Raw genomic sequence first — 57,671 nt, 5'->3', positions numbered from 1 at the left:
CCGTCCGGCCTGCGTCGCGCCCCGGGGTGCGGCTCGGGGTGTGGCTCCGGGTGTGGATAAGGCACCCGCATACCCCCTGGTCAGCCGGGCAAGCCGCTCGTACGAGTGACAGCGCTCAAGGATTGCCGGCAGTTGCCGAGGGGATGAATTGCTGCGAAGCGCCAAGGGCGCAAATCACTACGAAAGGGGCAGCTCAGGGCGCAGACAGAGAACCGGGGGCGGCGAGCACGGGGGCAGTGAGCCGGGGGAGCCGGGGGAACGCCTGGACGGGGAAGCCGGGCGTGGCGCGGAGGGGAAAGCGGGGGGAAACAGGGAGGGATCCCACCAGGGCCGGGGGCCCGGGCGGGAGACGGGGGTCGGGAGGGAAACCGCCGGGCCCGGCGCGCGGGGACGCGCCGGGCCCGGCCTCACGGCTGCCGGCCTCGGGACGATCGGGTCAGGATCGGGAGCGGGAGCGGATCGCGATCGGGGAACGAACGCGACGCACCCGGTGTCAGGTCTGCGCGACGAAGACGTGCGCGGCGATCTCCTTGCCGAGCTCGGCCGCGTCGGCACCGTTGCCGACCAGCACGCCGCCGACCGAGGACGCGACCTGCACCGTCGCCCCCGGGCGGATCCCGGCCCGGCGCAGCGTGCGCATCAGCTCCTCGTCCATCTGGATCGGCTCGCCGATCCGGCGCACCACGACGCTGGCGCCGTCGTCGCCCGGCCGCAGCGCGTCGAGCGTGACCAGCGCGGCGTCGAAGCCCTCGCCCTCGGCCTTGGTGTCGCCGAGCTCGTCCAGCCCGGGGATCGGGTTGCCGTACGGCGACTGGGTCGGGTGCCCGAGCATCGCGAGCACCTTGCGCTCGACCGTCTCGCTCATCACGTGCTCCCAGCGGCAGGCCTCCTCGTGCACCTCCTCCCACTCCAGGCCGATCACGTCGACCAGCAGGCACTCGGCGATCCGGTGCTTGCGCATCACCCGCACCGCGAGCCTGCGCCCGTCCTCGGTGAGTTCCAGGTGGCGGTCGCCCGCGACCTGGAGCAGCCCGTCACGCTCCATCCGGCCCACCGTCTGGCTCACTGTGGGCCCGCTCTGCTCCAACCGCTCGGCGATCCGGGCGCGCATGGGGACGACGCCTTCTTCCTCCAGCTCCAAAATGGTGCGAAGGTACATCTCAGTGGTATCGATCAGCCCAGACATCGCCGCCGGCTCCGTTCCTCGGGGTCCTCATCGCCAATTCTGACGTACCGGACGGACAACCGGTCCCGCCGCGGTGCCCTTCCCACGCGGATTCGTCCCTGTTGACAGCAAGGGCGTCCAGGCAGCACGGTGCTCGCCGTAGCTTTCTCCACTGGCGGTTAGGGAAGATCTCCATGGACGACCTGGTCGATCGGTACTTCGATGCCGCGGTGGCCCAGCTCCAGCGGGTCCGCACCGAGGAGTCGGAGAACATCGGGCGGGCCGCGGCCCTGCTGGCCGACGCGGTCGCCGAGGGTCGGCGGATCTTCGCCTTCGGGGCCGGCCACTCCTCGCTCCCCGCCCAGGACGTGGTCTACCGGGCCGGCGGCCTGGTCGTCTTCAACCTGCTGAACGTCCCCGGCGCGACCGGCGTCAACGTGATGCCGGCCCCGCTCGGCAGCGCGCTGGAGCGCGTCTCCGGGCTGGCCACCGCGACGCTCGACCTGACCCCGGCCACCGCCGGTGACCTGCTCTTCGTGATCTCGCTCTCCGGCCGCCAGATCATGCCGGTCGAGCTCGCGGCGCACGCCCGCGCGCGCGGGATGCACGTGGTCGGCGTGACCTCGCTCGCGTACCCCGGCCAGGTCAGCTCGCAGCACCCGTCCGGCACGTACCTCAAGGACCACTGCGACGTGGTGCTGGACAACAAGATCGCGGTCGGCGACGGCGAGCTCAGCCACCCCGGCGCGGCCACCGCCTTCGGCCCGGTCTCCACCGTGGTGACCAGCGCGTTGATGCAGGCCGTGGTGGCCGGTGCGGTCGGCCGGCTCGCGGACCGCGCGCAGCGCGGCGAGGGCGACGCGCCGCCGCTGTTCCGCTCCGGCAACGTGGACGGCGGCACCGACTGGAACGCCAAGCTGATGGCCGAGAACGCCGACCGGATCTTCTACGCCTTCTGAGCGGAACTCTCCTGACGTAGCGTCAGGTTCACGTAAGAACGGCTCGTACCAGACCTGTGCCCGACCGCGCCGAGCGTCCATACTGGCCCCGACGCCGGGCGTAGTCCTGCTCCGCCCGGGGCAGTACGTCCACGGCGGACGGACACCAGCGCTACGGGGGGACCGGATGGCAGCCGGGGCACGATCCACGGGCTTCGTCCGCGAGGCCGAGCTGCTGCCCGAGCTGTTCCGGGTCGCCGACGCGGCCTCGCTGCAGGGCCAGCAGCGCTCGATCAGACTCGGCCGCTGGGAGCTGGTGCTGCTCACCGCGGCCGCCGCGGCCGGCTCGGCCGACGGCAGGCCGTACGCCTGGGCGGCGGCGGTGGCCTATCTGGCGACCGTCTGCGCGGCCGTGCTGATCAGCCGGCAGAACCCGCAGGGCCTCTGGTACGAGGGCCGGGCCGCCGCCGAGTCACTGAAGACGCTCGCCTGGAAGTTCGCGGTGCGGGCCGACGCGTATCAGCCACCGCCGACCACGCTGCCGGACGCCGAGGGCCTCTACGACCTCCAGCTGCGCGGCATCCTGCACGGCTTCGCGCACAGCCGGGCGGTGCCGGCGGACGCCGAGGAGCGGGCCGGCGTGACTGCGGCGATGCGCGGCCTGCGCGCGCAGCCGCTGGCGGTGCGCCGCGACGTCTACCTGACCGAGCGGGTGCAGGTGCAGCACGACTGGTACCGCGCGAAGGGCGCCTACTGCGACCGGGCCGGCCGGCTCACCGAGCTGCTCGGCATCGTGCTGCCGGCCCTCGGCCTGGCGCTCGCGGTGCTGCGGGCACTCGGCTGGTTCTCCTACGACGCGCTCGGCACCGTCTCGGCGGTGGCCGCCTCGGTGGCCGCCTGGGCGCAGCTGCGCCAGTACCGGCCGCTGGCCGCGGCGTACCGGCTGGCGGCGGACGAGCTGGAGCTGATCCGGGTCCAGCTGACCCAGCTCGACCTCGCCGCGAGCGACGCCGAGGAGCTCTGGGCCCGGCTCGCCAGAGACGCCGAGGACGCCGTCTCGCGCGAGCACACCACCTGGCAGGCCCGCCGCGAGGTCCGCGGCTGAGCCGTGGGCCTGCGACCGACCTTCGAGGCACCGGCACAGCGCCGCCCCCGCACGGCCCGCACCAGCCCGCACCACGCAGCCTGCCGTGCGCCGGATCCCTGATCCCGGTGCCCGTCTCCGTTCCCGTTCCCGTTCCCGTTCCTGTCCCCGACTGATGGAGGTCCGGCGTGCAGCCACGACTGGTCAAGACCGCCGACGGACGAACCCTCGCGGTGCAGACCTTCGGACACCCCACCGGCCGGCCGGTCTTCCTGCTGCACGCGACCCCGGGCAGCAGGCTCGGGCCGGTCCCGCGCGCCACCGTGCTCTACCACCTCGGGGTCCGGCTGATCACCTACGACCGTCCCGGCTACGGCGGCTCTGACCGGCTGAAGGGCCGCCAGGTGGCCCACGCGGCGGCCGACGTGCTGACGATCGCCGACGAGTTGCGGCTGGAGCGGTTCGCCGTGGTCGGCCGGTCCGGCGGCGGGCCGCACACGCTCGCCTGCGGCGCGCTGCTGCCGGGCCGGGTGCACCGGGTCGCGGCGCTGGTCAGCCTGGCGCCGTGGGACGCCGAGGACCTGGACTGGTACGGCGGGATGACCACGGCCAACATCCGCGACTACCGCGCCGCCGAGCTCGACCACCTGCGGATCGCCGCGACGATAGAGCACCGCGCCCGCCGGATCCGGGAGGACCCGAGCGCGCTGCTCGCCGGCCTGCGCCGGGAGCTGGTCGGCTCCGACCGGCTGGTGGTCTCGGACGCCGGCATCCGCCGGATGCTGCAGAGCAACTACCGCGAGGCGTTCCGGCAGAACGCCGACGGCTGGATCGACGACGCGCTCGCGTTCACCACCGGCTGGGGCTTCAAGGTGCAGGACATCACCGCCGCCGCCTGGCTCTGGCACGGCGCGGACGACATGTGGTCGCCGATCGACCACTCGCGCTGGCTGGCCGCGCACATCCCCGACGCGACGCTCTTCGTGGAGCCGGGCGCGGCGCACTTCGGCTCGCTGCGGGTGCTGACCGCCGCCGTGAAGTGGGCGGCGGGCGGGCACGACTGAGCCCCCTCTCCCGGCTCCCCGGCCCGGCCCCGCACGTCACCGGTCGGCGACGTGCGGGCCCCGGATCGGATCAGACCGGCTGCGGCTCCAGGTCCCGGTTGATCCGCTTCCAGCCGCGCGCGGAGACCGTGTTCGGGTGCTCCTCGCCGAGCTGGCGGATCAGCTCGGCGACCGCCCTGGCCCGCAGCTCGGCGGCCTGGTTGCCGCGGCCCGAGCCGCGCAGCGTGACCGCGAGGTTGGCCTGGCAGGCGACCGCGTCCGGGTGGCGCGGGCTGTAGCGCTCGCAGAGCCCGTGGTACGCGGCCTGCTCCAGCCGCTCGGCCTCGGCGAAGTGGCCGAGGTCGCCGTACGCGTTCGCCAGGTTGATCATGCCGTTCAGCGTGAACGGGTGCTCGGCGCCGAGCACCCGGGTCAGCGTGCCGACCGTGCGGCGGCCGAGCTCGACCGCCTCCTCCACGCTGCCGCTGCCGCGCAGGTAGATCACCAGGTTGTTCGCGCAGGCCAGGGTGAACGGGTGCTCGGGCCCGAACAGCTGCTGGTGCCCGACGAAGACCTGCCGGGCCAGGTCGCGGGCGGCGTCCTTGTCGCCGCCCGCGCTGTAGTCGGCGGCCAGGTTGAGCGCGCAGGCGAGCGTGTCGGGCGCGTTCTCGCCGTACCGCTCCAGGTAGCGCTCGTACGTCTCCTTGGTGAGCCGGCGGGCCTCCGCCTGCCGGCCCGCCTTGCGCAGCGAGACGGCCAGCGACTTCGCGTTGCGCAGCGTCTCCGGCACGTCGATGTCCAGGATCTCCGAGTAGGCCTCGGCGACCTCCTGGTGGATCGTCACCGAGTTCTCGTAGTCGCCCTGTTCGCGCAGGTCGCGGGCCAGGTTGGACTTCACCGAGAGCGTGTACGGGTGCTTGGGGCCGAGCACCAGCGAGCGCCGGTCCAGGGTGTCCTGGTCCAGCTCCTGGGCGGCCTTGCTGTCGCCGACCAGCCGGAAGTCGATGGCCAGGTTGTTCGCCATCGACAGCGTGCGCGGGTGGTCCTCGCCGAACTGCTCGCGGAACCGCTCCAGCGTCACCCGGTCCAGCTCCAGCGCCTTGCGGAACTCGCCGAGCGCGCGCCAGTCGGCGCCGAGCGAGCCGGCCGTGATCAGCGTGTACGGGTGCTGCTCGCCGAGCACCCGGCTCTGCCGGTCCAGGGTGTCCTGGTCCAGGTCCACCGCCTCCTGGTACTGCCCCTGGGAGCGCATCACGTTGGCGAGCTGGAAGCGCAGCCGGAGCGTCTGCGGGTCGTCCTCGCCGAGCTTCGCCGTCCACGCGTCGTCCAGCAGGTGGCCGATCCGGCGGCCCTGGGCGAACTCGCCGCGCTTCCACAGGTAGCGGACCCGGTCGATCATCAGCTCGCGGGTGTCCGGCTCGTCGCAGTCGTGCGCCCGGGACGGCGAGAGGTGCGGCCAGATCTCCTCGAACGCGGGCCAGTTGGCCGGCTCGTCGGTGTCGCCGACGACCGGCCGGGCGCCGATCAGGATCCGGTGCACCTCGTGGACGGTCTCGGTCTGCTCCTCCGGCGTCATCTCGGAGCGGATCACCTCCTGGACCAGCCGGTGCACCTGGATGCTGTTGCTCCCGGCGTCCACCTTGGCCAGCGCGTACCGCCCGATCGCCTGGATCACCCGGCCGAGCAGGAACTTGTCGCTCAGACCGGGGTCGAAGGGCACCAGCGCGCGGATCATCTGGTCGCTGTAGAAGAGGTTCATCGAGATCGGCTCGGGCGCGAAGTAGGCGCAGAGCTGGAGCATCCGGGCGGCGGCCGGCGACTGCTGGCGCAGTCGGCCGATCGAGACCCGCCAGGTCGCGCCGACCGTCATCGGGTAGTCGACCGGACGGCCCAGCTCCAGCACCCGGGCGGCCTCCGAGCGCAGCGCCTGGATGTAGTCGCCGACCGGCGTGCCGGTCGCCTTCAGCCAGGCACCGGCCACCTCGACGGCGAGCGGCAGGTCGCCGACCGCCTCGGCCACCGCGTCGGCGTCGGCCCGCTCCAGCGCGCCGCCGGTGCGCCGGGTCAGGTGCTCGATGCTCTCCCGGCGGGTGAAGACGTCCATGGTGAGCGCCTCGGCGTGGGTGGACCAGGCCTGGTTGCGCGAGGTGACCAGGATGTGGCCCGAACTGCTCGGGAAGTACCGGCGGATCTCGGCCGGCTCGTCCGCGTTGTCGAAGATCAGCAGCCAGCGCTTGGCCAGCTCGCCGTGCCGCAGCTCGTCCAGCGCGATCTCGGCCGCGAGCGCCACCGGTTCGTTCGTCGCCTTGCCCATCCTGCGGGCCAGCTCGGCCAGCTGGCCCTGGATCTCGTCCTCCTGCTCGGCCGCCACCCACCAGACCAGGTCGTAGTCGGCCATGAAGCGGTGCGCGTACTCCTGCGCGACCTGGGTCTTGCCGACGCCGCCGAGCCCGTACAGCGTCTGCGGCACCGGCAGCACCGCGGTGGTGCCGCCGCCGAGCTGGTTGCGCAGCCGCTCCAGCACCTCGTGCCGGCCGGTGAAGTAGGTGTTGCGCGGCGGGACGTTCCAGATCCCCGGCTGGGTGCCGGGGAACCGCGGTCCGGAGTTCGGGTCGAGGGCCGGCACCTCCTCCCGGCCGAGCGCCTTGACCAGCGCGCTGCGGGCCTGCAGCTCCTTGAGGTTGACCAGGTCCACCGGGTTGCGGCTGCTGAACGGCGCGGCGAGCGGGATCGAGCCGACCCGGACCGGGATCAGCTGGCGGCGGGTGCCGGCCGGGTCCGAGCCGGCCACCGACTCCCACAGCGCCCTTGCCTGCGGCGAGCGCAGGTAGGCGGGCGAGAGCACCGCGACGGTGCGGAACGCGGCGTCCACCGATCGCTCGGTCTCGACCCGGGTGTCGGCGCCCGCGCCGACGTCCCTGGGCATCACCCGGAAACCGGCGGCGGCGAGCACGTGCTCGATCCAGTCGGCCCACATCCGGTCCTCGGGCACGTAGCTGAGGTAGACGTCGGCCGGCACCGCCGGGCGCCGCCGGGTGAACGCCTCGACGTAGCGCAGCCGCACCTCCTCGTCCATCGGCGGCAGCGCGGAGACCCGGCCCTCGGTGAGCATGTCGGTCAGCCGCTCGCAGGCCGAGAGCATGGTGGTCGGCGTGCCCGGCTTGTCGCCGAAGCTGGCCAGGATCTCCTCGTACGCGTAGAACGGCCGGTACGGGATCTCCACCGAGCCCCAGTAGTGGACGAGTTCCTCGTCGTTCAGGCCGGACGGCAGCCCGTCGAAGCGGATCCGGGCCAGCGAGCGGCCGGCGTCCGCCTTGTCCTTCTCGAAGTCGTCGATCCGCATCGGGACCGGCAGGATCCGGATCCCGCGGTCGCGGTAGCGGTCCGCGATGTGCTGGGCGATCCGCGAGGCGCCGTCGATGCTCTGGTCGCTCAGCGTGAAGCAGACCACCAGGTCGTCCGGCATCTGCACGGTGCAGATCTCGGCGGTGTCGGACAGGCCGGTCCGGCTGTCGATCAGCACGTAGTCGTAGCGCTTGCGCATGTCGGCGCGGAGCGCGTCGAAGAACTGCCCGCCGTCGAACCGCTCATAGAAGAGGTCCCAGTCCAGGCTGCCGAGCGTGCCGGAGTAGTCCCGGTCCTGGTGGCCGGCGGCCAGGAAGTCGATGCTGCCGCCGGTCGGGAAGCCGTTCCAGGAGAGCGGCAGGGCGTGCCCGGCGACCTTCGCGAAGTCCAGGTGCCAGCCGGGGTGGTGGCCGATGTCGAGCAGTTCCTGCTGGTAGCGCTCCGGCTCGGTGAGCGGGTCGGCGTGCAGCTCGGTCTCCCGCAGCGCCTCCTCACGGTAGTCGCTTATCAGCGTCATCACGCCGTGGGCCGCGTCGAGTTCGGCGGCGTCCAGGAACGGGTGGAAGAACTTGGCCAGGCCCGGCGCCTCCAGGTCCCAGTCCACGGTGAGCACCCGGTGACCGTTGGCCGCCAGTATCCAGGCGGTGTTGGCGAGCGCCATGGTGCGCCCGGTGCCGCCTTTGTACGAGTAGAAGGTGACGATCCTGCCCTGGCGGTCCTCCTCGGCCGCCGGGACGGATCCGGGTGCGGTCAGCGGCGAGCCGGAACTCCGCCCACCCACCCGGAGGTTGCGGGTCCGATCAGACGTCATGGTTGCCTCCGTCGTCGTACTCGTCGGTGTCGCTGCCGCTTCGCGCAGCCGTGTCCGTGTCCGTGCCGGTGTCCATGTCGCTGTCGCTGTCGCTGTCGCTGTCGGGGTCGTCGTCCGCGTAGCCGTCCGGATCGTGGTCCGGGTCGCCGTCCCCGGAGTCGGCGGTCCGGCCGAAGCCGGCCCGGGAGAGCGGTCCGAACGCGCCGCGCAGCCGGGGGCGACCGTCGCCGGTGGTGCCCGGGCGGCGCAGGCCGCGCTCCTTGAAAGCCCGCTGCGCCCGGATCGCCGCGTGCTGGAAGGCGACGCCGAAGTCCCGCGCGGTGGGGATCCCGTCCGCGTCCCCGCCGTCGGCGACGACCGGGCGGAACGTGGGCCGGGCGACCTTGCCGCGCTGGCGCAGCACCTCGTCGCTGAGCGCGGTCAGCAGCGCGCTGTACGCCACGCACTGCGGATCGTCCTGGTTCCACGGCTCGACCACGGTCACCCAGGCCGGGTTGCGGCGGGCGAACTCGCGGACCAGCTCACGGCGCTGCGGATCCTCCAGGACCCAGCGATCGACCAGGACGACGCCCGGACCGCCCGGGTGCTCCAGCTCCATCAGCCGGGCGGCGGCGGCGTCGAACTCGTGGATGCGCGGGTTGAGGTCGCACTGCCTGGCCAGCTTGGCGGCCTGCTCGGCCAGCGCCGTCGCACCGCCGCGCTCGTACGGCTGCCAGTCGGTGCGTCCGGCGCCGTAGTAGCCCGGATCGCGGTGCGGCGGCACCTCGGAGCTCTTGAACGAGAGGACCGCGATGGTCAGTTGGTCGCCCGGGGAGACCTTGGGGAACGCCGAGGGGCTGGAGATGAAGTCGACCGGCTCGACGACCGGGATCACGGTCTCCAGCGCGACTTCGACGATCCGCCGGGCCAGCTTGTACACCACCTGCTCGTACTTCTCGCGGTGGTGGCGCTGGGCCATCAGCGCGAACAGGCCGTCGGTGATGTACTCGTCGGGGAAGCCCAGGTGCTTGAACTGGACGGCGGCCGCCACCGGGGGCAGCGCCTCGGGCCGCATGCCGACCCAGAGCACCGGCACGATCGCGGTGTTGCGGACCGGCCCGCCGGGTGCGCCGGCCGAGCGCTGCGCGAAGGTGTACCACTCCTGGCCGCACGGGATGCTGCGGAACAGCCGGGGGTTGTAGAGCGGGACGAACACCCGGCAGGTGGCGAGCGCCTCGGAGATCTTCGCGGCCCAGTCGTCACCCTGGTGCATGGTCTCGTCCATGAACCCGATCGGGTCCGAGGTCGGCAGCGGCGTCAGTTGCAGGACCGCCTCGCAGAGGTCCTGGTAGAACCTGGTCACCCGGACGTTCGGGTTGCGGGTGCCGACCGGGGGCAGGTGCGCGTAGCTGAGAAAGAAGTGCGGCCTCGCCGAGGCATTCTGCCCGCCTGCAGCGGCGTTCACTCGCGCCTCCCCCTGGGGCCTGCCGAGCACTGCTCCCCCGAAGGGGACTTCAGTGTAGGAAGGTCGCCTTCGCCATGGGAATAGCACCGTCGGGCACCGCCTGGCGCGAGCACGACCAACCTGACGCATCGATCATGCGTCAGGAGTGGCCGGCGATGAGGCTCTTTGGCGGGATTGTTACCGCTGGGGCACGTGTGAGTGACTGGCCGTCACGGAACGTCGATGAGGCGGGAGTTCAACCAGTTTGCCGCTGCGTCCACGGCCGGAGCGATCGGCACCAGGAAGCAGTCGGCCGTGCCGACCCGCCCGGTGCGGATCCGGTCGCCGAGCGCCCGGGAGATCGCCTCGGCCAGCTCGGGGAAGTGCAGGTCGTCCAGGTCCGGCGCCTCGAAGTGTTCCCAGCGGCGCCGGCCGTCCGGGCCGGACAGCACGCAGCCGTAGTTCTTCGAGGGCAGCTTGGGGACCTGGTAGTCGGCCAGGTGGTAGGCCGTGCAGCACCAGAGCGGCACGCCGATCAGCAGCGCCTGGGCCTGCTCGGCATAGAGCCGCCCGGTCGGCGACTGCGGGCCGAGGTGGCAGTCGAGCGGGTGCGGCTCCAGCAGGCGCCCGGCGGCCGGGCCGAGCGCGGCGAACGAGGTCTGCGGGTGAGCGCTGCGCCGGGCCCCGGGGGTGGTCCGGATCTCCTCCGCGAGCCGGCCCATGGTCGGTGAGCACGGGGTGGTCAGCGGGTCGAACGGTGGCATCTCGTCCAGGAACCTGCGGAGCCTGCCGGCGCTCATCCCCTCGGTGGCCTGCTTGTGCAGGCGGGAGGTGTCGGAGTTCTCCGGGGTCGCGGTGTACGCCACCAGCGTGCCGGCGTCACCGAGCGCCGCCCGCAGCGCGGTCACCACGCCGGCCGAACCCCCCGCCACCTGCCCGAGCGACCGGGTGGAGGCCTGCACCAGCAGGATCCCCCCGGGCCGCACGCCCAGCTCGGCCAGCTGCGCGGTCAGCTCGGCAGGGGTCGATTCGGCGAGGCTCGATTCGGCGGGGCTCGGCTCGGCGGGGCTCAGCTCGGCGGCCCGGCCGGGCGACTGCGCCGTCACGGCCCGACCGGCACCGGCGCGGACCGGCGGGTCCGCCAGGCGGCCAGGTTCCGCTCGGCCGCATCGGCCGCCGCCCGCTCGGCGGCCGCGCCCACCGGGACGGCCAGCCAGGGTGCGACCGTGCGCCGCATGCCGTCCGCGAACCGCCGGCCGAGCTCGGTGAGCGCGCCGGAGCCGATCAGGCTGTCGATCGCCCGGTCGGTGTGCACCCGCCAGGTGGCCAGCTGCAGCCGCGCGTGCTCGGCCGGCCCGCCGGGCAGGCCGTCGTACGCGGCCACCCGGGTGCCCCAGAACTCGGTGACCGCCAGGTGCGCGTAGGTGCCCTGGAACAGGCCCTCCAGCGGGCGCGGGTCGGGGCGCCACGGGGCGTGGTAGAGCCCCTGGTCGGCCCGGTCGTACAGGTCGTGGAAGTCCAGTACCGCGCCGAGCTTGACGTGCTGGAACTCGTGCGTGAGCAGCAGCGCGAGGATCGGCGCGGTCGCCGGGCGGGCGATGCCGACCGCGCCGAACGCCTGCCGGGCGGCCGCGCTGATGTCCTGCCCGGCCGGTCCGGGGCGCAACGGGGTGACCACCGACAGGCCCGCCGCGAGGCCCGGCGCGTAGCCCGGCAGGTCGCGGCCGATCAGCTCCCAGGCCTCGCGCAGCGCACCGGTCCAGCCCAGCACCGGGGGCTCGGCGAGCCGGTCGGCGACCGGCCACTGGTGGCAGTCGCGCTGCGGGTCGGTGTCCTCCAGCGCGAGCGTGAAGTCGAGACCGGGGCGGACCAGGCGGACCGGCTCCCAGTGCGCGCCCGGCGGCTCGTCCCAACCGATCCGCACGGCGGGCCCGTCCGCCGGGCGCACCGTGAAGCCGTCCGGGCCGCCGGTCACCAGCGCCTCGCCGCCGCCACCGGTGAGCACCCGGCCGAGGGTGGGCAGGTGGACGGCGCCGAACCGGACCGGCACGCTCAGCGACTCGCTCCGGCCGGCCCGCAGCCCGGCGGCGGCAGCCAGCTCGGCCAGCGTGCCGAGGTCGGCGGCCGGCTCCCGGCGCAGGCAGCGCACCGCCCAGGCGCGTACGTACGGGTGCGCCAGCACCGCGTCCAGCGCCTGCGGGGCCTCGGTGTCCAGCGCGGTCAGCAGCTCCCAGGCGCCGCCCGGCACGGCCGCGCCGCCCTGCTCGCGGACCGCGGCGACCAGCGAGCGGGTCAGGCCGAGCTGGGCCGCGGCCATCGCGCGAACGGTCTGCGCGCTGCCGTAGCCGGCGGCCAGCTCGTCGATCTGGTCATCCGTCAGCTCGCTGCCGGTGGGGGCGCCCGCCTGGGCGGGGACGGCGGCGGTAGCGGTGGCGGTGGCGCCGACCCGGTCGCGGATGGTGCTGATGAGGTGCAAGAGGTCCCCGCAGAAGACGGACGGATTGGCGAAACCGCCGGAGGCGCTGCTCCAGCGGTGGGCGTAGAGGCCGCCGCCGCAGCTGCGCACGACCGGGCAGGCCCGGCAGGCAGCGGCGAGTCCGGCCAGTCCGGACTGACGCTCCATCATGCCCGGGTGCCGGGCGACCTCGTCCAGACTGTTCGCGAAGACGTCGAAACCGGTCGCGGGTGCGCCGTCGTAGGCGGTTTTCAGGCTGTCCGCCTGCTCGAAACCGCCATCGGTCTCGATCACCACCAGGTCGGCCGGGTCCAGGCCGAGCGATTCGGTGAGGCTGGAGCGGCCGTGCAGCGTGCGGTGCACCGAGTCGAAGGTGCGCACCGGGACCGGGCGGCCCTGCTCCTGCCAGCGCCGGTAGATCGCGAGCAGCCAGTCGGCGTACGGGTGCGGCCCGGCGCTGGCGGGACGTTTCGGCGGCACGTCCCAGGTCGCGTGCGGGAGCAGGAAGTCGATGCGGGGCGGGTCCAGCGCGACCAGCGCGTCGTAGACCGCGATCGGGTCGTTCTCGACGTCGATGGTGCAGAGCAGGCCCGCGTACAGGTCGCGGAACTCGGGGGTACGCAGCAGGTCGATCGCGGCCAGCACCTTGGCGTGACTGCTGCGGCCGTCCGCGTAGCGCCGGTGCCGGTCGTTGGACGCCTTGTCGCCGTCGAGCGAGACGCCGACCTTGATGCCGAGCTCGGCGAAGAGCTCGCAGAACGCGCGGTCGAGCAGCACCGCGTTGGTGTGGATCCGCAGGTCCAGCGCGCAGGAGGCGGGCAGCGCGGCGCGGATACTCTCGGCGGCCCGGCGCAGCAGCACCGGGCCGGCGAGCAGGGGTTCCCCACCGTGCAGCACGACATGGACCGCGGGCAGCCGGTGCGCGATCGCGTGTTCGGCGATCCGCTGCGCGGCCCGGTCCAGTACCTCGGGGCCGATCGACTTGGGCTGACGGCGCCAACCGGTGTCCGCGTGCTCGTAGACGTAACAGTGGTCGCAGGCGAGATCGCACCTGCTGTGAACCTTCAGTACGAACTGCGAGAACGGCACCAGGGGGTGCGTCATGATCAATCGCCCGCCGTCGAGTTGGCCGTCGAAGAACGTCGTGTGCAGTGCGAGGGGCCCGTTGCAGCCCCCGGCCCTCAGATCGAGGAGTTGAAGGCGGCGACCGGGACCTGACCGGACTCGGTGCCCGGCAGGGCGCGGTACAACTCGGCAGTGATCAGTTCACTGCCGACCGCCGCGAGTTCGTCCAGCCGTGGACGGCCGGACTGCTGGACGGCGGGTGATTCGGGTGTCGCGGGCTTGACGGCCAGCATGGTAGCCATAATCTGAGTTCCCCTCAGAAATAAGGCGGTTGAACCGCCTTGGGCGTGGGTAGGGAGGGACTCGGGTGGAGCTGCATAGATCAACTTCGGCAGCACAGACGTGTCCCAGGGACAAGGTAGCGCTCCGGCAGGCCCGGATCACTGCCCGCAGTCGCGGCGCAGACACCCGCCCGACCGGCTGATTCGGCGACCGATACGCCGTCAGCTGCGCGGATGCGCCGAGCGGGTGCCCGGTCGGCCGGAAACTGCACTCGTGTGGGCGAGTGCGCGGATACGCCAATCGACGTATCCGCGTGCCTATCCGCCCGGCCACATATCCATGTCGCCCGGCATACTGGCGCGAATCGCGCTCCGCGCCCGCGCCGGCCCCCGCCCCGGCATGCGGGCCGCGCCCGGTCACGGGCAGAGCCGCTCCACCAGCCAGCCGTCCGGGGCCGCGGTGAACCGCAGCCGGTCGTGCAGCCGGTTCGGCCGGCCCTGCCAGAACTCCACGGTCCGCGGGATCACCCGGAAGCCGCCCCAGAACGGCGGCACCGGCACCCCCTCGCCCTCCGGATAGCGCGAGGCGAGCTCGGCGTACCGCGTCTCCAGCACCTCGCGGGAGGCGACCGGGCTGGACTGCTCGCTGGCCCAGGCGCCGAGCTGGGAGCCGTGCGGACGGGTGCGGAAGTACGCCGCCGTCTCGTCCCGGCCGGTCCGCTCCACCTCGCCGGTGACGATCACCTGACGGTCGATCGGGTGCCAGGGGAAGAGCAGCGAGGCGTGCGGGTTGGCCGCGAGCTCGGCGCCCTTGCGCGAGCCGTAGTTGGTGAAGAAGACGAAACCGCGCTGGTCGAAGCCCTTGAGCAGGACCGTGCGGGAGCTCGGCCGCCCCTCGGCGTCCGCGGTGGAGAGCACCATCGCGTTCGGCTCGGGCAGCCCGGCCTGCTCGGTCTCGGTGAACCAGCGGCCGAACTGGACGACCGGATCAGGGGCCAGCTCCTCCTCGGACAGGCCGGCGAGGGCGTACTGGCGGCGCATCCGGGCGAGATCGGCGACGGTGCTCAGGGGCGCGGGCTGGGCGCTTTCCGGGGTCTGCACGCCAACATCATCCCGTACGACAAGCAGCGGACAGCGCTCCGCCTATGGAATCTCGACATCGAGAGATATGGTGGCTCGCCACCGCTTCACCACCTGCGGTCCGGGGAATCGTCCGGAAATGACCGGTTCGCACCGGAAGATCCTTGGTTCCGACCGGGTGAGGCGAGAGGTGGAGCGGCCCTTCGGGAAAACATCACCGCAGTGGTGTATGGCGCAATGCACCCAGTGCCTGCCACTCTGGCACCGAGTGCCAACACACACCAACGGTCACTGGCCGGGCCGCCCCACCACGGCGGACGGCCCGTCACGTCACTGAGGAGCCGCGTGATGTCCGATTTCGTACCCGGGCTTGAGGGAGTCATCGCTTTCGAGAGCGAGATCGCCGAGCCGGACCGCGAGGGCGGTGCGCTGCGCTACCGCGGCGTGGACATCGACGAGCTGGTCGGCCACGTCTCGTTCGGGAACGTCTGGGGCCTGCTGGTGGACGGCAAGTTCAACCCCGGTCTGCCCTCCGCGGAGCCGTTCCCGATCCCGGTGCACTCCGGTGACATCCGGGTCGACGTGCAGTCCGCGCTCGCCATGCTCGCGCCGGTCTGGGGCCTGAAGCCGCTGCTCGACATCTCCGCCGAGCAGGCCCGCGACGACCTGGCCCGGGCCGCCGTCATGGCGCTGTCCTACGTCGCCCAGTCGGCGCGTGGCCAGGGCCTGCCGATGGTCCCGCAGAGCGAGATCGACAAGGCCGAGACCGTGGTCGAGCGGTTCATGATCCGCTGGCGCGGCGAGCCGGACCCGAAGCACGTCAAGGCGATCGACGCGTACTGGACCTCGGCCGCCGAGCACGGCATGAACGCCTCCACCTTCACCGCCCGGGTGATCGCCTCCACCGGCGCGGACGTCGCCGCGGCGCTGTCCGGCGCGGTCGGCGCGATGTCCGGCCCGCTGCACGGCGGCGCGCCCTCGCGCGTGCTGGGCATGATCGAGGAGATCGAGCGCACCGGCGACGCCGCGGCCTGGGTCAAGAACGCGCTGGACAAGGGCGAGCGCCTGATGGGCTTCGGCCACCGCGTGTACCGCGCCGAGGACCCGCGCGCCCGCGTGCTGCGCCGCACCGCCAAGGAGCTCGGCGCGCCGCGCTTCGAGATCGCCGAGGCGCTGGAGAAGGCCGCGCTGGAGGAGCTGCACAACCGCCGCCCCGACCGGGTGCTGGCCACCAACGTGGAGTTCTGGGCCGCGATCATGCTGGACTTCGCCGAGGTCCCGGCGCACATGTTCACCTCGATGTTCACCTGCGCCCGCACCGCCGGCTGGTCGGCGCACATCCTGGAGCAGAAGCGCACCGGCCGCCTGGTCCGCCCGGCCGCCCGCTACATCGGCCCGGGCCCGCGCAGCCCGCGCGAGATCGAGGGCTACGAGTCGATCGCCCAGTAGGGCACCTGCAGTAGGAAGCCCGTTCGACGGCCCGTTTTGCCCGGTGTGGCAAGGCGGGCCGTCGGCGTTCAAGATCACATCTCAGCGGCCGGACAGGCGGCGGACACCCGCTGTGCGGACCAGTAGGCTGCGCGCGTGGCCCAGATCCAGATCCCCGCTGACATCAAGCCCGCAGACGGCCGTTTCGGCTGCGGACCGTCCAAGGTGCGCCCCGAGGCCCTGAGTGCCCTCGCCGCCACCGGTACCTCGCTGCTCGGCACCTCGCACCGCCAGGCACCGGTCAAGAACCTGGTCAAGCGCGTCCGTGAGGGCGTGAGCAGCCTCTTCTCGCTCCCCGAGGGATACGAGGTGGTGCTCGGCAACGGCGGCTCCACCGCCTTCTGGGACGTCGCCGCCTTCGGCCTGGTGCGCCAGAAGTCGCAGCACCTGAACTTCGGCGAGTTCTCGTCGAAGTTCGCCGCCTCGGTCAAGGCCGCCCCCTGGCTGGACGACCCGACGGTGATCAAGACCGAGCCGGGCACCCACCCGCTGCCGGTCGCCGAGGCCGGCGTGGACGTCTACGCGCTGACCCACAACGAGACCTCGACCGGCGTCGCGATGCCGATCCGCCGCCCCGCGGGCACCGCCGGCGACGGCTCGCTGGTGCTGGTGGACGCCACCTCGGGCGCCGGCGGCCTGCCGGTGGACATCACCGAGACCGATGTCTACTACTTCGCGCCGCAGAAGTCCTTCGCCTCGGAGGGCGGGCTCTGGCTCGCCACGTTCTCGCCCGCCGCGCTGGAGCGGGCGGCCGAGATCGCCGGCTCCGGGCGCTACATCCCGCCGTTCTTCGACCTGCCGACCGCGATCGACAACTCCTCGAAGGACCAGACCTACAACACCCCGTCGATCGCGACGCTCTTCCTCCTCGCCGACCAGCTGGAGTGGCTGAACGGCAACGGCGGGCTGGACTGGGCCGTCGCCCGTACGGCTGAATCCTCGGCGCACCTCTACGGCTGGGCCGAGAAGTCCTCGTTCGCCAACCCGTTCGTCGCGGAGCCCGCGGAGCGCTCGCAGGTGGTCGGCACGATCGACTTCGACGACTCGATCGACGCCGCCGCGATCGCCAAGGCACTGCGTGCCAACGGGATCGTGGACACCGAGCCGTACCGCAAGCTCGGCCGCAACCAGCTGCGGATCGCGATGTTCCCGGCGATCGACCCGGCGGACGTGCAGGCGCTGACCGCGTGCATCGACCACGTGGTCGAGCAGCTCTGACCGACCCGGCTCAGAACGCAGGGGCCGCTGCCTTCTGGCAGCGGCCCCTGCGCGTTCTTCCGGGCTGCTCCGCCCCAGGTGCTACTTGGGGGGCGCTACTTGCCGACCAGCGCACTGATCAGGACTGCCACCAGAAGCAGCAGCAGAGCACCGGAGACGATCCGCATACGAGTCTTGGGGTCCACGGTCACCGAGACTACCTGCCCGGCTCAGAGCCCCAGATGAGAGCCCCCGGTCGCGTCCAGCACCTGGCCGCTCACCCAGCGGCCGTCCTCAGAGGCCAGGAACGCCACCACATCGGCGATGTCGTCCGGCTCGCCGACCCGGTTGAAGGCCGAGACCGAGGCGAACTGCGCCCGGGTCGCGGGGTCCTGGAGCTGCGGGTTCATCTCGGTCTCGACGATCCCCGGGGCGACCGCGTTGACCGTGATGCCGCGGGCGCCGAGCTGCTGGGCGAGCGTCAGGGTGAGCGTGTTCAGCGCGCCCTTGGTCATCGAGTACGCGCTGAGGACCGGGAACGCGATCCGGGTCACACCGGAGGAGACGTTGACCACCCGGCCGCCGTCGCGCAGCCGCGGCAGCCCCTGCTGCAGGACGAAGTACGGCGCCTTGACGTTCACCGCGAAGACCCGGTCGTAGTCGGCCTCGGTCGTCTCCTCGATCCCGGCGACCAGGCCGATCCCGGCGTTGTTGACCAGGATGTCCAGCCCTGGGCGGGCGCCCTCGCGCTCCAGTGCCGCGTCGAAGGCCTGCCACAGCGCGGCCGCGTCGCCGGGCACGCCGAGCTCGGCGCCGATCGCGAAGGCCCGCCCGCCGGCCGCCGTGATCTCGGCCACCACCTCCTTGGCCGCCGTCTCGTTCGTGCCGTAGTGCACCGCGACCAGGGCCCCCTCGCGGGCCAGCCGCAGCGCGATCCCCCGGCCGATCCCCCGGCTCGCACCGGTCACCAGCGCGGTCTTCCCCGAAAGCCTGTTCATCGCCCCACCCTTTCCGTAGCGCTCGCCTTTCTGTAGCGCTCGCTATGGAAAGGACCGTAGCACGGTTTCTGTAGCGAGCGATATAGAATCTGGGGCATGACGAGCTCCCCGACCCGCGGCCGCCCCCGGTCCTTCGACCGCGAGGCGGCGCTGGCCGCCGCCACGCTGCTGTTCTGGGAGAAGGGGTACGAGGGCACCTCGATCGCCGACCTGACCGAGGCGATGGGCATCCGGCCGCCGAGCCTGTACGCGGCCTTCGGCGACAAGCGCGCGCTCTTCGACGAGGTGGTGGCGGGCTACGAGGTCGGCCATGGCGCGTTCGCGGCCCGCGCGCTCGCCGAGGAGCCGACGGTGCGGGCCGGCGTCACCCGGCTGCTGCGCGAAGCCGCCGCCGAGTACACGGCGCCCGGGCATCCGCACGGTTGTCTGATCATCAGCGCGGCGGCCAACTGCACCGGGACGGAGGTGCGCGAGGGGCTGCGGGCGATCCGGATGGCCCGGCTGGCGGACTTCGAGCGGCTGATCGCGGCGGCGGTGGCGCGCGGCGAGGAGCCGGCGGCGAGCGACCCGCGCGAGCTGGCGCGGTTCACCGGCGCGGTGCTGCAGGGGATGTCACAGCAGGCCAGGGACGGCGCCGACCGGGCGGAGCTGGAGCTGGTCGCGCAGGCGGCGATGCGCTGCTGGCCGCCGCTCGACGCCGCCTAGGGCCTGCCGGGCGGGGGCGGCGGTTCCCGGCCCGGACCGGCCCTAGTGCCTGCTCGGCGGTGTGATGCCGGTCAGCGGCCAGCTGCCGACCTCGGTGTACCGGACCCGGCCGGCGCCGAAGTCGCTGCGCATCAGCTGGAAGTCCGCCACCTCCCACTCGACCCCCTGGTACTCCGTCAACTCCTCGGCGGCGGCGCGCAGGGCCGCGCGCTCCTCGTGACCGGGGTGCCCGCCGCGTCCGGCGCGGGCCAGCGTGAGGTGCGGGTGGTAGGAGAACTCTCCCGCCGGCTCCCCGTCGGCCCCGAGCACCTCGCCCACCAGCCCGGTCACCGCCCGGGCCAGCGAGCGCAGCGCCCAGGTCTGCCCGGCCAGCCCGACCCAGAGCGTCCGGTCCCCGAAGTGCCCGCCGCCGGCCAGGCGCAGCCGGTGCGCCGGGTAGCCGGCCGCCAGCTGCGCCAGCCCGTCCCGCAGCTCCGGCAGTTGCTCCTCGGCGACCTCGCCGAGGAAGGCGAGCGTGAGGTGCCAGCCGTCCCCGGCCGTCCAGCGCAGCCGCTGCGCACCGGGCAGCTCGCGCACCGGGCCGACCGCGGCCGCGAGTTCGGCGAGCGCGGCGGCCGACGGGTGCACTGCCACGAAGAGCCTCATACCGTCATTCTCCCCGGGGCCGTCCGCTGCCGCCTCTTCCCTCGACCCGCCGGCGAAGGCTTGAATGGGTCGTATGAAGATCAGAACCGGTGGCCCCGACGACGCGCCCGCACTGCTCGCCCTGCTCGACTCCGCCGTCGCCTGGCTGGTCGCCCAGGGCCGCACCGGCCAGTGGGGCACCGAGCCCTGGTCCACCCGGCCGGCGGCCGTGCAGCGGGTGCACGGCTACACGCACGACCACCTGCTGCGGGTCGCCGAGGACGCCGACGGACGGGTGGTCGGCGCCTGCGTGCTCTCCCGGCAGCTGCCGGAGTACGTGCCGCCGGCCGAGCTCCCCGATCTGTACCTGCGGCTGCTGGTCACCGACCGCGGCCTGCGCGGCTCGGGCATCGGCGCGGCACTGGTCGCGGACGCCCGCACCGAGACCGCGCGGCTCGGTCTGCCGCTGCTGCGGGTGGACTGCTACGCGGGCGACGACCGGCGGCTGGTCGGCCAGTACCGGGCGCTCGGCTTCACCGAGACCGTCCCGTTCGAGGTGCCCCGACCGGACCGCGAGCCGTGGCCCGGCCAGGTCCTGGAGATCAGGATCTGACCGGGCGCCGGCCGCGGCCTGCGTCCCAACAGGCCGCGGCCGGATCGGACATCGGCCTCAGCAGGCCGCGGCCAGCTCGGACTTCGACGGCGCCTGGCGCGGCACGAAGGCCACCACCCGGCTGCCGCGGTGCAGGTCCACCCGCAGCCGCAGGTCCGCGCAGCGGGCCAGCACCAGGCCGACCACGCCGGCCGCCAGCGCGGAGACCACGCCACAGGCCAGCAGGCCCACTCTCGCGCCGTACACGCTGGTCACCCAGCCGACCAGCGGCGCGCCGATCGGCGTCCCGCCGGTGAAGACGAGCACCAGCAGGCCCATCACCCGGCCGCGCATCTCCGGCTCGGTGGCCAGCTGCACGAAGGAGTTGACCGCGGTGTTGAAGGTCAGCCCGAAGACCCCGACCAGCGTCAGCAGCACCGCGAAGGTCCAGTACCCGGGCGCCGCCGAGGCCAGTACCTCCAGCAGCCCGAAGCCGAGCGCCGCGCCGGTCAGCCAGCGCAGCCGCGGGTTGCCGCGCCGCGCCGCGTAGAGCGCACCGGCCAGCGAGCCGAGTGCCATCGCGGTGTTCAGCAGGCCGTACTGTCCCGGCCCGACGTGGAAGGTGCCGTAGGCGAAGCCGGAGAGCAGCGTCGGGAAGTTGAAGCCGAAGGTCCCGATGAAGGACGCCAGCACCAGCGGCCAGAGCAGCTCCGGGCGCTCCTTCACGTACCGCAGGCCCTCACGGAGCTGGCCCTTCTGACGCGGGATCCGGTCCACCGGGCGCAGCTCACTGCCGCGCATCGCGAGCAGCCCGCCGATCACCGCGACGAAGGAGACCGCGTTGAGCGCGAACGCCCAGCCGCTGCCGACCGCCGCGATCAGCAGACCGGCGACCGCCGGGCCGACCAGCCGTGCGGTCTGGAAGTTCGCGGCGTTCAGGCTGACCGCGTTGCTCAGGTGCTCGGGGCCGACCATCTCGGAGACGAAGGCCTGGCGGGTCGGTGTGTCGACCACGGTCACCAGGCCGAGCAGCAGCGCGAAGGCGTAGACGTGGTACTCGGTCACCGAGCCGGTCATGGTCAGCACGGCCAGCCCGGCGGCCAGCAGGCCCATCGTGCCCTGAGTGGCGATCAGCAGGCGCCGCTTGGGCATCCGATCGGCCAGCACGCCGCCGAAGAGGCCGAGCAGCAGGGTGGGCAGGAACTGCATCGCGGTGGTGATGCCGACCGCGAGCGGGCTGCCGGTGAGGCTCAGCACGAGCCAGTCCTGCGCGATGCGCTGCATCCAGCTGCCGGTGTTGCTGACGATCTGACCGGCGAAGAAGTACCGGTAGTTGCGCACCTTCAGGGAGGAGAACATCCCCGTCGGGCGGGTAAAGCCTGATGGGGGGTTGGGTGCCCCGGTGGGGCCGGATGCGACGGTGGTTGCCGCCGCGGCGCGTTCGTCGGGGTCGTCCTCGCCGGGGGTGTTCACGGCGGGTGTGGCGGTCGAGGTCTGATAGGTGGTGTCGTCGGGACGGGTTGCGGCGCTGGCTGCGGCCGGCGGTGTCACGTGCTTCTCCCCTCGCTGCGCGGCCCCGGTCTGTTCCGGGGTCGCGCTCCTGGTCTTCATGGTCACTTCTGCGGTGATGCGGTTCTCCTTCCGCTCGTCCGTCTCCGGAGTCCGTCTGATGCGGGGCCCGCCAGACCCGAGGTCTGCCGGACGCGGGGCCGGCGGCCGTCGCCGGCCGCCGGTTCCTACAGGTTCGCGAGCTTGTACAGCGCGGGCGCGGCGGCACGCACCGTCGCCCACTCCTCCTCGCTCAGCCCGCCGGCCAGCTCGGCCAGCCAGGCGTTGCGCCGCCTTCGGCTCTCGTTCAGGATCGCCGCGGCCTGCTCGGTCGAGCTGACCACCACTTGCCGGCGGTCCTCCGGGTGCGGCTCACGCCGCACCAGGCCCTTCTCCTCCAACATCGCGATGATCCGCGTCATCGAAGGCGGCTGCACGTGCTCCCGCCGGGCCAACTCACCCGGCGTGGCACTCCCGCACCGGGCCAGGGTGCCGAGCACCCCCATCTCGGTCGGGCTCAGCGACTGCTCGACCTGCTGGTGCCGCAAGCGGCGGGCCAGGCGCATCACGGACGACCGGAGCTGACTGACAGCGGCGAGGTCGTCCTCGGACATCTCGGACATGATCCTTAGCTTACGTCATTACTCTGCCTAATAAAAATCAATAGAACAGTGCAACGCGGAGCAGCGTGTCCGGTGTCTGCGTATGGTCCGCAACGTAGCGTTGTCACATGGACGCCATGCTCAGCATGCGAGAGGCCCGAGAGCGCCTGGCCGAGGTCGTGGAGCGAGCGACGCACGGCGAGGTCACCGTGCTGACCCGGCACGGCAAGGAGGTCGCCGCCGTCATCCCCATCTCAATGCTGCGGCAGTACCGCATCTGGGAGGAACAGGAGGACCTCCGACAGGCCCAGGGGGCAATGGCCGAGGACGGTCCCACCGCGACACTGGCGGAGCTGATGGCCGAGACCATGGCTCGCCCTGAATGAAGCAGCACGCTGCCCTCCGGCTCGGCCGCCGGGACTCGGCCTACGGCGACTGACCGGCGTACGAGGCGCGCAAGCGTGCCCAGCGGGAGTCCGTGCTGCCATCGCTGCCTGACCCGCCCGAGCAACCGGCCTGATACGCGGCTCCTCAGCGCGGGAACGCCCGCCGGGCGCGCCAGCTGGTGTGCTCGCGGGAGACCGCGTCCTCGACCTCGGCGGAGAGGCGGGACCAGGTTGCCTCGGCGTCCTGGTCGTTGGCGTCCATCGCGGACAACTTGCCCCAGACCACGTCGAGTTCCTTGGCCGCGAGCTGGTAGGCCGAGACCAGCGGCCGCAGTTGCTTGAGCTGGGTCCAGGCGATGATCGCGGCGGCCGCCGCCGAGCAGGCGCCGAAGAGGCTGACCGAGATCGCCCCGGCCGCCTGCGCCACCGCCGCCGCGCCACCGATGATCATCAGCGACACCGTGCCGAGGCCCCAGGAGACCGACTGCGACTCGCAGGAGTCGGCCTTCGCGAGGTACCAGGTGCGCTGGCCCTCGACCCGGATCCGCAGGTACACGGTGCGCCGCGCGGCGAGCTCGGCGGCCCGCAACTGCCGCATGCCGTCGGTGATCTCGGGCACCGAGCCGGGCGCGAGAACCCCCGCGTCCTCGAAGGTCCGCAGCACCTCCGACACCCGGTCCAGATAGTCCTCGTCCACCTCGGGCGAGTCCGCCGGGCCGTCGAACGGCCGGGCCCGCACGATGTACTTCCAGGCCAGCGTCTTCACCGACTCGGCGGCCGCGCGGGCCTCGTACCAGCGGGACTGCGGGTTGCCGCGGCGCAGCCTGGTCCAGAAGTAGCCGGCCACCAGGAAGGCCGCGACCGAGAAGAGCGGTGCGGCATCGGACCGCCCGCTCTTTCCGCCGCCCGCGATGGCAGCGATCACCGCGGCCAGCACCAGCATCAGGATCAGCCCCCGGTGCCAGCGCAGCGTCTGCCGCTGTCCGGAGAGTGAAGCCTGGTCAGCCATCCGAAACGACTCGGGCAGGAAGTCCGCCTCGTCGATCGCGCTCGGGTCCCATCGCACCATCTGCCACCTCACGAATCCCGGAGGCAGTATTCCCCCACCTCAACTGCGGCACACAGCACGGTTTTCGGACAATCATCCGACACTGCGCACGGTCGGCCGAAACCCGCTGTCGAGGGCCCGCCACCGGGACTCGCCGGGGGCCGTCAGCGAGACCCGACACCGCCGTTCGCCCCGGCGGCTACCCGCCCGACCGTCGGGACACCGGCGCGACCGCCGCGACCAGTGCCATCAGCCCGCCGAGCAGCCCGAGTTCGGCGAGCAGCACGAACGGCGCGCCGTCCGGAGTCGTCCCCCACGGCAGCAGCGGGACCACCCCACGCAGCGCCAACCAGCCGCCCGCCAGGGCCGACAGCACCAGTACCCCGAGCATCCCCGTCGTTCTACGCATGCTGACCATTCTTCAACGTCGGTCCCTGCGACCGACATCCGGAGCAACCCCGACCCGTCCCGGATTTCCACCCGCCCCAGACCACCGCGCTGCGCTGCCCCGACCCGCCCGGCCCGCCGCGTAGGCTGGCCCGCATGGCCATCCCGTCCGGCGAAGCCGACCAGCTGGTCTGGTACGCCGCCTACGGCTCGAACATGAACCTCGCCCGGCTCACCGCCTACCTCCGCGGCGGCCACCCGCCCGGCAGCGCCCCCGGCCACCCCGGCTACCCGGGCTGCCGCGACCCACGCCCACCGCGCCAGGACCGACCCGTCCAGCTGCCCGGCCGCCTGCACTTCGCGCTCGAATCCACCGTCTGGACCGGCGGCATGGCGTTCTGCGACCCCGACGTCCCCGACCGCACACCGGCCCGTGCCTACCTGCTCACCGCCGGCCAGTTCGCCGACATCGCCGCCCAGGAAATGCGCCTGCCACCCGGCACCGACCTCGACCTGCGCCCGGCCATCGCCGACGGCCGCGCCGTCCTCGGCCCCGGCCGCTACCAGACACTCGTCTGCCCGGGCCTGCTCGACGGCCACCCGCTGCTCACCTTCACCGCCCCCTGGCACCTGGCCGACGCCCCGCTCAACCGCCCGGCCGCCGCCTATCTGCACCACCTCGCCACCGGCCTGCGCGAGGCCCACGGCTGGCAGACCCCGCGCATCGCCGGCTACCTGGCCAGCCGCCCGGGCGCAGCGGGCCACTGGTCGCCGGCCGACCTGACCGAGCTGCTGACCTGACCCAGCCGCCGGCCTGACATGCCACCACCCGTGCCTCCCCAGCAGGCGACACCGTCAGCTGCCCTCCCGCTTCGCAGCCGTACGACTACCAGGTCTACGCTTCCGCCGGAGCCACAGGACTTCACCGTCGTCGCACCGGCATCATGCCCGGCCGAGAGACGGCAAGCCGGCCCACTCGCCGCACCGCACGAACCGCATGCGCCACGCACCGCATGCATCACACGGGGAGGAAACATGACGGAGCGCATCCGCGCCCCGCACAGCAGACTCGGTGGCCTCACCCGCCACCTGGCAGCCATCGCCGCACTCGCCGTCGCAGCCTCCGGCGCCGCCACCACGGCCGCGTACGCCGACAGCAGGCCGACAGCGAAGGCCACGACAGCGGCAGCAGTACCGGGCGACCTCACCGGCGACGGCGTCCCGGACGCCATCCAGACCGCCCCGCCGGGCGGACGGATCGACAGTCTCGACGTCTACTCGACCGCCGCGGCTCCGTACATCGCGTCGGACACCGCGCACTCCCCCGACGGCACCAGCTGGTCGAACTACTCGGTCACGCACCACGGCAGCCTGACGGGCTCGCACATCGACGACCTGCTCGCGCTGAACACCAGCTCGCACAAGCTCTACCTGTACCCGAACGACGCCAACTACGGCGGCACGCCGGGTCACTTCACGCACCCCGAGCACGCGACCACCATCGCGAAGCCGGCCTGCGCCGCGACCACCGACTGCGCCGGCTACGACGCGACCTGGAACAGCGCCACCCAGATCGTCGCCACCGACGGCATCGAGAACAGCGCCGGCCTGCCCGACCTGATCACCGTCGAGGGCGGCAAGCTCTGGTACTACCCGGGCAAGGCCGGCAGCATCCTCGGCAGCCCGGTCCTGCTCGGCACCGGCGACTGGAGCAGGACCACCATCGCGGCCCCCGGCAAGGTCGGTGGCACCCCCGCGCTCTGGGTCGAGGAGACGGCGAGCGGCTCGGTGGTCCAACGCACCCTCGCCTTCAACGCCGACGGCACCCCGACCACGCTGCTCGCCCCGCCGACGGCCGGCCGGATCGAGTCGGCCGTCGCCAAGGCCGACGGCACCTCGATGTGCCTCGACGACGGCGTCACCCGGCCGTGCTCGGCGGAGGGGCCGGCCGACAACTGGGTCCTCGGCAACGACGGCTCGCTCCGCTCCTACTACTGGTGCCTCGACTCGGCAAGCACCTCGCCGGGCCACCCGGCGGGACAGCCGGGCGAGTCCCCCTGCACCGGCGGCCCGGCCCAGCAGTGGACCGCCGGACCGGCGAACTCGCTGCGCGACGCCAAGGACGGCGAGTGCCTGACCGCGCCCGATCCGGCCGTCGCCACGGGGTACCTCACCGTCAGCGCCTGCACCGGCGCCACGAACCAGAGCTGGGGCGGGTACACCGCCTCCGGCCCCGGACCGGTGCCGACGCCGGAGCCCGTGCTGCCGAACGTCGTCTACGGCGTCCCGCTGCTGCAACTCCCGTTCAGCATCGGCACGCTCGGTGACGTCGCCGGTGACGGCAACCCCGCGCTCGTCACCTTCGGCTCGGGAGTCTTCGAGTTCCCCGGCCGTCCGGCGGTCTCCGGCACGGCGCAGTTCGCGTCCTCGGACGTGCTCAGCGGGTCGGCCGGCTTCTCCCAGCTCACCACCGCGACGTCCACGACCTTCGAGACCACCCCGAGCCTGCGGGCCGGCTCGGGACTGTACTCCAGCTGCGCACGGTTCGACCTGCAGACCGACGGCAACCTCACGCTGACCAAGATGACGACCGGCCAGGTCATCTGGTCCAGCAACACCTCCGGCCACCCGAACGCCGTGGCCACCATCCAGTCCGACGGCAACTTCGTCCTCTACGACGGCGCCGGCCACCCGCTCTGGTCCACCAACACCTGGGGCGGCAACGGCGTCTTCACGGTCACCCTGCAGAACGACTGCAACCTCGTGCTGCGCGACCAGAGCGGCACGCCCGTCTGGTCCACCGGCACCTACGACCCGGTCTTCGACACCACCGGCGCCGGGATCACGGCCGGCACCGTGCTGCCGGTCGGCGACAGCATCCCCGCCGCCCACGCGCACCTGGAGATGCGGGCCGACGGCAACCTCGCGCTGGTCTCCAGCCTGACCGGGCACCTGCTCTGGGCCAGCAACACCGCGGGCCACCCCGGCGCCACCGCCACCATGCAGGCGGACGGCAACCTGGTGGTCTACGACGTGAACCACAAGGCGCTCTGGAACAGCTACACCGCGGGCCACCCCGGCGCACGCACGGTCGTCCAGAACGACGACAACCTCGTCGTCTACGACGCCAACGGCAAGCCGCTCTGGTCCACCAACACGCTGTACGCCGACCCGAGCACCCTGCCCGGCTCCCACCTCACCAGCGGCACGGTCTTCCACGCCGGCGACTACCTCTACGGCGCCGGCACCCGCCTGGCCATGCAGGCCGACGGGAACCTGGTGCTCTACCTGATCCGCACCGGCCAGCCGATCTGGTCCACCGGCACCAACAACCACCCCGGCGCGTACGTCAGCATGCAGGCCGACGGCAACCTCGTCGTCTACGGCCCCGCCGGCAACGCGCTCTGGAACACCTACACCGCGGGCAACCCGGGCGCCCACCTGATCATCCAGGCCGACAACAACGTCGTCCTCTACGACCTCGACGGCAAGCCGCTGTGGTCCACCAACACCCAGTGGTTCCACTGACACCTGAGTGTCCGTGACCCAGCCGACGGGGTGGGCGAATCCGGATCAATCCGGACGAGCCCACCCCGTCCGTCCTTCCCGTGCGCACCACCCGTACAACCGCGTTGCTGCGTGCGCCGCCACCGCACTACGCTGCCGCCGATGCCCAGGTCCTCACCGAACTCCCAGAGGTCCCAGCGCTCTCTGGTCGAGACCGGTGAACCCGCGCATCCACCGCCTTTCTTCGCCCCACCCGGAGGAACCATGGGGGAACACCCCCGCGACGGCCGCCGCCTCGGCGGCCTCACCGGCAGACTCGCCGCCATAGCCGCGCTCGCCACCGCGATCACCGGCACCGCACTCACCGGCACCGCGGCCACCAGCGCATTCGCCGACGCCAAGCCCGCCACCACGGCCACCAAGGCCGCCACGGCGGCGGGCGTCCCCGGCGATCTGGACGGGGACGGGCAGCCGGACATCATCTCCACCGGCACCAACAGCCCCAGCCTCTACGCCCACTCCCTCACGGGCACGCCGTACCTCGCGTCGAGCACCATGCCCGACGGTCACGGCTGGTGGGGCGACACGGTCACCCACCACGGCAGCCTGACCGGCGGCAAGCTCGACGACCTGATCTTCAAGAACGGCTGGACGCAGCAGCTCTACGTCTACCCGAACGACGGTGAATACGGCGGCACCCCGGGCCGGTTCACGCAGGGCGAGCACGCCTTCGCGATCACCAAGCCCGCCTGCGCCGCGCCCACCGACTGCACGGGCTACGACACCACCTGGAAGAGCACCAACCAGATCGTCGCAACCGACGGCATCCGCAACAGCGACGGCATGCCCGACCTGATCACCGTCGAGGGCAGCAAGCTCTGGTACTACCCGGGCAAGGCCGGCAGCATCCTCAGCGCCCCCGTCCTGCTCGGCACCGGCGACTGGAGCAACACCAGGATCGTCTCGCCCGGCAAGGTCAACGGCGTCCCCACCTTGTGGATTCAGGACCCCGACACCGGCGCCATCACGCAGCGCACCCTGGCCTTCAACCCGGACGGCACCCCGAGCGCGCTGCTGAGCCCGCCCGCATCGGGCCCGGTCCAGTCCGCCGTCATCGCGACCGGCAGCAGCCAGTCCTGCCTCACCGGGACCGGCGTCACGGCCTGCACCTCGGCCCCGGCGTGGCTCTTCGGCGCCGACGGCACGCTGCGTAGCCAGGGCACCTGCCTCGACGCACAGGGCGGCACCACGCAGGGCGCGCCGTGCGACGGCCGAACCACCGAGCGCTGGACCGAGCTGAACGGCACCCTGCGGGACAGCACGGACGGCAACTGCCTCACCGCGCCCACCGCCCCCGCCACCGCGCTCACCCTCACCGGTTGCTCCGGCGCGGTGGCCCAGGGATGGGGAACGACGCCCGCACCGGGGCAGCAGCCCGGCACACTGCCGGCCGAGAACATCCTCCCGATCAGCGTGTACACCGACCCGCAGTTCGTCTGGACGCAGCTGATCACCTCGCTCGGCGACGTGGACGGCACCGGCACTCCCGACCTGGTCAGCGTCGATACGCACGTGCTCGAGTACCGGGGACGCCCGGCGGTCAACGGTGTGCCGCAGTTCGCCCCAGCGGTCTCACTCGGCAACAGTGGGATCGCCGGTCCGCAGATCTATCAGCTGTCCGCCTATGACATGGCCTTCTCCGCCTGCGCTCGGCTGGCCATGCAGCCCGACGGCAACCTGGTGATGACCTCCCTGAAGACCGGTCAGGTCCTCTGGTCGAGCAACACCGGTGGTCACCCGAACGCCTACGTGACCATGCAGAGCGACAACAACTTCGTCCTCTACGACGCTGCCAAGCACCCGCTCTGGTCCACCAACACCTGGGGCGGCAGCGGCGGCACCATGATGCTCCAGGACGACTGCAACATGGTGCTGCGCGACGGCTCCGGCAACGCGGTCTGGTCCACCCGGACCTACAACGCGGTGCTGGACGCGAGCGGCAAGGGCATCGCCGCCGGCACCGTGCTGCACGCCGGCGACAGCGTCGCCTCCGCGCACACCCACCTGGACATGCAGGCCGACGGCAACCTGGTGCTCTACTCCACCGGGACCGGCCGCGCACTGTGGAACACGTACTCCGCAGGCCGCACCGGCGCCTACGCGACCATGCAGGCCGACGGCAACTTCGTCCTCTACGACGGTGCCGGCCACCCGCTCTGGTCCTCCAACACCTGGGGCCACCCGGGCGCCCGGGTGGAGGTGCAGAACGACCGCAACCTCGTCGTCTACGACCCCGACGACAAGCCGCTCTGGAACACCCAGACCACGTACGTCGCCCCCTCGCCCTACCTCGGGACGATGCTCGCCTCCGGCACCGTGCTCTCCTCCGGCGAGTTCACGGCCGGCCCGAACTCCGACCTGACCATGCGGGCGGACGGCAACCTGGTGCTCCAAACGTCGGCCACCAGCCCGACCTTCTGGAGCACCGGCACGGCCGGCCACCCCGGCGCCTACGCGACCATCCAGGCCGACGGCAACTTCGTGGTCTACGACGTCAACGGCAAGCCGCTCTGGAACACGTACACCGCGGGCCACCCCGGCGCGTACCTCGAAGTCCAGACGGACAACAACCTGGTCGTCTACGACGCCGACAACCACCCGCTCTGGGCCACTGGCACCGAGGGGTCCCACTGACCCGAGGCTGATCCCCCGCTGACGAACCGGCTGACGAACCGGCCGACAGCAGACGCATGATCAGCACGCCTGCGGGGCGGGAAGACCGGAGCAAACCGGACTTCCCGCCCCTTCGCGTTGCCGCAACCTGCAATCGCATGAACCCGCAGGCCAAACGGCGTTGCCGGGTGCTCCGGGGCAGCACTACGCTCTCCCCGGAGCCCCAGGACTTCACCGATTCCCGGAGGCTTCACACCCCCTGGTCGAGACCGGTGATCCGGCGCATCCGCCGAAACGTGCACCACTCCCGGGGAGGACCCATGACGGAGCGCCCACGCGCCCCGCATCGCAGACTCGGCGGCCTCAGCCGCCTCGCGGTGATCGCCGCTCTCACCACCCTCACCACCGGCGTCGCGGCCACCACCGCGACCGCTTTCGCCGACAGCAAGCCGGCCGGCTCACCGGCCACGGCGTCGTCCACCGCCGCGGCGGTGCCGGGTGACCTGGACGGCGACGGCGTACCGGACGTGACCTACGTGCCCGCGTCATACCAAGTCTTCGCGCCGGACCTGATGGTGACCTCCACCAACAGTGCTCCGTACGACGCCTCGGCCGGCCGCCAGACACCTGACGGCGTCCCGTGGGACTCGTACCTGGTCGCGCACCACGGCAGTCTGACGAAGAGTCACACCGATGACCTGCTCGCACTGAACCCTTACTCGGGCAGCCTCTACCTGTACCCGAACGACGCCAACTATGGCGGCGCCCCTGGGCACTTCACGCACCCCGAGCACGCCATCGCGATCGCCAAGCCAGGCTGTGCCGCGCCCGCCGACTGCACCGGCTACAGCAACAGCTGGAAAGGCACCACCCAACTCGTCGCCACCGACGGCACGCTGAACGGCGACGGCCTGCCGGACGTCATCACGGTCGAGGGCGGCCGGCTCTGGTACTACCCGGGCAAGGCCGGCAGCATCCTCGGCAGCCCGATCCAGATCGGCAGCGGCGACTGGACCAACACCACCCTTGTCCCCCCCGGCCAGGTCGGTGGTGTGCCCACGCTCTGGGCCCGGGACAAGGCGAGCGGCGCGATCACCACGCACCCGCTCACGTTCAATCCAGACCACACCCCGAGCACACTCATCCCGGCGCCGGTGCCCAGCACGCTGATCTCCGGCGTTCTGCAGGCCAACGGCACCCACCCGTGCGCGGTGACGGGTGCGTCGGGCCCGGTAGTGTCGGCGCAGGACTGCTCTGTCGGGACCTCAGGCTGGATCTTCGGCACCGACAACACGATCCGGTCGTTCGGAGCCTGCCTGGACTCGACCGAGACCGATGCCAACCCCGGTCTGAACCTCTTCGTATTTCATGCGACGTGCAACGGCGGCCCGCACCAGACCTGGACGGCGGGCAAGGGCGGCACCTTGGTGGACACGTCGAGCGGCAACTGCCTGACGGCTGTACTCAACTCGTACTACAAGAACTACACGCTCCAGCTGGCCGCCTGCACCGGCGCCCCGGAGCAGAGCTGGGGCACCCCGGACCCGCAGGGATCAGCCGCTCTCGGCCCACTGCCCAGTGCGCAGCCGCTGCTGCCGCTGAGCGCCCAGCCAGGGCAGCCGGGCTACATCGACAGCGTCACCTCGGGCGGCGACGCCGGCGGCAGCGCGGTCCCGGACCTGTTCGACTTCGCCGGGCACGTGACCGAGTATCCGGGCCGTCCGACCGCTGAAGGCCACGCGCAGTTCGGGAGCGCCGTCTCGCTCGGCGATGCCTACTCGCAGAAGTCGGCACTGACCGCATGGAGCGGTCTACTGCCGAACGACGTGCTCTTCTCCGCTTGCGCCCGACTGACCATGCAGACCGACGGCAACCTGGTCCTGACCAAGCTGAAGTCTGGTCAGACGATCTGGTCCAGCAACACCGGCGGCCACACCTCCGGGTCTGCGGAGATGCAGACCGATGGCAACTTCGTCGTCTACGGCCCCGCCAATCACCCGCTCTGGTCCACCAACACCTGGGGCGGCAACGGCGGCAGCATCACGCTGCAGGACGACTGCAACCTGGTGCTGCGCGACGGCGGCGGCACGGCGATCTGGTCGACCGGCACCTACGACCCCGCCTACGACACCACCGGCGCCGGGATCACGGCCGGCACCGTGCTGCACGCCGGCGACAGCCTCACCGCCGCGCACTCGCATCTGGACATGCAGGCCGACGGCAACCTCGTGCTGTACTCGGCCGTCACCGGTCACGCGCTCTGGTCCACCAACAGCTGGGGCCACCCGGGCGCCACCGCCACCATGCAGGCCGACGGCAACTTCGTCGTCTACGACGCGAACCAGAAGCCGCTCTGGAACAGCTACACCGCCGGCCACCCCGGCGCACGTACGGTCGTCCAGAACGACCGCAACCTCGTCGTCTACGACGCCAACGGCAAGCCGCTCTTCAACACCCAGACGACCTACCACGCGCCCCCCAGCGGCAACCCGCTCTGGAGCGGCACCGTCCTGCACCCGGGCAACTGGATCATCGGGCACAAGTCCAACCTGACCATGCAGACGGACGGGAACCTGGTTCTCTACTCCATCGCTACCGGGAAGGCGATCTGGGCCAGCGGCACCAACAACAACCCGGGTGCCTGGGCATCCATGCAGACCGACGGCAACCTCGTCGTCTACGGCCCGGCCGGCAACGCGCTCTGGAGCAGCCACACCGCGGGCAACCCCGGTGTCGAGCCCTACTTCCAGGACGACAACAACTTCGTCATGTACGACCTCGACGGCAAGCCGATCTGGTCCACCAACACCCAGGGCGTCCAGTAACACCAGGGCGCCTCTGAAACGCCGATGAGCCCGGGCCCGTTCACTTCGAACGGGCCCGGGCTCATCGGCGTTTCAGGAGCGCTGGTGATCCATCGGCTGAGCCACTGGCTGATCCACTGGCCAAACACTCACATGCACGTGCAGATGCACGTGCATTCCGCTACAGTTCCCGTTGGCTCACCACCAACGGCCGCACCAACTCGCCCACTGGGCAAGGATGGTAACCCCGGCACGCATCCCGGGCACGCCCCCGTTGGCCGACATTCATCGTTCGCACTGGGGGACAACCATGCGTGGACACCGAGATAAGGTCTGGACCAAGTACGCCAACGACGCCACCAAACGCATCTTCGAACTCTGCGAGCGGCTGATCGACGAGTTCCCGGTGCGCCGGTCTCCGATGCCACTGGTGGTGCTGCGTGCCGCGAAAGAGAGCCGGTCCGGTGCGGACCAACAGGTCGAAGCGATCGTGGACTTCATCCACGAGGCTCACAGCGCCCGTGGCCTGCTGTGCGCCACCGTGACGGAACCCGACAGCAGCGACAGCGGTGGCGAGGGCACCACCGCGCACCAGCGGGCCGTCCACATCCTGTCGGACCTGACCTCGCGCGAGTGGGACAACCACGACAACTCCCAGTACCGGCCGTTCACGTTCCCGCGCTCCCGGCTGGTCAGCGCGATCGAACAGGCGATGGACGAGCTGAGCGCCCAGGTGCCATCGAGTGCCACCGCTGACGCCGAGGGGCGCAGGAAGCGCGAGGAGCTGTACAAGAAGCACGAGGACAAGGTCCTGGCGCGGCTGACGGAACTGCGCTGGCGGCCCAGCAGCGATCGCCCCTCGTACCGCACCTGGCGGGCGCTGGGGTCCATGTTCGGCGTGGTCCCCGTGGCAGGGGCCGTCATCCTGGCCTGCCTGACCTCCCTGATCACCAATCAGTCCCCCGAACTGGACGCGTGGCTCCTGCTCGGCCTGGTCCTGGTACTCGCGGGCACCGGATGGATCCGCGAGAACAGCGTCCTGCTGTCCTGGCTGGGGCCGGCCAACCGCTGGTTCGCCACCACGACCTTCCTGATGGCGTCCGGCAGGATCGCTCCGGCGTGGTCGGTGTGGCGGCCCCGCCGGTCCTGGGCCACCCGGAAAGCCCGCGCCCGCGTGGTCATCCGCGCCATGCTGGACGCCAAGAGCGACAACACCGCCGAGTGCGAGCGCGGCGAGCAGTTCCACCGGCAGCTGCGCGCCCTGGCCCTGCTGGAGGATCTCAGGGCCGCGTTCCGGCCTCGCGTCGCGGGAGTTCGCTGGCGCAAGCGGACCGTTCCCCCGGTGATCTTCCTGCCCCACGCCACCGACGCCAACGGTGGCACCTTGGTGCTGCGGGCGATCAGCGACGTGCGCAGCCGGCGCAGCGAGCTGGATCCCTTGCTCGTCCTGGCCGCTGTCCCCCACACCTGGGCTGACTCCTGTCCCGCACAGCCGACCACGGCGGAGGGCGCCGACGGTCAGGTCCCGGACCAGGGCACGAACCACGACGCGGACCAGGACACCGAGCTCGGCGAACCCGAAGCGCTGTACCAGGCATGGGTGCAGGACCGGCTGCGCGTGGGGCAGGCACCGAGCTCTCAGTCGACGCTGCCCTGGGTGTTGTCGATCCAACTGGACGACAGACTGCTCGCCCAGCACGCGCGCACCCGGCTGGGCACCGAGCGCATCAGGCGCAGCCCCTGGACGCTGCTGTCACGGTGGACCGTGGTCGGAGCGCTGGCCCTGGCCACGCTGGCCGGCTTCGTCCGTGGTGAGCAACTGCACCAGGAGTACTGCGACGGCCGGCTCCTGGGCACCGACCGGGACGCGGTCATGAAGCATTCGCCCGGCTACGGCGCCGAGTGCATCGGCGTCAAACCCGCGGACGTCACCCTCGTGCCGGCCGGCAACGGCGTCCAGCTGAACGGGGCACCCCCCGGACAGAACGGCGCCTCGACCGCGGGGGCGAACATCGACGAGGCGAAGCTGGAGCAACTCGTCGCCACCGAGAACCACTGGGTGGACGGCACCGGCAGCGAGTTCGTCACACTCGTCTATGCCGGGCCACTCACCATCGGCTCCGCCCAACCGACCCCGGCCGAGGCGAACACGGCGCTCAACGCCCTCAAGGAACTCGCCGGCGTCTACCTGGCCCAGATGACCGCGAACCACGACACCCCCACCGGGCTGAAACTCAAGGTCCTCATCGCCAACAGCGGCCACGACCTGACCTTCCAGCAGAACATGGCCCAGCGGATCGCCGACCTCGCCCGCCGGGACCACTCCGTCATCGGCGTGGTCGGACTGGGCCGCGACACCCTCACCAGCCGAGCGACCGTCCAGGCCCTCGCACAGGCCTACCTCGCCGTCGTCGCCACCACCAACTCCGACAACATGCTCGCGCATGACTTCCCCAACTACTTCGGACTGTCCGCCACCAATCAGGAGGAGGCCGACGCCCTGCAGGCCGAGGCCGAGAACGGTGCCTCGAGCGCGAACACCGGCGCCGCCGCCGTCCTCGAGAACAGCTCGGACCCCTACGGCACCCAGCAAGGGTCCTCCGGTGTCGCGATGCTGAGCCACCTCGCAGCCCCGAAGCTCAACCCGCTGCTGCTGTCCTACATGAGCGACAAGGACGGGCCCCGCTTCGGCAACCCCAACGACACCGCCAGCCCGCTCGGCCAGATCTGCGCCCAGCATCCCGGCGTGATCTACCTCGCCGGGCGCTCCGACGACCTGAACACCCTGCTGGACGCCATCAGGGGCAACCCCGAGTGCTTCGCCGGCCACGTGACGATCCTCAGCGGGGACGACCTGACCAAGCTGCAACTGAGCACCACCAACATGCCCGCGGAGACCGAGGTCTACTACGCCGCCCCCACCGACCCCACCGCCACCGCCGACCACTTCGACGTCGACGGAGCGGCGCAGAAATACCTCAAGGTGCAGGGTCTGGGGCCGAACCCCTATGCCGATCCGATGTTCGCAGACGGCACCCTGCTCCTGGGCTACGACGCCGCCAACGCCCTGCTGAAAGCCGCCACCGACAGCGGAGCCACCCACGAAGGCGGCGCGAGCCAGGTCATCAGCGCCCTGCACAGCGAGAAGTTCACCGGCGCGACCGGAGCCATCGAGTTCGCGGCCGGCAAGCAGTCACACACGGTCCGGGTCTTCCACCTCACCAGCAGCAGCCCCACCGGCACCACCCGGCTCTCGCTCGTCCCGTGAGCCCGCGCGCGGGCGGCACTACGGCGCGGGCACCCTTAGCCGAGCACCTCCTCTGCCGCCGGCCGCGCCGCCTGCGCCGCTTGTCCCACCTGCGTCACCGGCGCCGCCTGTGCCGCCGTCATGTCGCCGCGGCGGCGCCGGAACAGCGCCGCGCCGCCGCGCGCGAGCAGCGGGACGAGTGCCGGGACGAGCAGGGCCAGCGAGGCCACGCCGAAGATCGTGCGCGGCCCGGTCGCCCCGATCAGCGCGCCTGCCACGCTGGAGCCGAGCGCGACGCCGAGGTTGAAGGCGGTGTTGATCCAGGCCTGGGCCTCGGCGGTGTCGGCGAGCAGATAGGCCGTGATCAGCGTCGCGTCGGTGATGCCACCCGCGATCAGCAGGGCGGGCGCGGCGCCCGCCGGCGCGAAGGCGAGCACGGGCAGCAGCAGGGCGGCGGCCCCGATGGCGCCCAGCACGGCCAGCCGGGTGCGCGGCGACCGGCGCCAGGAGCGGCGTCCATAGACCAGCCCGCCGAGGATGCCGCCCACCGAGAACCCGGCCTCCAGCGGACCGGCCGTTGCCGGGCCCCAGGCGGCGACCGCCGTGATCCCGGTCATCGCGCCCGCCGCGCCCACGGCCGCGACGGCGCCGAGCACCGCGAGGAAGGCGGCGGACCGCAGCGGGGAGCGCGGGCCGCGACCGCCCTCCGAACCGGGGGCGGTGGGATCGGCGGGCGCGCTCTTGTCGGTCGACTCGGGCGCGGGCGTGGCGGTCCGGGCGAGGACCGGGGTGAGCAGGCCGAAGCCGAGCACCACGTTGCCGGCCACAACGGCCAGTGCGACGGCCGGCGACGTCACGGCGAGCAGCATGCCGCTCAGCAGCGGGCCGACCGAGAAGACGGTCGACTCGGCGACGGCGTCCAGGCTGAGCGCGGCCTGGCGCTGCGCGTCGCCCGGGGCCAGCACGCCGAAGCGGGCCCGCAGCAGCGGCCCGACCGGTGGCGGCAGCGTCCCGGCCAGCACCGCGAGCACCGGCGCGGCGACATCCGTCACCGGCCCGCGCCCGCCGTGCGCCGCGAGCGTGGCGAGCACGGCGATCAGCGCGAGCGCGACGGCGTAACCGGCCGCGAACAGCCGCAGAGAGGCCGGCTTTCGCTCCACCGACCGAGCCCGCCACGGGCCGAGCAGCGCGGTGAGCAGCCCGGACAGGCCGACCGCGGCACCGGCGGTGCCGTAGGAGCCGACGGCTTCACGTAGCGCGAGGAGCAGCGGAAGGGAGATGAGTCCGTAGGGAAGCCGGGCCAGCGCTCCGGTGATGGCCAGGCTGCGGGCATGCGGCAGTGCGAGGACGGCACGGTACGACGCGCCGCCCTGAGAAGGGCGTGACATGGGAGGTCTCCGGTGAAAGGGCACTACGGGACGGGGACGACGCACTGCGGCACGCGTCCGACGTCAGCGCGTCGGCTCGCGGCGGCGAGGTCCCGTCTAGTGCGGCCCGGAGAGATCCATGGGGCGAGTGTAACGGGCGAAGATCACCCGTGACCAGAGTTCAACCCGAAGTCCTGACCGTCTGCCAGATCCCGTTGTCGTCACATACGTTCATCCCAGCGGGGCAGGACTCGCGGGACCGACCGCCGTCACACCAGCATCCGCTGGGCCATCCCGTGCACCATGGAGTGGAAATACGGCAGCGGCACCGCGCCCGCCGCTTCGCCGCCCGGGCCGAAGCTGCCCCGCGGCACGAAGCCGACGTGGCACCGGTGGCACAGCAGCGCCGCCGCCCAGACGGCGAAGAGCGGTGGGTACAGGGCCGAGTAGGCCGCGAACTCCGCTTGGGCACGGCTCCTGTCGCGTCGTCGCCGTCGGGTGATGACGATGCACCCGATCGCCGGCAGGCTGCCCATCAGCACCCCGATGACCGCGATCCCGATCACCGCGGCCACCAGCGAGCTGGTGCGCTCCGAGGACCAGAGGTAGGGCGACAACACGGCGAAGGGCACCACGGCCGCAGCCCCGAGGACGTACGACGCGCAGCCGCTCTCCGGCGACGCGAGCTGCGGAACCCGCGGCGGGGCGACCACCTCCGCGAGCCTGCTGCTCACGGTCCCCGAGGTGTACGAGGTCGAACTGCCGAACGTGGGGATCACCCCGACCCCGGGTGCGTACGCCACTCCGGAGGAGGTGCCCCTGCTCTGCGAGGCGTACGTCCCCGTCTGGGACTCGTACACCGCGCGAACACTCTGCACCTGGTCGATCTGCCCGCACTGCGGACACGCCATCTGATCCATATCCCCCGCCTCAGCCGCATCCGGCAAGCCAGAAGATCGTAACGCCGACGTACGACCGCAGGCATCGGCCACCGGCCCGGCTATCGGTGCCCGACGACAGGCCCTAGAACTGCCAGCCGCTCATCGCCCACTCCCAGAAGTGCAGCCACGCGTAGTCGAGCAGACGAATCGTCAGCCACCAGCCACCGACCACCCAGGCGACCACGAACCCGGCCATGGCCATCCGCTTGCGTACGACGTGCAACGGTCCCCCCAGGAAGCTGTTCTCCGCCCGACCTTACGGCCCGGCCCCAGCCCGCGCGACAGAGATGTTCAGCGCGCGGCGCTTCGGTGCCTACGCAGGGGAAACCAGAACACAGCCGAGACTCTCCAGCCCTTCGGCCTGACAGAGACGATCCGACGTCCCGTCAAGCTCCGTCTGAAGCAGCTGGTAGGCAGCGCCGGTGGAATGGCCCCAGTGCATGGCCCCGCGCCAGAGCCGGCGGCCGTAGCCGTGGCCGCGCTGCTCGGGCAGCACGCCGAAGTACTGCGGGAGAAGCCGGGCGGTTCCGGACGAGTCCTTCATGGTCTCCATCGGGCCGATCGCTCCGACCACCCCACCGTCGACAACAACCGTGAGAATCGAACCGTCCAAGTCGCCGGCCCGGAACCGATCCCAGAGGAACGCGAACCCGTTGGCTGCCATCCGTTGGGCGAAGTCGGCGAACGTGGCCGCCACCGCAGGCGGGAGGTCTCGCAGATCTCGCACGGCGGCCTGTGGCGGCTCCGGAGGGCCGAAGGTCTTGAGCTGGACTCAGGACTTCGGCGAACAGGTCGGCGCTGAGCGTGTCGGGATGGACCGGACCGATCGTCGGTACGTAGGGCACGGTCACCACAGGGCTCAGCCAGTCCCAGTGCAAGCGCATGGCGGCACCCTACCCATGGGCACCGCGTGTTGCAGGCCCCGACGCGAACGCGACGGGGCCTGCGGCCGATCACGGCAGCACGTTGGCCGGGTCGTCCAGCCAGAGGTGCTGGGCATCGCCGGTCAGGGTGAGACCGAAACTGCCGGGCCCGGGACGGTCGTTGTCGAGCCACCAGCGGTAGGCGGCTTCGGTCTCGTCCCACAGCCGGCGGGGCCCGTGCTGCCACACCGTGAACCGCGTCGCGCCCTGCGTCCCGTCCCAGTCAACCGCCGCCCACGACGAAGCGTCGGTGGTGGCCAGCCACAGCCGCACCGCGACACCGTCCACGTCAGGGTCGCGCTGCCGGGCGTGCCAGACATCGCCGAGCCGGGAGCCGATGGCGAACTGAACCTCCGCATCCGCGCCGGTCACAACCCAGGGGTCCAGACCGGTCGTTGACTCCTCCGGCCGATGGTCGTCACGCACCACGTCGCGGAAGATCCGCAGGTCCGTGCGGTGCGAGCGCATCAGCATGAACGAGCCGTAGGGCATGAAGCGGCCCACGGCGCGGCCATCACCGACCACCAGGCGCAGCGTGCCCCAGCCGATCCACGGGTTCTCCCACGGCGTGAGGATGACGGCGCCGGGGCGTGCCTGAGCCAGCCAGGCGGCCGGTACTCGATTGACGGCGCACGTGCTGATGATCCGATCGAAGGGCTGCCGAGGAGGCCACCCCTCACCACCGTCGGCGCAGACCACCTCAGGATGCAGGCCGGCGGCACCCAGCGCGATACGGGCGGCGGCCGTCACCTGGGCATCCACCTCGACCGAGGTCACGTTGGCGTCGCCGAGACGGTGGGCGAGAAGACCGGCGTTCCACCCCGTCCCCGTGCCGATCTCCAACACCCGCATGCCCTCACGGACATCGAGGTCTTCGAGCATCCGCACCACGACCGACGGCATGGACGCGGACGAGGACGGCCACACCACCCCCGTGTCCGGCTCGGCCCCGTCGTTCACCTGGGTGACCACCGGGGCATTCGCATAGGACGCCCGAAGCCAGCCGGCCGGGTCATCCGCACGGGTGAGCGGCTCGTTGTCGTCGCCGACCCAGATCCGATCAGGGATGAAGAGGTGGCGGGGCACTGCAGTGAGTGCCTTGGCCCACTCCCCGGGGATCTCGTGCCCGAGGTCGTCCGTCACCGAGCGGAGCAGGCCGCGCGAGGCGGCCTGCTCGTCAAGCTTGGGGTCGTGCGTCACTTGTCCTTGCCGTCCTTGCCGTCGCCGCCCTTGTGCTTCGGGTCCGGTGTCGGCCGCTGTCCGTCCTTGGACGGCTTGTCCTTGCTGAAGTCCTTGTCCCCGCCGTGCTTACCGCCGCCGGAGCTTCCACCCTTGCCGGTTCCCCATCCCATATCTGATCTCTCCTTCGCTCGCTGACAGGTGTACTCGGTCAGGCCGCCGTGCGATTGCCGTCCGGCGGCGTCGGACCGGGTATCGGCGGCCGGTACGGAGGGGGAGGCGTACTCACGCGTGAACTCCTCTCGAAGGGAACAGCGTTGTGACTTGGCAGTGCCGGCCACCCCTCATGGGAACGGTGCGACCGGGGCCGAACCGCCCTGCCGAATGGCCCAGCATTCGCGGGCGGAGTCTGAAGGTCGGTCAGGTCGAACGCGAGAGCTGGTCCGTGATCTGGGTATGCGCCGCGTTGACGAGGACGGCCAGGCGCCGATCACCGGTCACCACCTGGTCGGCCGCGACCTCGAACCAGACGACCTTGCCCACCCCCGAAGGCGTCCAGCCCCACGAGTGCGCCAGGGCGGCGACCAGGCGCAGACCCCTGCCACCCGTGATCACGTCCGGAGCGGCATCCGGATCCGGAAGGCGCAGGCTGGTATCGGCGACCTCCACTCGCAGCCGCTCACCGGTCCACCGCACAGTCACGTGGCACCGCGCCATGGTGTGCTCAACCGCGTTCGTCAACACCTCGCTCGCGCACAGCTCCACGTCGCGCAGCGCGTCATCCGACAGCGGCACCTTCCAGAACCGCGCGATGTCGATGATCAAGCGCCGCGCCGGCGGAACCGCAGCCGCGTCAGACTCAACGTCCCACGCCTGCGGCACCGGGAACGACGCGGTGTTCAACGGACTCATCAGCACGATCCACCGCCCGCCAAGGTCCCGACCGTCATGCGCCTCTCCTCTGCTTGAGCGGCCGCCAGAGCCGCATCACCCAGGAAACAAGGACGAGTTGCCACAAACCAGAGCAGTGGTGGCGCAGTTCTGATGCATACTCGATGCACCAGGAGCTCTGACCTGTACTGATACTTCCGCGGAGCAAAGGGGCGGGGATGACAGCCACCAGGCGACGGCTCGCGCAGCGGAGGAAATCCCTGGGCTACAGCCAAGAGGCTTTCGCCGCAGAGCTCGGCGTCGATCGCTCGACGATTGTGCGTTGGGAAGGCGGCGAAACCGAGCCCCAGCCCCACATCCGACCCAGGCTTGCTCGGCTACTGCAGGTCACCCCTGTGGAACTTGAAACTCTTCTGACGCCAGAGCCATATGACGACGGCTCATCGGCGACAAGTCAGCCAGCAGGAGTCAAAGTCCACATTGATCCTGCGGTATCCCGAACCTACGTAGACCCGGGTGACCTTGACGACATGCACCGCCGTGACTTCCTCCAACTGCTGAGCCTTACCGGAGCCCTGGTCGCGCTGTCTCCCATCGGCGTTGACCAGGCCACCGACGGCTTCCCCGGCTCAACTCTCGCCACCGACCTCGATGCACACGGCCAGCTCAATTCGCACCTCTGGCAGACTTTTTCGCTGGCCAGGTCCAAGGCCGCGGTCTATCCGCTTGTTCGCGAGCAACTCAACGCCCTGATGGCGAGCTTCGATCGAACGCACGGCGCAGCCGCGCACCGGCATCTGTGCGCTCTCACCGCAGATGTGTTCCAGCTCGCGGGGGAACTGTTCTTCGACAGCAATCGCTATACCGATGCCGCCCACTGCTACACGCTTGCAGCCAGTGCGGCCCGGGAGGCCCGCTCACATGACCTGTGGGCATGCGCCCTGACGCGTCATGCGTTCATCAGTCTGTATGAGCGCAGGTTCACCCAAACCGTGCCAATGCTGAGTGCCGCGTCGATGCTCGCCCAGCGCGGGGATCGTGAGCTTTCCACACGCCATTGGGTCGCCGCTGTTCAAGCCGAGGTGTTCGCGGGCCTCGGCGATCTCGATTCCTGCAACCGAGCGCTGGATCTTGCAGGTCAGGTCCATACTCTGGGCAGTCAGATCCACAACGGCGGCTGGCTTCGCTTCGACGGCTCCCGGCTCGCCGAGGAACGCGGCACTTGCTATATCGCGCTAGGCCGCCCAGACCTCGCGGAGGAAGCGCTTGCCGAGGCTCTGAGCCAGAAGCTCTCGCTTCGTCGGCGGGGCAGCGTGCTCGCCGATCTGGCGATACTCGGCATCCAACGCAGGGACACCGATCACCTGCTGTCCCACGCAGGCGAAGCGCTGAAGCTGGCCCAACAGAGCGGATCGGGATACGTGGGCCGGAAGCTCCAGGCCCTGCAAGCTCACCTGGAACCGTTCAAGACCGACCGACGCATTTCCTCCCTGAGCAGTCAGATCGCAAATCTGCCCGTGATCCCATCCTGAACGACGAAAGGCCCGAGCATGCAGAACGAGGACGGTCGCATCTTCCGCGAGGCGTGGATCAGCGGCATCAAGAAGCACTTCCCCGGTGAGCCGAAGCCCGGGTACATCACCCCGTGGGAGGAGACTCCGGACTGGGAGCGCCAGTCCGCTTCCGCCGTGTACGGGCAGGTCCGGGACTTCATCGCCGTGAGCGACGGCACGACGGCCAAGTTGAGCCGGGAGCAGAAGGGCCGCTTCGTGGCCCTCTGCTGGATCGCCCAGATCCACAAGCACATCAAGGATCCAAAGCCGAGCTACGTCGCCGACTGGGATGCCCTCCCCGCCTGGCAGCGCGAGACCGACGCGGACATCTTCGAGCGGATCGAGCAGGAGGCCTGACCCTGCGCCAGATCCGCGTGGGCAAGGCCCCACTCAGCTGAGTAGGGCCTTGCCCACGCGGATGTAGCCGGGCTACTACTTGGCCAGCCCCAGCGCCGGCATCATGTAGTAGAAGGCGAACACCGCCGCCACCGCGTACAGCGCGACCGGCACGCTGCGTCCGCGGCCGGTGGCCAGGCGCAGGACGCAGAAGGTGATGAAGCCCATGCCGATGCCGTTGGTGATCGAGTACGTGAACGGCATCAGCACCATGGTGAGGAACGCCGGGATCGCGATCGTGTAATCGGACCAGTCGATGTCGCGGATCGAGTTGGCCAGGATCAGGAAGCCGACCGTGATCAGCGCCGGGGTGGCGGCCTGGGCCGGGACCATGGTGGCCAGCGGGGTGAGGAAGAGCGCGACCATGAAGAGCGCGCCGGTGACCAGGCTCGCGACGCCGGTGCGGGCGCCCTCGCCGACGCCGGCGGTGGACTCGACGAAGCAGGTGTTGGCCGAGGAGGAGGTGGCGCCGCCGAGGGCGGTCGCGATGCCGTCCGCCATCAGGACCCGGTTGATGCCGGGCAGGTCGCCGTTCTCGTCCAGCAGGTGGGCCTCGTCGGCGACGCCGAGGATGGTGCCCATCGCGTCGAAGAAGCTGCTCATCAGCACGGTGAAGACGAACAGGATGCCGGTCAGCAGGCTGACGTGGTGGAAGCCGCCGAACAGGCTGACGTTGCCGACCAGGTGGAAGTCGGGGGTGGCGATGGGGTTGCCGGGCCACTTGGGGACGGTCAGGCCCCAGGCGCCCGCGGGCAGGTCGGCGAGCCGCTCGATGACGACCGCCACGACCGTCATCGCGGCGATCGAGATCAGGATCGCGCCGGGCACCTTGCGGACCACCAGCACCATGGTGAGCAGCACGCCGAGCACGAAGACCAGCACCGGCCAGCCGTGCAGGTGGCCGCCGATGCCGAGCTGGAGCGGGACGGTGGTGTGCTCGACGTCCGGGACCCGGCTGACGAAGCCGGAGTCGACCAGGCCGACCAGGGTGATGAACAGGCCGATGCCGATCGCGATCGCCTTGCGCAGGCCGAGCGGGACGGCGTTCATCACCCGTTCGCGCAGTCCGGTGGCGACCAGCAGCATGATGCAGAAGCCGGCCAGCACGACCATGCCCATGGCGTCCGGCCAGGTCATCCGGGGGGCGAGCTGGAGGGCGACGATGGTGTTCACGCCCAGGCCGGCGGCGAGGCCGATCGGGACGTTGCCGATCACGGCCATCAGCAGCGTGGTCAGCCCGGCGGTCAGCGCGGTCGCGGTGACCAGCTGGGAGAAGTTCAGCGCCTGCTTGTTCACGTCCACGGCGTTGGACAGGATGATCGGGTTCAGCACCAGGATGTACGCCATGGTGAAGAACGTGGCGACGCCGCCTCGGACCTCGCGGGGCAGGCTGGAGCCGCGCTCGGAGATCCGGAAGTAGCGATCGAGGGCGCCCCGCGGGGGTGTGGGCACCGGGGGCTCGGGCGACTCGACGGTCGGCTGCGCCGCGGAAGGCATGCGATATGTCCTCTGGTGGGGGCTGAGGAGGGTTTTCAGTATGTGTTCACCGGTCGTACCCGCGCTATCTGCGCGCGTAGATCCGGCAGGCGAGGGGCAGACGAGGAGCAGCCGAGGGGAAGAGAGGAGACGGACGGCGACGGGCCACCCCGTACGCTTTCCCTCATGCCGAAGACCCCGCTGCGCCCCTCTCCCCCGCCGCTGGAAGCCAACGACGTCGCGATCGTCGGCGGCGGCACGGCGCTGTGGTTCGTGGGCTTCCTGGTGACGCTCGCCTTCCACGGCACGCTCTCCGCGCACGGGCACGGCAACTGGCCGTGGATCTGCCTCGCCGGCAGCCTGCTCGGGCTGATCGGGCTCTGGTACACCCGGGCCCGCCGGGCGGCGATCGAGCGCGACCGGGTCGCCTCCGGTAGCTGAGCCCGGCTCAGGTCAGCCCAGCTCAGCGGCGAGCGCGCACCCCCACCAGACCCCCACCCGGTCGGCCCGATATCCGCCTTCAGTACCACGCACCGGACATTTCGCCCCCGTAGAGTCGGTGCCATGACGCACCCCGCGCCCGAGACCGGTCCGCCCGCACCCGCCGAAGGCGCGCACGCCTGCGGTCCCGGGCACGGCCGCAGGCAGGGGCTGAGCAGCACCGAGGTCGCCGAGCGCGTCGAGCGCGGGCTGGTCAACGACGTCCCGGCGCGCTCCAGCCGGTCGGTCGGGGAGATCGTCCGGGCCAACGTCTTCACCCGGTTCAACGCGATCATCGGCGTGCTCTTCGCCGTGATCCTGGTCGTCGGCCCGATCCAGGACGGCCTGTTCGGCCTGGTGATCGTCGCCAACACGGCGATCGGCATCATCCAGGAGGTGCGCGCCAAGCGGACGCTGGACAGCCTGGCGCTGATCGGCGAGGCCCGCCCCGAGGTGCGGCGCGACGGCCAGGTGGTGTCGGTCGCGGTCGCCGGGATCGTGCTGGACGACACCGTGCTGCTCGGCATCGGCGACAAGGTGATCGTGGACGGCGAGGTCACCGAGGCGGACGGCCTGGAGATCGACGAGTCGCTGCTCACCGGCGAGCCCGATCCGGTGTTCAAGCACCCGGGCGACGCCGTGATGTCCGGCAGCTTCGTGGTCGCCGGCGCCGGCGCGTTCACCGCCACCCGGGTCGGCCGCGAGGCGTACGCGGCGCAGCTGGCCGAGGAGGCCAGCCGGTTCACGCTGGTGAAGTCGGAGCTGCGCTCCGGCATCGACACCATCCTGCGGTTCATCACCTACCTGCTGATCCCGACCGCGATCGGCCTGGTGATCAGTCAGTGGACGGTCGAGCACAACGACTGGCGCGAGGCGGTGCGCCGCACGGTGGCCGGGATCGTGCCGATGGTGCCGGAGGGCCTGGTCCTGCTGACCTCGGTGGCCTTCGCGATCGGCGTGGTCCGGCTCGGCCGCAAGCAGTGCCTGGTGCAGGAGCTGCCGGCGATCGAGGGGCTGGCCCGGGTGGACACGGTCTGCCTGGACAAGACCGGCACGCTCACCGAGGGCGGCATGGACGTGCTGGAGCTGCGCACCCTGGACGGCTCGCCGACCCCGCTCGCCGACGGCGCCCCGACCGCGCCGGCCCCGAACACGCCGGCCCAGGGCCCGCCGACGGTCCGGCACATCCTGGCCGACCGGTCGGTCATCGAGCAGGCCCTCGGTGTGATGGCCGGCGCCGACGCCCGCCCGAACCCGAGCATGCAGGCGATCATCGACGCGTTCGGCGCCGAGGCGCAGCGGCAGGAGGCCCAGGGCAACTGGCGGGTGATCGAGGCGGTGCCGTTCTCCTCGGCCCGCAAGTGGAGCGGCGTCCAGCTGCTGGAGCCCTCGGGCGCCGAGGCGAGCTGGCTGCTCGGCGCGCCGGACGTGCTGCTCGCTCCGGAGCACCCGGCGCTCGGCGAGGTGGACCGGCTCGGCGCGCAGGGCCTGCGGGTGCTGCTGCTCGGCCGCTCCCCGGTCGCCATCGACGCCCCGGACCCGGCGAAGGCCCTCCAGCCGCTCGCGCTGGTGGTGCTGCAGCAGCGGGTCCGCGCGGACGCCGCCGCCACGCTGCGCTACTTCGCCGACCAGCAGGTGCAGGCGAAGGTGATCTCCGGCGACAGCGCCGTCTCGGTCGGCGCCGTCGCGGCGGGCCTGGAGCTGCCCGGCGCCGAGCACCCGCTGGACGCCCGTTCGCTGCCCACCGACCCCGAGCAGCTCGCCGACACCGCCCAGCGGACCACGGTCTTCGGCCGGGTGACGCCGCAGCAGAAGCGCGAGCTGGTCGGCGCGCTGCAGTCGCGCGGCCACACGGTCGCGATGACCGGCGACGGCGTCAACGACGTGCTCGCGCTCAAGGACGCCGACATCGGCGTCGCGATGGGCTCGGGCAGCGAGGCGACCAGGGCGGTCGCGCAGATCGTGCTGCTGAACGACAGCTTCGCCACGCTGCCCTCGGTGGTGGCCGAGGGCCGCCGGGTGATCGGCAACATCGAGCGGGTGGCCGGGCTCTTCCTGGTGAAGACGGTCTACTCGGTGCTGCTCGCCATGCTGGTGGTCTTCACCCAGGTGCCGTACCCGTTCCTGCCCCGGCACTCCACCGTGCTGAGCGCGCTGACCATCGGGATCCCGGCGTTCTTCCTGGCGCTCGCGCCGAACAGCGAACGGGCCCGGCCCGGCTTCGTCCGGCGGGTGCTGCGCCTCGCCATCCCGGGCGGGGTGATCGCCGGGGCGGCCACCTTCACCGCGTACGCGCTGGCCCGGGCCGACCACGCGACCGACCTGAAGGCCGACACCAGCGTGGCCACCCTGACGCTCTTCATCGTGGCGATGTGGGTGCTGGCCATCGTGGCCCGCCCGTACAGCTGGTGGCGGCTGCTGCTGATCGCCACCATGTGCGGGGCCTTCGCGCTGGTGCTGCTGGTGCCGTGGCTCTCGGACTTCTTCCAGCTCAAGCTGGTCGGCTTCCAGGACCCGTGGACGGGCGTGGCGATCGCGGTGGTGGCCGGGCTGCTGCTCGAACTGAGCTGGTACTTCGTCCAGCGCGGCCCGGACGCCCCGGAGCCGGCCACTACCGGAGGCCCTAGTTGAAGAAGGTCCTGGCCCGGTCCAGCGCCCCGGTGTCCTCGCTGACCTGCCCCGGCCGGTTCGCGTAGCCGAGCAGCGCGCCGCCCCAGCGCATGCCCATGTACTCGCCGCTCAGCCGCACCGTGCCGACCAGCGGATCGGCCGCCCGGTGGTCCTCGGTGGCGAGCGCGGTGACCGACCAGATCGTCTTGCCGGCCATCCGCGGCTTGAAGTCGGCGCCCGGCACCCGCATCCAGCCGGCCCAGTAGTCGAGGTAGAGCTTGGCATCGGCCGAGAGGCTGTACCAGTACAGCGGCGAGGCGATCACCAGGTCGGTCGCGGCCTGGGTGGCCTCCAGCAGCAGCTGCTCGTTGCCCGACGGCTGCGGGTAGACACCGTCGCCGTCGTGCCGGCGGTCCACGAACGGCGGCAGCGGCAGCTCGCTGAGCCGCAGCCAGCGCTGCTCGGTCCCGGCGGGCAGCTGTTCGGCGGCCCGCCGGGCGAGGAGTTCGGTGTTGCCGTCGAGTCGGGAACTCGCCAGCAGGAACAGGAAGCTGCGCTCGGCCGTGTCGATCATGAAATCAGCCTAGCGAGCTCAGCCCTCGAAGTCGCGGGCGGCCGAGAGCTCGTAGGCACGGTCCGGCTCGGTGAGCGCGGCCAGCACCTCGAACCGCCGGTGCCACTGCCCGACCGACCAGGCCAGTCCGGCCGCCAGGCCCTCCGGCGTCGCGGCGTGCAGCAGGCCGGGAACCGGCGGGACCTCGAACTCGTCGGCCTCGTCCGCCTCTTCGACCGCCTGCGGGTCGTACGGCAGCTCGGGGGTCGGCGCCGAGGTGTCCCAGCGCCAGTCCACGGCCGCTTCCTCGCCGTCCGGGCCGACCACCAGCAGCTCCTCGTGCTCCTCGTACGCGGCCGGGCAGCCGGGCAGCAGCTCCCGCACGAACGCCGGCACCCGGTGCAGCGCGCCCTCCGAGAGCACCCGCCCGCCGGCGATCTCGCTGGCCAGCGAGACGTGCAGCCGCTCGGCCAGCGCGGGGGCCAGCGCCGGCGCGACCGGCAGCAGCGGGTAGGAGTGCAGCAGCTGCACCAGGTCGGGTGCGTCGGCCACCACCGCCTCGGTCGCGTCCACCACGACGGTGTGCCCGGGGCGCCGCCCGGTCTCCTCGTCCAGCGGCGGCAGCGCGCGGACCACGTCCAGCGGCTCGACGTCCTCCGATGCCGAGGCCAACGCCGTGTAGATGCCGTGCAGTTGGCGGTGCGCCACATCGCTGACCGGGTCGGTCAGCCGGTCCAGCAGCTCGTCCGGGCCGTGCGGCTCGGCGAGCAGCGCGGCGAGCGTGGTGCGCACCCCGAGGGCGTGCAGGAACTCCTCGTCCAGCGTGGTGCGCGCCTCGTCGTAGAGGCCGCGCAGCAGCGGGTCGGCGCCGGCCGCCCGCAGGCCGGCCGGCTCGCGGCCGTCCAGCACCGGGTGGTCGCGCAGCCACCAGGCGGTGTACGGCGGCAGGTCGGCGTAGCTGCCGTCCGGCAGCAGCGCCCGGACCGGCGTGACCACCGCGTCGCGGTACGGCGGACGGGCCAGCAGCGCGAGCGCCTGCGGCCAGGCGTCGTCATCGACCAGGTCCAGGTCGCGCACCACGAGCAGCTCGGCGGCCACCGGGGGCACGCCGACCTCGTCGGCATCGTCCGCGTGCAGCGTCTCCAGCGCCTCCTCGCACCAGTCCGCCAGACCGTCCGGAGCCTCGTCCAGCAGCCCGGTCGGGGTGCCGCCCACCGCGCGGTCGGCGGAGACGGTCGGGTCGAGCCGCTCCATGTCGTCCGGGTCGAGCACCGCGTCCTGCGCGCAGACCAGCACGAACTCGCTCAGCACGCCGGCCGCCGCGAGCACCTCGCCGCCCCAGCGCTCGACCAGGTCCTCATCGACGAACGGCGCGTCCTCGGGGCGGGCCAGCCGCGCCAGCACGCTGTCCGGCAGGACCAGCTCGCCGGCCCGGGCCAGCTCGCCCTCGTCGTCCGGCAGCGCGAGCCGGGCCAGCCACGGGTGGTCGCCGGGCTTCGCCTCGGCGGCCCGGACCAGCGCGAGCACCGCGTCGGCCAGCTCGGCGGCGGCCTCGAAGTCCTCCTCGCCGACGTCCAGCGAACGGGCCACCGCGGCCCGCACCTCAGGCGTCTGCAGCACGCCGACCGGGGTCGCGGTCGCGGCGCCGAGCTTGGCCAGCAGCGGATGCGCGGCGTCCGGGTGGGCGAGGCGCAGATCCAGCAGGTCCAGCGCCTCGGCCAGCGACTCGGGGTAGCCGGGGAAGCCCGCCCAGTCGCCGGCGTCCGAGGGCAGCAGCACCCGGCGCGGCCCGGTCACGGTGCGCCCGGTGGCCAGCGGCACCGGCAGCGCGCCGAGCGCCTCCGGGTCGGCGCCGGCCAGCGCTCCGTACAGGCTGCGCCACCAGGCCGGCTCGCGGTCCAGACCGCCGAGCTGGTCCACCACCTCGGCCAGCGGGATCCGGCGCACCTGGAGCGCGCGCAGCTCGGCGCGCCGCTCCAGACCGGCCGGCAGCAGGCCGGGGAAGACCGGGGCCAGCGCCTCGATCACCGAGGAGTCCGCGCCCTCCAGCAGCGTGGCGTCGCGCGGGCGCAGCGCCGGGGTGCCCTCCTCGACCGCGGCCGGGTGCGGCAGGAACGCCGTGCCGGGCAGCCGGGAGAGGATCGCGGTGCGCAGCGCGTTGTCCAGCGCGCCCTGGCCGAGCGGGCCGGGGACCAGCGCGAGCGAGCCGAGGTCGGCGCCGCGGGCGCGCAGCAGGTCCGCGTAGGCATCGGCGGCGCGCTCGGTCAGGTAGTCGGTGAGCGGCCCGGGCGCGACGTGCCGGCGGGTCGAGTCCAGCGGGTACGAGGCGATCAGCAGCGCGGGCACGCCCAGCGGCTCCTCGCTCGGGGTCGGCGCGTGCAGCACCGGCGCCACCGGGAGCGGCTGCGGGGTGCCGGCCGCCGAGACCGGAACGGCCCAGGTGACGGTCCAGTACGGGCGGGCCCGCTCCTCGACCGGACGGTCCGCCAGCAGCTCCGGCGGCAGCGTGCCGGTCGTGGTGACGGTCTGCCAGCTCGACCGCACGTCGGTGGCCGGCGAGCTGTCGGTGAGCACGACGGTGCCCAGGCCGTCCTCGTCGCGCTCGGCCGCCGAGCGGGTCAGCGTGCGGATCCGGCCGTCCGGCAGCTCCACGACCACCTCGGCCAGACCCGGCAGGGTGAGCAGCAGCGCGTCGTCCACGCCCTCCAGCAGCCGGCGGGCGAGGTCGGCCGCGGCCGCGTCACGCAGCGGCAGCAGCACCACGGTGTCGTAGCCGGCCGGCGGCTCGCCCTCGGCCGGCAGCGGCAGCCGGAGCAACGGCAGGTGGCCGTCGCGGCGGCGCAACTCCTCTGCCAGTGCGGGCTGTTCGGCGGCCCGCTGCTCGGTCATCGCCCGTGCCTCGGCGAGCGAGAAGCGCACCCCGCCAGGGCCCGAGAGGATCGCCGGCTCGTCGCTGACCGCCAGCACGGCGGCGAAGCCGACGCCGAAGCGCCCGACGGTCGGGATCACGTCGGCCCGCTTCGAGGAGGCGCGCAGCGTGGCCAGCGACTCGACCGCGGCGGCGTCCAGCGGCGCCCCGGTGTTGGCGGCGGCGAGCACCCCGTCACGCAGCGTCAGCCGCAGGCGCCCCAGGCCCCGGCCGGCCCGGGCGGCGGCGTCGGCGGCGTTCTGCGCCAGCTCGACGACCAGCCGGTCGCGGTAGCCGCCGAGCGCCAGTTCCTCCTCGGCGTTGGCGTCTTCGCGCAGCCGCGCGGGCGAATCCGCCCAGGCGTCCAGCACCCGGCGCCGCAGCTCAGCCGTCCCCAGCGGGTCGGTGCCCTGCTCGTCGCCGCCGCTGCCGATGATGCGAGGCTCCACTTGGACCCGCCGCCTTCCCCGTCCGTCACACGAGATCCTTGGGGGCATTCTCCCTCGTGTGCGACTGCCCGCCGACCACCCCGGAGCGGGGGGCCGGCGGGCAGCCGTCAGGGTGTCGCACTCCGGCCGCCGGAAGGCGGTCAGGAGCCGGCGTCATGGGCGGAGCTCAGGAGTGGCCCAGCTCCTCGGCCGGGGCGTCCGGCTCGACCGAACCGCCGGCCCGGTCGGGGTGCAGCTGCATCGGCTCGACCACCAGCTCGTCCAGGATCAGCTCGGCCGGCACCGGCGGGGCCGGCAGCACCGCGGCCTCGGAGTGACCGCCGCAGCCGTAGGCGAGCGAGACGATCTGGCCGTCCGCCGGACCGTACTCGTTGCCGCAGATGCCGAAGGCCTGGCCCAGCGAGCCGCCGATCGCGATCAGGAACCCGCAGCTGGTGCAGGAGGCGGGCGCCGACTGCGCCATCGGGGTCTGGGCGCCGTGCGCCTTCTCCCAGCGGTCGGCGGCCAGGTGCAGGCCGAGCCGGGAGAGCACCCGGGGGCGGGACATGCCCAGCTCCTCGGCGACCGCGCCGATCTGTGCGCGGGCCGGGGCCGGCTGCACGTGCGGGTCGGTGAGCTCCAGCTCCTCCTCGCCGTCGAAGACGGCGGAGTTCGGCGCCGGCTCGTCCTCACCGGTCCAGCCGGGCTCCAGGCGCAGGTCGTCGGCGTCGGTGGGCAGCAGGTCGCCCGGGCCCAGGTCACCCGGACGCAGCCGCTCGCTCCACGGCACCCACTGCGGCGCCAGTACGGCGTCGGGGCCGGGCAGCAGCACGGTCTCGTCCAGCGTGACGATCTTGGCGCGTGGCGCGCGCGCCACGGTCACCGCCCAGTGCCAGCCGCGGTAGGCGGCGTCCAGGCACTCGAAGGTGTGGGTGACCACCCGCTCGCCCTCGGCCTTGGCGCCCATGTGCTCGCCGACGGCCTCCGCGCCGACCGCCTGCACCGCTGCCTGCCTGGCGAGTTCGACGGCCTCGGCACAGAGCCGGTCGGGGGTACGGCTTCGCATCGCAGCACTCACGGCGTCGGTTCTCTCCAGTCCTATTACCTGCAGCCTAGCGCCCGGTGGCTCGGCCGGGCCGGTCCGGAACGACGCCGCCGGCCTCGGGGCCTCGCGTCGTTCGAACGAACCGCCGGTACCGCATTTGCTCGTGGTACCGCCCCCTATTCTGCGCGACCGGGGGCGCTCCGTGGACCGGCCGCGCCGCCGTCGGGCGAGGCCGTAGGGCCCCCGCGAGCTCCGACGGGAGCGCATACGCGTAGTGCAGGCTACCCGTCGTCCCGGTCCCGGCGACAGCCCGGCAGGCCGCTGTCAACCATCGCGCCCCTCCCGGCCGGGCGATTCGGGCCTGTCCGGCCCGCAGCGGCCGCGCCGAGTGAGCCGCAATCCCTCGTCGTGGACGCGATTGTCAGGCAGGATTGCGTACGTGACGGAAGAACAACCGTCGCAGCAGGCGGAGCCGGTCCCCGTCCCGCGACAACAGCTCTCGGTCCCCCAGGTGGACGCCACGGGCCCACCGCAGGAGGACGGGTCCGGGCTGCCCGGACCGGGCACCACCGACCGGCTCGACGACGATTCGCCCGACGGGACAGCCGACGAGACAGTCGACAAGACGCCCGACGAAACGCTCGACGAAACGGCCGAGCTCCCCGAGACACCCGCCCGGCGCAATCCGCTGATCCGCGGTGCCTCCGCGGTCGGCCTGGGCACCGGCCGAGTGGTGCACGGCACAGGGCGGCGCATCCGCAAGGCCACCTCGGCCGAGGGCGCCGGCGAGTCCGGCCTGGCCAAACTGATCGAGCTGCACGCGCTGAACTCCTTCGGCGACATGCTGATCACCATCGCGCTCGCCTCGACCATCTTCTTCTCGGTGCCGACCACCGAGGCGCGCGGCCGGGTGGCGCTCTACCTGGTCGTCACAATGGCCCCGTTCGCGCTGCTCGCCCCGGTGATCGGCCCGCTGCTGGACCGGGTGCCGCACGGCCGCCGGGCCGCGATGGCGATGTCGATGCTGGCCCGCGCGGTGCTCGCCTGGACGATGGCGAGCTCGATCGCCGACGGCAACCTCGCGCTCTACCCCGAGGCGCTCGGCTGCCTGGTCGCCTCCAAGGCGTACGGCGTGGTGCGCTCCGTCGTGGTGCCCCGGCTCAAACCGGCCCGGATCACGCTGGTGAAGGCGAACTCCCGGGTCACCCTGGCCGGCCTGCTGGCCACCGGCGTGGCCGCCGGGGTGGGCGGGCTGCTGCACCTGATCGGCCCCGGCTGGCCGCTGCGCGGCGCCTTCCTGGTCTTCGTGATCGGCACCCTGATGGCGTTCCACCTGCCGCACCAGGTGGACTCGGCCAAGGGCGAGCAGCGCGCGGTGCTGCACGCCAGCCCGGACCCGGGCCGACCGCCGGCCCCGGCCGCAGCCCGGTCAGCGACGACCACGACGGGCACGACGGCCACGACCGCGAGCACGGCCACGACCGGCGCGCCGCTCCCGGCCGACGGCCCCGAGGCGCCGGCGCCCAAGGTCAAGGCCAGCCTGCGCACGGTCGGCCCGGCGGTGGTCCTGGGCCTGCGGGCGGTCGCGGCGCTGCGCGGGCTCTCCGGCTTCCTGACGCTCTTCCTGGCCTTCCTGATCCGGGTGGACCCGGTCGGCGGGGTGGCGCCGACCGTGGGCCTGGGCCTGCTCGCGCTCGCCGCCGGCGGCGGTAACGCGCTCGGCTCGGTCTTCGGCTCCTGGCTGCGCAGCCGCAACTCGGAGGCCACCATCACGGTGATGCTGCTGCTGGCCACGGCGGCCGCCGTGGCCAGCGCGCTCTGGTACAGCCTGGTGACGGTGATGGTGGTGGCCGCGGTCGCCGGCATCGCCGCCTCGCTGGCCAAGCTGGCGCTGGACTCACTGATCCAGCGCGACGTGCCGGAGGCGGTGCGCACCTCCACCTTCGCCCGTTCGGAGACGCTGATGCAGCTCGCCTGGGTGGGCGGCGGCGCGCTCGGCATCCTGCTGCCGCTGAACGGCACGCTCGGCCTCTCCATCGCGGCCGCGCTGCTCGGCGTGGCACTGCTCTGGACGGTGCTCGCGCTGATCCGTCTGGGGGCGCGCGGCGGCGCACCGCACCCCCGCGTCGCGTGATCGGCAGAGTTGGATAGCCTTCGTCCATGAGCCTCAGCACCCGTGTCATCGCCGGTCTCGGCGCCGTGGTCGTGATCGGCGCCGGGACGCTCGGCGGATCCATCGCCTACGCCTCCAGCCAGAACGCGCCGGTCAGCTCCAAGGCGACCGTCACCATCGGCCGCTCGTCGCAGAACTTCGAGCCGAGCTGCTACAACGGCGGCGCCCCGCTCGACGACGCGGCGAACAAGGCCTGCCAGGCCAAGTCCCTGCAGACCAGCGCGTTCCCGTCGCTCTCGATCCAGAGCAGCGACCGGATCGGCGTCGGCATCGACGTGAACGGCGCCAAGAACGGCTGGCGCGCCTACACCAACGGTGGCGGCGCCCAGGGCACCACCTCGCTGGTGTCGTACCAGAAGGACACCACCTTCTCCGGCCTGATCCCGGCTGCGAACGTGCTGACCCAGTCGCGCGACACCACGCTGACCATCATCGAGTTCGACCCGAAGACCTCCAACACGGCGCAGCCCGGCATCATCGCGGTCTGGTTCCTGAACCTGCGCAACGACGCCCTCCCGGCTGCCCCGGCGGGTTCGCAGGACGCCTCCCAGGGCGGCGCCCAGCAGCAGCAGGGCGGCGGCCAGCCGCAGGGCCAGGACCCGTCCCAGGGCCAGTGACCCCACTGCCACGCAACGGCGACGACGAGCGCCCGACCGCTGAGCCCCTCAGCGGTCGGCTGCTCGTCGTCGTCGCCGTTTCGGCCGAGGCCGAGGCGGTGCTGCGCGGCGCGCCGGCCGGCCGGGTCGAGGTGCTGACCGCGGGCGTCGGGGTGGCCGCCGCGACCGCCGCGACCGCCTTCGCGCTCGCCGCCCGCCGCCCGCCACTGGTGCTCTCGGCCGGGATCGCCGGCGGCTTCGCGCCGCACGCGCCGATCGGCGCCACCGTCGTCGCGGACGCGGTGCTCGCCGCCGATCTGGGCGCCGAGACCCCCGACGGCTTCCGGGACGTCGCCGAGCTCGGCTTCGGCAGCGTCCGGCACACCCCGCCCGCCGCGCTGACCGCGCGGCTCGCCGCGGCCACCGGCGCCACCGTCGGCCCGGTGCTCACCGTCCACACGGTGACCGGCAGCGCCGAGCGGGCCGCCGAGCTGACAGCCCGCCACCCGGGCGCGGTGGCCGAGGCCATGGAGGGCTACGGCGTCGCCGAGGCGGCCGCCCGGCTCGCCGTGCCGTTCGGCGAACTGCGCACCGTCTCCAACGCCGTCGGCCCGCGCGACCGGGCCGCCTGGCGCATCGGTGAGGCGCTCGGCGCGCTGGAACGCGCCTTCGCCGCACTGCCGTACGACACACTCATCGAGGAGGCCACCCATGGCTGAGCCGCTGCGGATCGCGTACTCGCCCTGCCCGAACGACACCTTCGTCTTCCACGCCTGGGCGCACGGCCTGGTGCCGGGCGCCGACGTGCCGCAGGTGACGTTCGCGGACATCGACATCACGAACGGCCTGGCCGAGCGCGGAGAACTGGACGTTCTCAAGATCAGCTACGGCGCGCTGCCCTGGGTGCTGGACGAGTACGCGCTGCTGCCCTGCGGCGGCGCGCTCGGCCGCGGCTGCGGCCCGCTCGTGCTGACCAGGCCGGAGACGCCGGCCGACCTCAGCGGCCGGACCGTCGCGGTGCCCAGCGAGCGCTCGACCGCGTACCTGCTGTTCCGGCTCTGGGCGGCGAAGGCCGTGCCGGGCGGGCTGGGGAAGATCGTGGTGCTGCCGTTCCACGAGATCATGCCCGCGGTGCGGGACGGCCGGGTGGACGCCGGCCTGGTGATCCACGAGGCGCGCTTCACGTACCAGCAGTACGGCCTGACCAAGCTCGCCGACATGGGCGAGGCTTGGGAGGGCGAGACCGGCCTGCCGATCCCGCTCGGCGCGATCATCGCCAAGCGCTCGCTCGGCGCGACCCGGCTGCGCGAGCTGGCGGCGGCGATCCGCGGCTCGGTCGAGGCGGCCTGGGCCGACCCGGCGGCCTCGCGGGAGTACGTGCTGGCGCACTCGCAGGAGATGGACCCGGGCGTCGCCGATCAGCACATCGGCCTGTACGTCAACGAGTTCACCGCCGACCTCGGTCCGGACGGCTACGCGGCCGTGCGCGGGCTGCTGACCCGGGCGGCCGCCGAGGGCCTGGTCCCGGCGATCGCCGAGGACGCGCTGGCCTTCCCGTAACCACCTAAGCCGTAGGCACCGACCCCGTAGGCACCGAACCCGACGGCGAGGGCTACACTGTGGGCGGTGGCGGCCGGCTGGCTGGCGTCGAGAATC

The 57,671-nt window shown here is 72.2% G+C and carries 46 protein-coding genes; 22 read left to right on the top strand and 24 right to left on the bottom strand.

The features are described from left to right. Positions 1-493 precede the first annotated feature (493 nt). Complete coding sequence (locus AC060L_RS19425; protein ID WP_483800060.1) at positions 494-1,186, bottom strand: iron-dependent transcriptional repressor DtxR; 693 nt, start codon at positions 1,184-1,186, stop codon at positions 494-496. Positions 1,187-1,359: 173 nt separating this feature from the next. On the opposite strand from AC060L_RS19425, the gene AC060L_RS19420 reads away from it, so the two are divergent. From AC060L_RS19420 to AC060L_RS19410, 3 genes are all read left to right on the top strand, one after another. Then, positions 1,360-2,124, top strand: a complete 765-nt coding sequence (locus tag AC060L_RS19420; RefSeq protein WP_483800059.1) for an SIS domain-containing protein — start codon at positions 1,360-1,362, stop codon at positions 2,122-2,124. Between the two features lie 166 nt (positions 2,125-2,290). After that, on the top strand, positions 2,291-3,208 hold the full coding sequence (locus AC060L_RS19415) for a DUF4231 domain-containing protein (RefSeq protein ID WP_483800058.1): 918 nt from the start codon (positions 2,291-2,293) through the stop codon (positions 3,206-3,208). A 167-nt stretch (positions 3,209-3,375) separates the two neighbouring features. After that, positions 3,376-4,251: an alpha/beta fold hydrolase gene (locus tag AC060L_RS19410; protein WP_483800057.1), complete on the top strand. Its 876-nt coding sequence runs from the start codon at positions 3,376-3,378 to the stop codon at positions 4,249-4,251. Positions 4,252-4,321: 70 nt separating this feature from the next. On the opposite strand, the gene fxsT is transcribed toward AC060L_RS19410, so the two are convergent. The 6 genes from fxsT to pdxH form a co-directional block, all read right to left on the bottom strand. Further along, on the bottom strand, positions 4,322-8,386 hold the full coding sequence (fxsT, locus tag AC060L_RS19405; protein WP_483800056.1) for an FxSxx-COOH system tetratricopeptide repeat protein: 4,065 nt from the start codon (positions 8,384-8,386) through the stop codon (positions 4,322-4,324). After that, positions 8,376-9,830, bottom strand: a complete 1,455-nt coding sequence (locus AC060L_RS19400) for a TIR-like protein FxsC (protein ID WP_483800055.1) — start codon at positions 9,828-9,830, stop codon at positions 8,376-8,378. Before AC060L_RS19400 ends, fxsT begins: the two co-directional genes overlap by 11 nt. 209 nt (positions 9,831-10,039) lie before the next feature. Next, entirely contained in the window at positions 10,040-10,915 is an 876-nt protein-coding gene (locus AC060L_RS19395; protein ID WP_483800054.1) for an AAC(3) family N-acetyltransferase, read from the bottom strand. Then, a complete protein-coding gene (locus AC060L_RS19390; protein WP_483800053.1) occupies positions 10,912-13,368 on the bottom strand; it encodes an FxsB family cyclophane-forming radical SAM/SPASM peptide maturase in 2,457 nt (818 codons plus the stop codon). Before AC060L_RS19390 ends, AC060L_RS19395 begins: the two co-directional genes overlap by 4 nt. 77 nt (positions 13,369-13,445) lie before the next feature. Continuing rightward, positions 13,446-13,631, bottom strand: coding sequence for a hypothetical protein (locus AC060L_RS19385; RefSeq protein ID WP_483800052.1), 186 nt, complete (start codon positions 13,629-13,631; stop codon positions 13,446-13,448). A gap of 396 nt (positions 13,632-14,027) precedes the next feature. Continuing rightward, complete coding sequence (gene pdxH / locus AC060L_RS19380; RefSeq protein WP_483800051.1) at positions 14,028-14,711, bottom strand: pyridoxamine 5'-phosphate oxidase; 684 nt, start codon at positions 14,709-14,711, stop codon at positions 14,028-14,030. Positions 14,712-15,038: 327 nt separating this feature from the next. Between pdxH and AC060L_RS19375 the strand changes: the two genes are divergently transcribed. After that, entirely contained in the window at positions 15,039-16,139 is a 1,101-nt protein-coding gene (locus AC060L_RS19375) for a citrate synthase 2 (protein ID WP_483800050.1), read from the top strand. 135 nt (positions 16,140-16,274) lie between these two features. Beyond that, a complete protein-coding gene (gene serC / locus AC060L_RS19370; protein ID WP_483800049.1) occupies positions 16,275-17,396 on the top strand; it encodes a phosphoserine transaminase in 1,122 nt (373 codons plus the stop codon). 209 nt (positions 17,397-17,605) lie between these two features. Here the strand turns inward: serC and AC060L_RS19365 are convergent, their stop codons facing one another. Beyond that, positions 17,606-18,373, bottom strand: coding sequence for an SDR family oxidoreductase (locus AC060L_RS19365; RefSeq protein ID WP_483800048.1), 768 nt, complete (start codon positions 18,371-18,373; stop codon positions 17,606-17,608). A 96-nt stretch (positions 18,374-18,469) separates the two neighbouring features. Here AC060L_RS19365 and AC060L_RS19360 point away from each other — a divergent pair, with 96 nt between their 5' ends. Next, positions 18,470-19,078 (top strand): TetR/AcrR family transcriptional regulator, encoded by a 609-nt coding sequence (locus tag AC060L_RS19360; protein WP_483800047.1) that lies wholly within the window; start codon positions 18,470-18,472, stop codon positions 19,076-19,078. Positions 19,079-19,120: 42 nt separating this feature from the next. Here AC060L_RS19360 and thpR read toward each other — a convergent pair whose 3' ends face one another. After that, positions 19,121-19,723, bottom strand: a complete 603-nt coding sequence (thpR, locus tag AC060L_RS19355; RefSeq protein ID WP_483800046.1) for an RNA 2',3'-cyclic phosphodiesterase — start codon at positions 19,721-19,723, stop codon at positions 19,121-19,123. A gap of 73 nt (positions 19,724-19,796) precedes the next feature. Between thpR and AC060L_RS19350 the strand changes: the two genes are divergently transcribed. Next, positions 19,797-20,315: a GNAT family N-acetyltransferase gene (locus AC060L_RS19350; RefSeq protein ID WP_483800045.1), complete on the top strand. Its 519-nt coding sequence runs from the start codon at positions 19,797-19,799 to the stop codon at positions 20,313-20,315. 57 nt (positions 20,316-20,372) lie between these two features. Here AC060L_RS19350 and AC060L_RS19345 read toward each other — a convergent pair whose 3' ends face one another. Further along, positions 20,373-21,905, bottom strand: a complete 1,533-nt coding sequence (locus AC060L_RS19345; protein ID WP_483800044.1) for an MFS transporter — start codon at positions 21,903-21,905, stop codon at positions 20,373-20,375. A 125-nt stretch (positions 21,906-22,030) separates the two neighbouring features. After that, positions 22,031-22,465, bottom strand: coding sequence for a MarR family winged helix-turn-helix transcriptional regulator (locus AC060L_RS19340; protein ID WP_483800043.1), 435 nt, complete (start codon positions 22,463-22,465; stop codon positions 22,031-22,033). Positions 22,466-22,572: 107 nt separating this feature from the next. Between AC060L_RS19340 and AC060L_RS19335 the strand changes: the two genes are divergently transcribed. Beyond that, positions 22,573-22,830 (top strand): type II toxin-antitoxin system Phd/YefM family antitoxin, encoded by a 258-nt coding sequence (locus AC060L_RS19335; RefSeq protein ID WP_483800042.1) that lies wholly within the window; start codon positions 22,573-22,575, stop codon positions 22,828-22,830. Between the two features lie 145 nt (positions 22,831-22,975). On the opposite strand, the gene AC060L_RS19330 is transcribed toward AC060L_RS19335, so the two are convergent. Further along, positions 22,976-23,899 carry a DUF4231 domain-containing protein gene (locus tag AC060L_RS19330; RefSeq protein ID WP_483800041.1) on the bottom strand — a complete coding sequence of 308 codons (924 nt, stop codon included), beginning with the start codon at positions 23,897-23,899 and terminating at the stop codon, positions 22,976-22,978. A 178-nt stretch (positions 23,900-24,077) separates the two neighbouring features. Beyond that, entirely contained in the window at positions 24,078-24,287 is a 210-nt protein-coding gene (locus AC060L_RS19325; protein ID WP_483800040.1) for a hypothetical protein, read from the bottom strand. Between the two features lie 134 nt (positions 24,288-24,421). Between AC060L_RS19325 and AC060L_RS19320 the strand changes: the two genes are divergently transcribed. From AC060L_RS19320 to AC060L_RS19300, 5 genes are all read left to right on the top strand, one after another. Next, the gene (locus tag AC060L_RS19320; protein WP_483800039.1) at positions 24,422-25,066 is read left to right on the top strand and encodes a histone deacetylase; all 645 of its coding nucleotides are present in this window, start codon (positions 24,422-24,424) and stop codon (positions 25,064-25,066) included. 234 nt (positions 25,067-25,300) lie between these two features. After that, positions 25,301-27,793 (top strand): ricin-type beta-trefoil lectin domain protein, encoded by a 2,493-nt coding sequence (locus AC060L_RS19315; protein ID WP_483800038.1) that lies wholly within the window; start codon positions 25,301-25,303, stop codon positions 27,791-27,793. A 243-nt stretch (positions 27,794-28,036) separates the two neighbouring features. After that, on the top strand, positions 28,037-30,466 hold the full coding sequence (locus AC060L_RS19310) for a ricin-type beta-trefoil lectin domain protein (protein ID WP_483800037.1): 2,430 nt from the start codon (positions 28,037-28,039) through the stop codon (positions 30,464-30,466). Between the two features lie 299 nt (positions 30,467-30,765). Next, positions 30,766-33,270, top strand: coding sequence for a ricin-type beta-trefoil lectin domain protein (locus AC060L_RS19305; RefSeq protein ID WP_483800036.1), 2,505 nt, complete (start codon positions 30,766-30,768; stop codon positions 33,268-33,270). Positions 33,271-33,559: 289 nt separating this feature from the next. Further along, entirely contained in the window at positions 33,560-36,517 is a 2,958-nt protein-coding gene (locus AC060L_RS19300) for a type 1 periplasmic-binding domain-containing protein (RefSeq protein ID WP_483800035.1), read from the top strand. A gap of 35 nt (positions 36,518-36,552) precedes the next feature. On the opposite strand, the gene AC060L_RS19295 is transcribed toward AC060L_RS19300, so the two are convergent. After that, positions 36,553-37,884, bottom strand: coding sequence for an MFS transporter (locus AC060L_RS19295; RefSeq protein ID WP_483800034.1), 1,332 nt, complete (start codon positions 37,882-37,884; stop codon positions 36,553-36,555). 248 nt (positions 37,885-38,132) lie between these two features. Next, a complete protein-coding gene (locus AC060L_RS19290) occupies positions 38,133-38,597 on the bottom strand; it encodes a hypothetical protein (protein WP_483800033.1) in 465 nt (154 codons plus the stop codon). Between the two features lie 10 nt (positions 38,598-38,607). On the opposite strand from AC060L_RS19290, the gene AC060L_RS19285 reads away from it, so the two are divergent. Beyond that, positions 38,608-38,778, top strand: coding sequence for a hypothetical protein (locus AC060L_RS19285; RefSeq protein ID WP_483800032.1), 171 nt, complete (start codon positions 38,608-38,610; stop codon positions 38,776-38,778). Positions 38,779-38,886: 108 nt separating this feature from the next. Here AC060L_RS19285 and AC060L_RS19280 read toward each other — a convergent pair whose 3' ends face one another. The 5 genes from AC060L_RS19280 to AC060L_RS19260 all read right to left on the bottom strand — a co-directional run bounded on the left by AC060L_RS19280 (position 38,887) and on the right by AC060L_RS19260 (position 41,818). Then, positions 38,887-39,027: a hypothetical protein gene (locus AC060L_RS19280; RefSeq protein WP_483800031.1), complete on the bottom strand. Its 141-nt coding sequence runs from the start codon at positions 39,025-39,027 to the stop codon at positions 38,887-38,889. Positions 39,028-39,117: 90 nt separating this feature from the next. After that, positions 39,118-39,501, bottom strand: a complete 384-nt coding sequence (locus AC060L_RS19275) for a GNAT family N-acetyltransferase (RefSeq protein WP_483800030.1) — start codon at positions 39,499-39,501, stop codon at positions 39,118-39,120. A 256-nt stretch (positions 39,502-39,757) separates the two neighbouring features. After that, positions 39,758-40,927 carry a methyltransferase domain-containing protein gene (locus AC060L_RS19270; RefSeq protein WP_483800029.1) on the bottom strand — a complete coding sequence of 390 codons (1,170 nt, stop codon included), beginning with the start codon at positions 40,925-40,927 and terminating at the stop codon, positions 39,758-39,760. Then, on the bottom strand, positions 40,924-41,079 hold the full coding sequence (locus tag AC060L_RS19265; protein WP_483800028.1) for a hypothetical protein: 156 nt from the start codon (positions 41,077-41,079) through the stop codon (positions 40,924-40,926). The genes AC060L_RS19270 and AC060L_RS19265 overlap by 4 nt, the downstream gene beginning before the upstream one ends. A 247-nt stretch (positions 41,080-41,326) precedes the next feature. Further along, the gene (locus AC060L_RS19260) at positions 41,327-41,818 is read right to left on the bottom strand and encodes an ATP-binding protein (RefSeq protein ID WP_483800027.1); all 492 of its coding nucleotides are present in this window, start codon (positions 41,816-41,818) and stop codon (positions 41,327-41,329) included. A 197-nt stretch (positions 41,819-42,015) separates the two neighbouring features. Between AC060L_RS19260 and AC060L_RS19255 the strand changes: the two genes are divergently transcribed. Continuing rightward, positions 42,016-43,329, top strand: coding sequence for a helix-turn-helix transcriptional regulator (locus AC060L_RS19255; RefSeq protein ID WP_483800026.1), 1,314 nt, complete (start codon positions 42,016-42,018; stop codon positions 43,327-43,329). An 18-nt stretch (positions 43,330-43,347) separates the two neighbouring features. After that, positions 43,348-43,707, top strand: coding sequence for a hypothetical protein (locus AC060L_RS19250; protein WP_483800025.1), 360 nt, complete (start codon positions 43,348-43,350; stop codon positions 43,705-43,707). A 75-nt stretch (positions 43,708-43,782) separates the two neighbouring features. Here AC060L_RS19250 and AC060L_RS19245 read toward each other — a convergent pair whose 3' ends face one another. Beyond that, the gene (locus tag AC060L_RS19245) at positions 43,783-45,243 is read right to left on the bottom strand and encodes an NCS2 family permease (RefSeq protein WP_483800024.1); all 1,461 of its coding nucleotides are present in this window, start codon (positions 45,241-45,243) and stop codon (positions 43,783-43,785) included. A 165-nt stretch (positions 45,244-45,408) separates the two neighbouring features. On the opposite strand from AC060L_RS19245, the gene AC060L_RS19240 reads away from it, so the two are divergent. Further along, positions 45,409-45,663 carry a DUF2530 domain-containing protein gene (locus tag AC060L_RS19240; protein ID WP_483800023.1) on the top strand — a complete coding sequence of 85 codons (255 nt, stop codon included), beginning with the start codon at positions 45,409-45,411 and terminating at the stop codon, positions 45,661-45,663. A gap of 123 nt (positions 45,664-45,786) precedes the next feature. Next, a complete protein-coding gene (locus AC060L_RS19235) occupies positions 45,787-48,333 on the top strand; it encodes an HAD-IC family P-type ATPase (RefSeq protein WP_483800022.1) in 2,547 nt (848 codons plus the stop codon). Here the strand turns inward: AC060L_RS19235 and AC060L_RS19230 are convergent. The 3 genes from AC060L_RS19230 to AC060L_RS19220 all read right to left on the bottom strand — a co-directional run bounded on the left by AC060L_RS19230 (position 48,326) and on the right by AC060L_RS19220 (position 53,267). Then, positions 48,326-48,886, bottom strand: a complete 561-nt coding sequence (locus AC060L_RS19230) for a flavodoxin family protein (RefSeq protein ID WP_483800021.1) — start codon at positions 48,884-48,886, stop codon at positions 48,326-48,328. The genes AC060L_RS19235 and AC060L_RS19230 overlap by 8 nt on opposite strands. A gap of 18 nt (positions 48,887-48,904) precedes the next feature. Beyond that, on the bottom strand, positions 48,905-52,222 hold the full coding sequence (locus AC060L_RS19225) for a sacsin N-terminal ATP-binding-like domain-containing protein (RefSeq protein ID WP_483800020.1): 3,318 nt from the start codon (positions 52,220-52,222) through the stop codon (positions 48,905-48,907). Between the two features lie 166 nt (positions 52,223-52,388). After that, positions 52,389-53,267, bottom strand: coding sequence for a DUF3027 domain-containing protein (locus AC060L_RS19220; RefSeq protein ID WP_483800019.1), 879 nt, complete (start codon positions 53,265-53,267; stop codon positions 52,389-52,391). A 670-nt stretch (positions 53,268-53,937) separates the two neighbouring features. On the opposite strand from AC060L_RS19220, the gene AC060L_RS19215 reads away from it, so the two are divergent. Genes AC060L_RS19215 through AC060L_RS19200 form a run of 4 tightly spaced genes read left to right on the top strand, consistent with a single transcriptional unit; the run spans position 53,938 to position 57,575 of the window. Continuing rightward, positions 53,938-55,380 carry an MFS transporter gene (locus AC060L_RS19215; protein WP_483800133.1) on the top strand — a complete coding sequence of 481 codons (1,443 nt, stop codon included), beginning with the start codon at positions 53,938-53,940 and terminating at the stop codon, positions 55,378-55,380. Between the two features lie 26 nt (positions 55,381-55,406). Continuing rightward, positions 55,407-56,036 (top strand): hypothetical protein, encoded by a 630-nt coding sequence (locus AC060L_RS19210; protein ID WP_483800018.1) that lies wholly within the window; start codon positions 55,407-55,409, stop codon positions 56,034-56,036. Between the two features lie 5 nt (positions 56,037-56,041). After that, a complete protein-coding gene (locus tag AC060L_RS19205) occupies positions 56,042-56,734 on the top strand; it encodes a futalosine hydrolase (protein WP_483800132.1) in 693 nt (230 codons plus the stop codon). Then, entirely contained in the window at positions 56,727-57,575 is an 849-nt protein-coding gene (locus AC060L_RS19200) for a 1,4-dihydroxy-6-naphtoate synthase (protein WP_483800017.1), read from the top strand. Before AC060L_RS19205 ends, AC060L_RS19200 begins: the two co-directional genes overlap by 8 nt. Positions 57,576-57,671 lie beyond the last annotated feature (96 nt).

Source organism: Kitasatospora sp. NEAU-69, assembly GCF_057158765.1.
Note: the sequence above shows the minus strand (reverse complement) of the source record. Positions and strands in the feature narration are given on the sequence as shown.

Coding starts and splice junctions, on each gene's coding strand:
- AC060L_RS19425 (WP_483800060.1), bottom strand. CDS start 1,186: ATGTCTGGGCTGATCGATACCACTGAGATGTACCTTCGCACCATTTTG.
- AC060L_RS19420 (WP_483800059.1), top strand. CDS start 1,360: ATGGACGACCTGGTCGATCGGTACTTCGATGCCGCGGTGGCCCAGCTC.
- AC060L_RS19415 (WP_483800058.1), top strand. CDS start 2,291: ATGGCAGCCGGGGCACGATCCACGGGCTTCGTCCGCGAGGCCGAGCTG.
- fxsT (WP_483800056.1), bottom strand. CDS start 8,386: ATGACGTCTGATCGGACCCGCAACCTCCGGGTGGGTGGGCGGAGTTCC.
- AC060L_RS19390 (WP_483800053.1), bottom strand. CDS start 13,368: ATGACGCACCCCCTGGTGCCGTTCTCGCAGTTCGTACTGAAGGTTCAC.
- AC060L_RS19385 (WP_483800052.1), bottom strand. CDS start 13,631: ATGGCTACCATGCTGGCCGTCAAGCCCGCGACACCCGAATCACCCGCC.
- AC060L_RS19375 (WP_483800050.1), top strand. CDS start 15,039: ATGTCCGATTTCGTACCCGGGCTTGAGGGAGTCATCGCTTTCGAGAGC.
- AC060L_RS19365 (WP_483800048.1), bottom strand. CDS start 18,373: ATGAACAGGCTTTCGGGGAAGACCGCGCTGGTGACCGGTGCGAGCCGG.
- AC060L_RS19360 (WP_483800047.1), top strand. CDS start 18,470: ATGACGAGCTCCCCGACCCGCGGCCGCCCCCGGTCCTTCGACCGCGAG.
- thpR (WP_483800046.1), bottom strand. CDS start 19,723: ATGAGGCTCTTCGTGGCAGTGCACCCGTCGGCCGCCGCGCTCGCCGAA.
- AC060L_RS19350 (WP_483800045.1), top strand. CDS start 19,797: ATGAAGATCAGAACCGGTGGCCCCGACGACGCGCCCGCACTGCTCGCC.
- AC060L_RS19345 (WP_483800044.1), bottom strand. CDS start 21,905: ATGAAGACCAGGAGCGCGACCCCGGAACAGACCGGGGCCGCGCAGCGA.
- AC060L_RS19340 (WP_483800043.1), bottom strand. CDS start 22,465: ATGTCCGAGATGTCCGAGGACGACCTCGCCGCTGTCAGTCAGCTCCGG.
- AC060L_RS19335 (WP_483800042.1), top strand. CDS start 22,573: ATGGACGCCATGCTCAGCATGCGAGAGGCCCGAGAGCGCCTGGCCGAG.
- AC060L_RS19330 (WP_483800041.1), bottom strand. CDS start 23,899: ATGGTGCGATGGGACCCGAGCGCGATCGACGAGGCGGACTTCCTGCCC.
- AC060L_RS19325 (WP_483800040.1), bottom strand. CDS start 24,287: ATGCGTAGAACGACGGGGATGCTCGGGGTACTGGTGCTGTCGGCCCTG.
- AC060L_RS19320 (WP_483800039.1), top strand. CDS start 24,422: ATGGCCATCCCGTCCGGCGAAGCCGACCAGCTGGTCTGGTACGCCGCC.
- AC060L_RS19315 (WP_483800038.1), top strand. CDS start 25,301: ATGACGGAGCGCATCCGCGCCCCGCACAGCAGACTCGGTGGCCTCACC.
- AC060L_RS19310 (WP_483800037.1), top strand. CDS start 28,037: ATGGGGGAACACCCCCGCGACGGCCGCCGCCTCGGCGGCCTCACCGGC.
- AC060L_RS19305 (WP_483800036.1), top strand. CDS start 30,766: ATGACGGAGCGCCCACGCGCCCCGCATCGCAGACTCGGCGGCCTCAGC.
- AC060L_RS19300 (WP_483800035.1), top strand. CDS start 33,560: ATGCGTGGACACCGAGATAAGGTCTGGACCAAGTACGCCAACGACGCC.
- AC060L_RS19295 (WP_483800034.1), bottom strand. CDS start 37,884: ATGTCACGCCCTTCTCAGGGCGGCGCGTCGTACCGTGCCGTCCTCGCA.
- AC060L_RS19265 (WP_483800028.1), bottom strand. CDS start 41,079: ATGGGATGGGGAACCGGCAAGGGTGGAAGCTCCGGCGGCGGTAAGCAC.
- AC060L_RS19260 (WP_483800027.1), bottom strand. CDS start 41,818: ATGAGTCCGTTGAACACCGCGTCGTTCCCGGTGCCGCAGGCGTGGGAC.
- AC060L_RS19255 (WP_483800026.1), top strand. CDS start 42,016: ATGACAGCCACCAGGCGACGGCTCGCGCAGCGGAGGAAATCCCTGGGC.
- AC060L_RS19250 (WP_483800025.1), top strand. CDS start 43,348: ATGCAGAACGAGGACGGTCGCATCTTCCGCGAGGCGTGGATCAGCGGC.
- AC060L_RS19245 (WP_483800024.1), bottom strand. CDS start 45,243: ATGCCTTCCGCGGCGCAGCCGACCGTCGAGTCGCCCGAGCCCCCGGTG.
- AC060L_RS19240 (WP_483800023.1), top strand. CDS start 45,409: ATGCCGAAGACCCCGCTGCGCCCCTCTCCCCCGCCGCTGGAAGCCAAC.
- AC060L_RS19235 (WP_483800022.1), top strand. CDS start 45,787: ATGACGCACCCCGCGCCCGAGACCGGTCCGCCCGCACCCGCCGAAGGC.
- AC060L_RS19230 (WP_483800021.1), bottom strand. CDS start 48,886: ATGATCGACACGGCCGAGCGCAGCTTCCTGTTCCTGCTGGCGAGTTCC.
- AC060L_RS19220 (WP_483800019.1), bottom strand. CDS start 53,267: ATGCGAAGCCGTACCCCCGACCGGCTCTGTGCCGAGGCCGTCGAACTC.
- AC060L_RS19210 (WP_483800018.1), top strand. CDS start 55,407: ATGAGCCTCAGCACCCGTGTCATCGCCGGTCTCGGCGCCGTGGTCGTG.
- AC060L_RS19200 (WP_483800017.1), top strand. CDS start 56,727: ATGGCTGAGCCGCTGCGGATCGCGTACTCGCCCTGCCCGAACGACACC.